This is a genomic window from Paenirhodobacter sp. YD-8 (assembly GCF_056590935.1).
Genome location: NZ_CM152649.1, coordinates 492,501 through 548,860 on the forward strand (window position 1 = coordinate 492,501; position 56,360 = coordinate 548,860).

The window sequence follows — 56,360 nt, forward strand, 5'->3', positions numbered from 1 at the left end:
TCGAAGGCTAAGTACTCCTTACTGACCGATAGCGAACCAGTACCGTGAGGGAAAGGTGAAAAGCACCCCGACGAGGGGAGTGAAACAGTTTCTGAAACCGGACGCCTACAAGCAGTCGGAGCCGCCTTGAGCGGTGACGGCGTACCTTTTGTATAATGGGTCAACGACTTGGTCTTACGAGCAAGCTTAAGCCGTTAGGTGTAGGCGCAGCGAAAGCGAGTCTTAAAAGGGCGACGAGTTCGTGGGATCAGACCCGAAACCGAGTGATCTAGCCATGTGCAGGATGAAGGTTGGGTAACACCAACTGGAGGTCCGAACCGACACCCGTTGAAAAGGGTCCGGATGACGTGTGGCTAGGGGTGAAAGGCCAATCAAACTCGGAGATAGCTGGTTCTCCGCGAAAGCTATTTAGGTAGCGCCTCGGACGAATACCTTGGGGGGTAGAGCACTACATGGGTGATGGGGTCCCACAGACTTACTGAGCCTAAGTAAACTCCGAATACCCAAGAGTACTATCCGGGAGACACACGGCGGGTGCTAACGTCCGTCGTGAAGAGGGAAACAACCCTGACCAACAGCTAAGGCCCCCAATTCGTGGCTAAGTGGGAAAGCATGTGGGACTTCCATAACAACCAGGAGGTTGGCTTAGAAGCAGCCATCCTTTAAAGATAGCGTAACAGCTCACTGGTCTAGTCAAGAGGTCCTGCGGCGAAGATGTAACGGGGCTCAAGCCACGAGCCGAAGCTTTGGATGCACAGTGATGTGCGTGGTAGCGGAGCGTTCTGTGATATAGAACGCTGCCTCCTTACGACCTCCCCAAGTAATCTTGGCGGGTCTATTGGAGGCAATGTTCTGACTGTGAAGCCGGCCTGTGAGGGATCCGGTGGAGTGATCAGAAGTGAGAATGTTGACATGAGTAGCGACAAAGAGGGTGAGAGACCCTCTCGCCGAAAGTCCAAGGGTTCCTGCTTAAAGCTAATCTGAGCAGGGTAAGCCGACCCCTAAGGCGAGGCCGAAAGGCGTAGTCGATGGGAACCAGGTTAATATTCCTGGGCCATGTGGTGGTGACGGATCTCGAGGGTAGTTCGATCTTATCGGATTGATCGGGCTGCTTAGAGGTTCCTGGAAATAGCCCCACTTTAAGATCGTACCCGAAACCGACACAGGTGGACTGGTAGAGAATACCAAGGCGCTTGAGAGAACCACGTTTAAGGAACTCGGCAAAATGCCTCCGTAAGTTCGCGAGAAGGAGGCCCCATTGGTACGCAAGTATCGGTGGGGGGCACAAACTAGGGGGTGGCGACTGTTTACTTAAAACACAGGGCTGTGCGAAGCCGTAAGGCGACGTATACAGTCTGACGCCTGCCCGGTGCTGGAAGGTTAAAAGGAGGGGTGCAAGCTCCGAATTGAAGCCCCAGTAAACGGCGGCCGTAACTATAACGGTCCTAAGGTAGCGAAATTCCTTGTCGGGTAAGTTCCGACCTGCACGAATGGCGTAACGATCTCCCCGCTGTCTCAAACGTGGACTCAGCGAAATTGAACTGTGTGTCAAGATGCACACTACCCGCGGTTAGACGGAAAGACCCCATGAACCTTTACTCTAGCTTTGCACTGGCATCAGGATTGTGATGTGCAGGATAGGTGGTAGGCTTTGAAGCGGCGACGCCAGTCACCGTGGAGCCTCCCTTGAGATACCACCCTTCGCACTCTTGATGTCTAACCGCGGCCCGTTATCCGGGTCCGGGACCCTGCATGGTGGGGAGTTTGACTGGGGCGGTCGCCTCCCAAATCGTAACGGAGGCGCGCGAAGGTTGGCTCAGACCGGTCGGAAATCGGTCGTTGAGTGCAATGGCAGAAGCCAGCCTGACTGCAAGACTGACAAGTCGAGCAGAGACGAAAGTCGGCCATAGTGATCCGGTGGTCCCAAGTGGGAGGGCCATCGCTCAACGGATAAAAGGTACTCTGGGGATAACAGGCTGATGATGCCCAAGAGTCCATATCGACGGCATCGTTTGGCACCTCGATGTCGGCTCATCTCATCCTGGGGCTGGAGCAGGTCCCAAGGGTATGGCTGTTCGCCATTTAAAGAGGTACGTGAGCTGGGTTTAGAACGTCGTGAGACAGTTCGGTCCCTATCTGCCGTGGGTGTAGGATACTTGATGGGAGTTGCCCCTAGTACGAGAGGACCGGGGTGAACGATCCACTGGTGGACCAGTTGTCGTGCCAACGGCAGTGCTGGGTAGCTATGATCGGACAGGATAAACGCTGAAGGCATCTAAGCGTGAAGCCCCCCCAGAAACTAGGTATCCCTTGAGGGCCGTGGAAGACCACCACGTCGATAGGCCGGAGATGTAAGCGCGGTAACGCGTTCAGTTGACCGGTACTAATTGCCCGATTGGCTTGATTTGATCCAGTAGCAGCAAGGCTCAAGATCAAAAGCAAGTATACACAAAAGGTTATACCTGACTTGGACATGATGGCTTCTTCCTCGGTTTGGTGGTCATAGCGCTGGCTAAACACCCGATCCCATCCCGAACTCGGCCGTTAAGGGCCAACACGCCAATGGTACTGCGTCTTAAGACGTGGGAGAGTAGGTCACCGCCAAACCTAGCAAGAAGCCAACGTTCTCTCATAACGATCCAAAACCCCAAAAGCTCAAAAAGCCCGAGGGGCAAGCAGACCATGAAACACATGGTCAAACGTCGCGGGGTGGAGCAGCCCGGTAGCTCGTCAGGCTCATAACCTGAAGGTCGCAGGTTCAAATCCTGCCCCCGCAACCAATAAATCCTGCAGCCAGATCAACGGATTACGCCCCGCCCCAAAGCGGGGCTTTGGCATGTCCAACTCCGATAATGACAGAATACCAAAATATTCCCGTGCACCGCCCCGAGTTTGCCGGAGGCCCCACCCCCTGAGTGGCATGGAGCATCACCCGCAGGACGATGAACAGGTTTTCCCCTGAGATGCGTGAACGCGCGGTGCGGCGGGGCCTCGATGCCGAGGGGCAGCGTGGTTCGCGGTGGACGGCCATCATGTCGATTTCGGCGAGGATCGGCTGTTCGGGACATACGCCGAACGAGTGGGGGCAAGATGGCCGAGAGGCTGAAGGCGCCGGAGCGGGAGAACCGCGAGCTGCGCCAGGTCAACGGGATTTTCCGCAAGGCGAGCGCGTCGATCATGTCGCTCGAACCGATGGCGTCGTTCATCGGTGCGCATCGGGGGCTGCATGGGGGCGAGCCGATCTGCAGCGTGCTGCCGATCGCCCTTCCTTCGACCACAGCCATCCATCGCCGCGGGCCTTGGTGCGGTTTCGACGCGGTGGAATTCGCGACGCTCGAATGGGGGACCGGTTCTGTAACCGCCGCCTGCCGGAGCCCATCGGGAACCTCCCGCCCGCCGAGGCCGAGGCAAACTTCGACGCCGCACTGGAAACCGAGCCCATGGCTGCGTAACTGACGGAAATCGGCCTCCGCCAAACCCGGCGCGGGTCAGGCCGTGTGGCCCCGATAAGCGCAACAAGGCCACGGGCTTGCAGGGGCAGACCCACCTGTCCTATGAAGTCGACATGACTGATCAATCTGATGCGGAAACCGGCTGGCGAGGCTCTTACGAAGGTTGGCTCGAAGCGGCCTACGAGGCGCTGGTCGAGCATGGCATCGACGCGGTCAAGATCCTGCCGCTCGCCAACCGTCTCAAGCTGTCCCGCACCAGCTTCTACTGGCATTTCAAGGACCGCGAGACGTTGCTCGAGGCCCTCGCCAGCCGCTGGGACAAGCGCACGACGCAACCGCTTGTCGCGGCCGCGGCGAGCTATGCCGAAACCGAGGCCGAGGCGCTCTTGAACGTCATCGGGTGTTTCCTGCGCGAGGAGTCCTTCGATGACCGGCTCGAATTCGCGGTGCGGAGCTGGGCGCTGCAGGACGACCGGATCATGGAACGCGTTCAGACCGCCGATGCGCTGCGGCTGACGGCGCTCAGCGATCTGCTGGTCAAGTGGGGGCATGGGCCGATCGATGCCGATGTGCGCGCCCGCACGATCTATCTCACGCAGATCGGCTATATCTCGATGCAGGCGCGGGAGCCGCTTGCGCTGCGCATGGCGCGGATCCCGAATTACGTCGAGATCTTCAGCGGTGGCCGGGCGCCGGAGCCGCGCGAGCTGGCCCGGTTCTATGCGCAGCACGCCTACGTGCCGGCCAGCTGAGCCGCGGATCGCCGTCCGGCCGCGCTGACGTCCCTTGCCCGGGACGGCGAGAAGCGTTCAGGGCTGGCCGGCGACGGAGGCGCGCGCCTGAGACAGCAGGGCGCCGCCAGAACCGTCAGCCGCATCGGATGGGGCGCGGAAAACGCGGCCCCGCCGCCCCCCGACCGGGGCAAGCTGCTGCGCGACGCCTGATCGGCAGACGCCTTCGCCATGCTGTCGGGCATGCACCAGACCGGGTTCCAAAAACCCGGGCATGAAGGCGCCGAACAAAGTGATCCCCGGACAGCTGCCCAATTCATCACCCGTTGCCTCGAGCGCGCCCGTTTCTCTGACGTGGGCGCCCGTGATCGCGATGGACGAGGCGGCGAGGCCGATGCTTGGGCACTTTCCGTTGGGGCGTCTTCCCCGAGCCCGTTCACGGCTGCGTGCGTGGCGGGATAAGGTTTCGCTGCAAAACGTCATTCTTCCCAGATCACCGCATTCGCGGGATCGATGACCGGCCGGTTCGGCCGAGGGGGAGAGACTCACATGCCGATGACACGCAAATCCTTTGCCATACCTCTTGTGCTGGCGGCGGTGCTCGCCGCCGCAGCGGCCCATGCCGAGGTGCCGATCGGGCAGCAGAACAGCGCCAAGGGCAAGGTGCTGAGCGACACGAGGGGGATGACGCTCTACACCTTCGACAACGATCAGGGCGGGATCCCCAGCTGCTACGCCGGCTGTGCCAAGAACTGGCCGCCGCTGCTTGCCGCGACCGGCGCCATGGCCGAGGGCGATTTCGGCCTGGCGCCGCGCAGCGATGGCACGGCGCAATGGACCTATCACGGCCGGCCGCTCTACACTTGGATCAACGATCACAAGGCCGGCGACATCACCGGCGACGGGATCAAGGGGCTGTGGCACATTGCCCAACCGAAGTGAGGCGCGGCGCCGATGACGCTTCTGGACGAGATCGAGACCGCCATCCCGGCCCTGCGGCGCTATGCCCATGCGCTGACGCGCAACCGGGACGAGGCGGACGATCTTGTCCAGGATTGTCTGGAGCGCGCGGTGGCGCGGCGCCATCTGTGGCGCGGCGAGGGCGAGGTGCGGGGCTGGCTGTTCCGCATCCTGCTCAACCGGTTTCGCGACCGGCTGCGCAGCCTGCGCCTGCGCCCGCAGCTTTTGCCGCTGGAAAGCGCGGGCGGCATCGGGCAGGCGGGGGCGCAGGAAGGCCATCTGGCGCTGAGCGAGGTGCACGCGGCGATGGGGCGTCTGCCCGAAGATCAGCGGGCCGCGCTGCTGCTGGTCGCGGTGGAGGGGCTGAGCCTTGCCGAGGCCGCGCATGTGCTGGGGCAGCCGCCGGGCACCGTCGCCTCGCGGGTTGCGCGGGCGCGCGAGAGCCTGCGCCGGATGACCGACCGGGCAGAGACGAGTTCCATTCAGACACAGGACAGGCGGCAGTGACGGAGCGGGATCACATCGAGAGCGCGGCACAGATGCGGTTGCGCCACGGCAGCCCGGCCGAGCAGGCGGAGCTGGCCGCGCGGGCGGCACGGGACCCGGCGTTGCACAGCGATCTTGCGGCCTGGGACCGGCAGGATGCGGCGCTGCGTGCCCTTTACGATCCGGTTGCCCAGGAGCCGGTGCCCGCGGCGCTGCAAGCTGTCCTGCAGCGCGCCGAACGCCGGGCCGAGCACCGATCCGGTCTGCCGGTCTGGTCGCAGCTGATCGCCGCCTGCCTGCTGCTCGCGGTCGGGGCGACCGGCGGTGCGCTCGGCGCGCGTTGGGCGGGGCGGGCGGAGACCCCGCTTGCGATGGCGGCGTTTCGCGCCTTCGCGACCTATTCGGTGGAAACCGTTCACCCGGTCGAGGTCGCGGCCACGCAGGAGCCGCATCTGAGCACCTGGCTGTCGAACCGGCTGGGGCGGCAGATCGCGCCGCCCGATCTCAGCCGCAGCGGCTTCAGCCTGATGGGGGGGCGGGTCCTGCCCGACGTCAACGGTCCCGCGGTTCTGATGATGTATCGCGATGCGCAGGGGCGACGGCTGACGCTCTATGTCGCGCCGGAGCCCGGCCGGGGGGAGCAGCCGCCGGAATTCGCGCAGCGCGATACCGCCCGCAGCTACTGGTGGTTCGACGACAGTCTCGGTTGCGCCGTGGTCGGCGATCTGACGCGCGAGGTGCTGCATGGCGTGGCGATGGAGGCCTATCAGCAGATCACCGGCGCGTGACGTGAACCGCCCTGTCGGGGCGAGACGCGCGGCTGTCCTGCCGGCGCCGAGGGAGGGCAGGGGCAGAACATCGGCCCCGGGCTCTGGCAATCCGCCCGCCGGCTCCCCATCTTGGCGGCGGAACGGAAAAAGGAAATGACGTGGAAATCCGCCATCTGCAACCTCGCGCGAGCTGGCGCGAGATCGCCGAAGAGGCGGGGTTCGACTTCCATACGATGTATGGCGAACCCTATTGGAACGAGGCCCGGGCCTATCGCTTCTCGCTGCGCGAGATCGAGGCGGAGATCGAAGCCCCGGTGACCGAGCTGCACGCGCTCTGCCTCGACGCGGTGGGGCGCATCCTCGCCTCCGAGGAGCTGATGGCGCGGATGGGGCTGCCGCGCGAGCACTGGGACTATGTCGCGCAAAGCTGGCGCGACGGCGATCCCGCGCTCTATGGCCGGATGGATCTTGCCTATGACGGCACGGGCCCGGCGAAGCTTCTGGAATATAACGCCGACACGCCGACCTCGCTGTTCGAGAGCACCTCGTTCCAGTGGCGCTGGCTCGAGGACCAGATCGGCGCCGGCGTGCTGCCGGACGGGGCCGACCAGTTCAACGGCACCTGGGAGGCGCTGGTCGCCCGCTTTGCCGAGATCTTTCCGGGCGCCCCGACGGTGTGGTTCACCTCGGTCGCCGACAACAGCGAGGATTACGGCACCGTCGAGACGCTCGCCTGGGCGGCGAAGGAGGCGGGGATCAACCCGGTCTATCTGACGCTCGACAGGCTCGGGATCACCCCCGAGGGCCGCTTTGCCGATGCCGAGGGCTGGCCGGTGCGCTATCTCTTCAAGCTCTACCCCTGGGAGAACCTGCTGCGCGAACCGTTCGCGGAGCACCTCGCTGGCAGCGGCTGCACCTTCCTCGAGCCGCCGTGGAAGGCGCTTGTGTCGAACAAGGCGATCCTGCCGATGCTGTGGCGCTTCAACCCCGGCCACCCGAACCTGCTGCCCGCCGTGTTCGAGGACGAGCCGGGCGATTTCCCGGACGGCGTGGTGATCAAGCCGCTCTTCTCGCGCGAGGGGGCGTCGCTGCGCATCCTCGACGGCTTCGGGCAGGAGATCGCGGCCTCGGACGACCGCGATTATGACGCCTGGCCGAAGATCCGCCAGGCCTATCACCCGTTGCCGGTCTTCGACGGAAAACGCCCGGTGATCGGCGCCTGGGTGGTGGGCGAGCGCTGCACCGGCATGGGGTTGCGCGAGGATGCCGGGCTGATTACCCAGAACCTGAGCCAGTTCGTGCCGCATTACATCGAGGGCTGACAGATGAAACGATCCCGGGCGATGCGCCCGCTGACCATCGGGCTGATCGGGGCCTCGGCCTTCGCGCTGGCAGCCTGCAAGCCGCAGACGGAAGAGGCGACGGCCTTCCCGGACCTGAAATCCTGCCTGGCGGAAACGGCGAAGCCGGGCGCGACGATGACCGAGGACGACTGCACCACCGCCTACGCGCAGGCGGTGCAGACGAACATGGACTCGGCGCCGCGCTATGACGCGATGACCGCCTGCGAGGAACAGCACGGTGTCGGCAATTGCGAGGCGCAGGTGAACCCGAATGGTGGCGGCGGCAGCATCTTCATGCCGCTGCTGACCGGTTTCCTGCTCGGCAAGATGCTGTCGGGCGGCGGCGGGCTGATGTCGCAGCCGCTCTATCCGCAGCGCGGCGGCGGCTTTGCCACCCCGGGCGGGCAGGTCTTCGGCAACAACCGCGGCTCGGCCACGGTGCCGGCCTCGACCTTCAACAAGCCTGCGACGACCTTCGACAAGGCGCCGCTCTCGTCGAAGCCCGCAAGCGGGTGGAGCAACAAGTCGACGGTGAAGTCGACCGGCGGCTTCGGCTCGTCGCTGCGCAGCTCGGGCGGCTAGGGCGCTTCCCGTATCTGCGGCTTGACCCGAAGGGGGCAAGCCCGCTATACGCCCCCGGTGGCCCCCTTGGGGTCCAGACTCACCAAGAAACGCCGTGTGCCCTCTTCTGTCGCTTGCGAGGGGGTTTCCGGCACAGGAGAAGCGACATGAAACTCAACGAACTCCGCGACAACGCGGGCGCCGCCAAGAAATCCAAGCGCGTTGCGCGCGGCCCGGGCTCGGGCAAGGGCAAGACCGCCGGCCGTGGTATCAAGGGCCAGAAATCGCGTTCGGGCGTCGCCATCGGCGGCTACGAAGGCGGCCAGATGCCGCTCTACCGGCGTCTGCCGAAGCGCGGCTTCACCAAGCCGAACCGCCTCGACTTCGCCGTCGTCAACCTCGGCCTGATCGAGAAGTTCATCGCGGAAGGCAAGATCGACGCCTCGGTCGAGATCACCGAGGACGTGCTGGTCGCGTCGGGCCTCGTGCGTCGCAAGCTCGACGGCATCCGCGTTCTCGCCAAGGGCGAGATCACCTCGAAGGTCACGCTGACCGTGACCGGCGCCTCGAAGCCGGCGATCGAAGCCGTCGAGAAGGCCGGTGGCAAGCTGACCGTTGCCGCTGCCGAATAATCGGTTGTCGGCGGGCTGTGGCCCGCTTACATAAGGCAACAGTTTTCCAGGCGCCGCCGACCGGGAGACGGTCGCGCGGCGCCTCTCGCATGAAAGAGACTGCATATGGCTTCTGCTGCAGAGCAAATGGCGGCGAACCTCAGCTGGGAGGCCCTCGGCAAGGCCACCGAGCTGCGGCAGCGCATCTACTTCACCATCGGCCTCCTCATCATCTACCGGCTCGGCACCTACATCCCGGTGCCCGGCATTGATGCGAACGCGCTGCGCGAGTTCATGGACAAGGCGGGCTCGGGCATCGGCGGCATGCTGTCGATGTTCACCGGCGGCGCGCTTGGCCGCATGGGCGTCTTCGCGCTCGGCATCATGCCCTATATCTCGGCCTCGATCATCGTGCAGCTGCTGACCGCCCTGGTGCCGTCGCTCGAGCAGATGAAGAAGGAAGGCGAGCAGGGCCGCAAGAAGATCAACCAGATCACCCGCTATGCGACCGTGGGCCTTGCGACCTTCCAGGCCTGGGGCCTGGCCGTCAGTCTCGAGAAGGGCGACCTTGCCCACACCCCGGGCATCTTCTTCCTCGCCTCGGTGGTCATCACCCTCGTCGGCGGCACGATGTTCCTGATGTGGCTGGGCGAGCAGATCACCTCGCGCGGCATCGGCAACGGCGTCTCGCTGATCATCTTCGTCGGCATCGTCGCGAACATTCCGCATGCGCTCGCGAGCTTCCTCGAGCAGGGCCGCACCGGCGCCGTCTCGACCCCGGTGATCCTTGGCGTGATCGTGATGGTGGTCGCGGTGATCGCCTTCGTGGTGTTCATGGAACGGGCCCTGCGCAAGATCCATATCCAGTATCCTCGCCGTCAGGTGGGCATGAAGATCTATGATGGCGGCTCGTCGCACCTGCCGATCAAGGTGAACCCGGCGGGCGTGATCCCGGCGATCTTCGCCTCGTCGCTGCTGCTTCTGCCGACCACGATCTCGACCTTCTCGGGCAGCCAGACCGGCCCGATCATGTCGACCATCCTCGCCTATTTCGGCCCCGGCCAGCCGCTCTATCTCGCGTTCTTCACCGCGATGATCGTCTTCTTCGCCTATTTCTACACCGCGAACGTGGCGTTCAAATCGGACGAGGTCGCCGACAACCTGAAGAATCAGGGCGGCTTCGTTCCGGGCATCCGCCCCGGCAAGAAGACCGAGGAATATCTCGATTACGTCGTGGCGCGCGTGCTGGTGATCGGCTCGGCCTATCTCGCCGCCGTCTGCCTCCTGCCCGAGATCCTGCGCTCGCAGCTGTCGATCCCGTTCTACTTCGGCGGCACCTCGGTGCTGATCGTGGTCTCGGTGACGATGGACACGATCAACCAGGTTCAGTCGCATCTGCTCGCGCACCAGTACGAGGGGCTGATCGAACGTTCGCAACTGCGCGGCAAGAAGAAGTCGGGCCGGAAGGCGCCCGCACGCCGCTGATCTACCGGGGGAAGTGACATGACCAACATCATCCTGCTGGGGCCGCCCGGCGCAGGCAAGGGCACGCAGGCCCGCAAGCTGGTGGAAGAGCGCGGCATGGTGCAGCTGTCGACCGGCGACATGCTGCGCGAGGCCAAGACCTCGGGCACCGAGATGGGCCGCCGCGTCGCCGAGGTGATGGACCGCGGTCAGCTGGTGACGGACGAGATCGTCATCGGCCTGATCGAGGAGAAGCTGAACACGGTGAAGGCCTCGGGCTTCATCTTCGACGGCTTCCCGCGCACGCTGGCCCAGGCCGACGCGCTTGGCGAGCTGCTGGCGAAGAACGGCCAGACGCTTGATGCGGTGATCGAGATGCGTGTCGACGACGCCGCGCTCGTTGCCCGCATCACCGGCCGCTACACCTGCGGCAATTGCGGCGAGGTCTATCACGACGAGACCAAGCCGACGAAGGTTGCGGGCGTGTGCGACGTCTGCGGCAGCCACGACATGAAGCGGCGCGCCGACGACAACGAGGACAGCCTCAAGACCCGGCTGATGGAATACTACAAGAAGACCTCGCCGCTGATCGGGTACTACTACCACGCGCGCAAGCTCTTCACCGTCGACGGGCTGGCCGAGATCGACGCGGTGGCCTCGGCCGTGGCCGCGATCCTCGACGGCAAGGCCGAGTGACATCTTGACGCTTGACCCTGTGGGCAAAAGCCTCTAGGTCACGGCGTCTCGCAAGAGAATCGCCTGAGTCTTCAGGTGAGGGGCCCGGAGCAAGAGGTTTCGGGCCTTGTTGTGAAAAAAGGTTCTGGGGCTACGGAACCGCAACGAAGGGATCCACGCTTTGGCACGTATTGCTGGCGTCAACATTCCGACCGGGAAACGCGTCCCGATCGCTCTTCAGTACATCCACGGCATCGGCCCGATGTTCGCCACGCAGATCGTCGAGGCCGTCGGCATCGATCCGACCCGCCGCGTGAACGATCTGACCGACGCCGAAGTGCTCGCCATCCGCGAATACATCGACGCCAACCTCACGGTCGAGGGCGACCTGCGCCGTGAAGTGTCGATGAACATCAAACGTCTGATGGACCTCGGCTGCTACCGCGGCCTGCGTCACCGCAAGAACCTTCCGGTTCGCGGCCAGCGCACCCACACCAACGCTCGTACCCGCAAGGGCCCGGCCAAGCCGATCGCCGGCAAGAAGAAGTAAGGGGAGGCTGAGACAATGGCTCGCGACAAGACCCGCGTTAAGCGCAAAGAGCGCAAGAACATCGCTGCTGGCGTTGTTCACGTGAACTCCTCGTTCAACAACACCAAGATCCTGATCTCGGACGTGCAGGGCAACGCCATCTCGTGGTCGTCCTCGGGCACCATGGGCTTCAAGGGCTCGCGTAAGTCGACCCCCTACGCCGCCCAGATGGCTGCCGAAGACGCCGCCAAGAAGGCGCAGGAGCACGGCCTCAAGACCGTCGACGTCGAAGTGCAGGGCCCCGGTTCGGGCCGTGAGTCGGCGCTGCGCGCGCTGGCCGCCGTCGGCCTCACGATCACCTCGATCCGTGACGTGACCCCGATCGCGCACAACGGCTGCCGCCCGCCGAAGCGTCGCCGCGTCTGATCTGATTATTACCGATCGGGCCGTGCGGGGGATCCCCGCGCGGCCCGGTCGCTTACGTTTTTAACCTCGGGCGTTCCGCGCTTACGGACATGGGCACGGGACAGGTATGGAGGCAGAACGCATGATCCACAAGAATTGGGCCGAGCTCATCAAGCCGACGCAGCTTGAAGTCAAGCCGGGCAACGACCCGCAGCGTCAGGCGACGGTGATTGCCGAACCGCTGGAGCGCGGCTTCGGTCTCACGCTCGGCAACGCGCTGCGTCGCGTGCTGATGTCGTCGCTGCAGGGCGCGGCGATCACCTCGGTGCAGATCGACAACGTGCTGCACGAGTTCTCCTCCGTCGCCGGTGTGCGCGAGGACGTCACCGACATCATCCTGAACCTGAAGGGCGTGTCGCTCAAGATGGACGTCGAGGGGCCGAAGCGCCTGTCGATCTCGGCCAAGGGGCCGGGCGTGGTCACCGGCGGCGACATCTCTGAATCGGCCGGCATCGAGGTCCTGAACAAGGATCACGTGATCTGCCACCTCGACGACGGCGCCGACCTGTTCATGGAACTCACCGTGAACACCGGCAAGGGTTATGTCGCGGCGGACAAGAACAAGCCGGAAGATGCGCCGATCGGCCTGATCGCCATCGACGCGATCTATTCGCCGGTGAAGAAGGTGGCCTACGAAGTCCAGCCGACCCGCGAGGGCCAGGTGCTCGACTACGACAAGCTGACGATGAAGATCGAGACGAACGGTGCGCTGACCCCCGAGGACGCGGTGGCCTATGCCGCGCGCATCCTGCAGGACCAGCTGAGCATCTTCGTCAACTTCGAGGAACCGGAATCGGCCTCGAAGCAGGACGCGGAAGACGGCCTCGAGTTCAACCCGCTCCTCCTCAAGAAGGTGGACGAGCTGGAACTGTCGGTGCGTTCGGCCAACTGCCTGAAGAACGACAACATCGTCTACATTGGCGACCTGATCCAGAAGACCGAAGCCGAGATGCTCCGCACCCCGAACTTCGGCCGCAAGTCGCTGAACGAGATCAAGGAAGTGCTCTCGGGCATGGGCCTGCACCTCGGCATGGAAGTCGAGGACTGGCCGCCGGAGAACATCGAGGATCTGGCGAAGCGCTTCGAGGACCAGTTCTGAGCGCCCTCGCTTGACACTTTCGGGGGGCGTGGAGTACACGCCCCCCAATCAATGCCCGGGTTGCCGGGGAATGAGGGAAGGAGAGGCTCCGGTGGAGCGTCGACGACCCGAATGGGCATGATGCCCCAACGACGCACCGTCCAACGCAGGCGGCGCAACACAAAGCAAAACGCAATTTCGGAGAAGACCCATGCGTCACGCCCGCGGCTATCGCCGTCTGAACCGCACCCACGAACACCGCAAGGCGCTGTTCGCCAACATGGCCGGCTCGCTGATCGAGCACGAGCAGATCAAGACCACCCTGCCGAAGGCGAAGGAACTGCGCCCGGTCGTCGAGAAGCTGATCACCCTCGCCAAGCGCGGTGATCTGCACGCCCGCCGCCAGGTTGCGGCCATGCTGAAGGAAGACAAGGACGTCGTGAAGCTGTTCGACGTTCTCGCTGCCCGCTACAAGGACCGTCAGGGTGGCTACACCCGCGTCCTGAAGGCCGGTTTCCGCTATGGCGACATGGCGCCGATGGCGATCATCGAATTCGTCGACCGTGACCACTCGGCCAAGGGCGCCGCCGACAAGGCCCGCCTCGAGGCTGAAGAGGCCGCCGAAGACTGATCCTGTCCCGCAAGGGAGAGTTGGAAATCCCGCCCCTTCGGGCGGGATTTTTCATTTCCGGGGTCAGATTTTTGTTTCCGTCTGATCACGTTACCTGCCGCAACGTCGCATCAAAGTTGATCGGCTGGACACAATTCACAGTTGATTCTTCCGGCGCGCACCTGTCTAAAAAGACATGTCCATTCACGCCGACATCAACAAATGCCTTGCCGAGCTTGGCCGTCTTGCACCGGACGGCTATTTCATCGGCCTGCACATCCGTTTCGCCGCCCCGGTGATGCAGTTCCAGACCTATCCCGAGGCCTGGAGCGACCATTACACGCGTGAAGCCTATGCCCTGCGCGATCCGACCATCGCCTGGGGCTTCTCGGCGGAGGGCGCCTCGCGCTGGAGCGAGTTCACCCTTCCCGATCCGTTCAACATTCTCGGCGAGGCGCGGAAATTCGGCCTGAACTACGGGCTGACCGTGTCCTGCGGGCCGATCAGCTCGCGCACCATCGCGAGCTTCACCCGCCGCGACCGGGAATTCACCGATGACGAGATTGTCGCGATCTCGCACCAGATCCGGCGACTGCATGACATTACACAGCCGCCGGAGAGCCTGACGAAGGCTCAGATCGAGGCCCTGCGGTGCATCGCTGCAGGGGACCGACATGCCGCTGCCGCTGCAAAACTCGGAATCTCGGAAAGCGCGCTCAAGGCCCGGCTCCTGTCTGCTCGGGAACGGCTGATGGCGCGCACAACCGCCGAAACCATCCAGAGAGCGAAGGAGTACCGGCTGCTGTAGGTCCCTTTGCAACGGTCCGCCCCGGGCATAGCTGCCAACCCGGAGAAAGACCATGCAGACCACTACCCTGTCCTTTGCCAACATGCACAACTATGGCGAGCTTTTCGCGAACCTGTTTCGCGCGCGTCGGCAGAGCTTCATCGTCCAGAAGAACTGGGACCTGCCCGAGGAAATGGGCATGGAGTTCGACCAGTATGACACGCCGCAAAGCCGCTGGATCGCGATCCACGACTTCGGCCATGTGCTGGCCGGAATGCGCCTGACGCCGACCACGGCGCGCTGCGGCATCTATTCCTACATGATCCGCGACGCGCAGAAGGGGCTGCTCGGCGGCTCGATCCCGTCCGACCTGCTCTTCGACGAGGCGCCCGTCTCGCCGCAGATCTGGGAGAGCACGCGGGTCTTCGTCTCGCACGACATCCCGCAGAGCCTGCGCCGCAAGGTGCACTTCCGCCTTGCGGAAACGATGACCAGCGCGGCGCGTGAACTTGGCGCGACGCGGCTCATCGCGCTCACCGCGGCGAACTGGCCGCGCTGGTACGGGCGTTGCGGCCTGGCCGCCGAGGCGATCGGCCGGCCGATGTTCATCGACGACGGTGATTACCAGTGCGTCTCGATCGACCTGAGCGGCAAGATGCACTGAGCCTGCCGATGCGGGGGCGGGCCTTCGGGCCCGCTCCGATCTGCCCCTTCCGTCCCGGGCGCCGGGGCGATACTGTGGGCCACCATGTCCGACCTTTTCGACAGCCCCACCCGGGAGCCCGCGCACGAGGCGCCGCGCCCGCTCGCGGACCGGATCCGCCCGCAACACCTTGCCGAGGTGATCGGGCAGGAACATGTGCTTGGCCCCGAGGCACCGCTTGGCGCGATGCTGGCGGCAGGCTCGCTCTCGTCGATCATCCTGTGGGGGCCGCCCGGCGTCGGCAAGACGACGATCGCCCGGCTTCTGGCGTCCGAAACCGACCGCGCCTTCGTGCAGATCTCGGCGATCTTCACCGGCGTGCCGGAGCTGCGCAAGGTGTTCGAGGCGGCGAAGCTGCGCTTTTCGCAGGGCAAGGGCACGCTGCTCTTCGTCGACGAGATCCACCGTTTCAACAAGGCGCAGCAGGACAGCTTTCTGCCCTACATGGAGGATGGCACCATCCTTCTTGTGGGTGCCACCACCGAGAACCCGAGCTTCGAGCTGAACGCCGCCGTGCTGTCGCGTGCGCAGGTGCTGATCCTCGAGCGGCTGAGCCTGGCAAGCCTCGAACGCCTCGCGCAGCGCGCCGAGAAGGCGCTTGACCGGGCGCTGCCGCTCAAGGCGCCGGCGCGCGAGGCGCTGCTCGAGATGGCCGATGGCGACGGGCGGGCGCTGCTGAACCTGATCGAGCAGGTGATGGCCTGGAAGGTCGCGGCGCCGCTTGACACCGAGGCGCTGTCGGCGCGGCTGATGCGGCGGGCGGCGAAATACGACAAGTCGGGCGACGAGCATTACAACCTGATCTCGGCGCTGCACAAATCGGTGCGGGGGTCCGATCCGGATGCGGCGCTCTACTGGTATGCGCGGATGCTCGAGGGCGGCGAGGACCCGCGCTATCTCGCCCGGCGGCTGGTGCGGATGGCGGTCGAGGATATCGCCCTTGCCGATCCGCAGGCGCAGACCGTGTGCCTGCACGCCTGGGAGACCTACGAGCGCCTCGGCTCGCCCGAGGGCGAGCTCGCGCTTGCCCAGGCGGTGATCTATCTTGCCCTCGCACCGAAATCGAACGCCGGCTACATCGCCTACAAGGCGGCGCGGGCGGCGGCGAAGAAGACAGGTTCGGAACCGCCGCCGCGCCACATCCTGAACGCGCCGACGCGGCTGATGGAAGAACAGGGCTTCGGCGCCGGCTATCAATACGACCACGACGCCGAGGATGGCTTCTCGGGGCAGAACTACTTCCCCGAGACGATGAAGCGGCCGATCTTCTATGCACCGGTCGAGCGCGGCTTCGAGCGCGAGCTGAAGAAGCGCGTCGACTGGTTCGCGAAGCTGCGCGACAAGCGCAAAACTTGACATTCCGCCCCCCGGAGGCTTTGAGGGCGGCAAAGGAGAGACCCATGCTGTCCACCGTTTTCCAGGTCGCGCTCGGAGGGGCCCTCGGCGCCTCGGCGCGTTACCTCTCGGGCGTGGCGGTCTTGCGTGCGCTTGGCCCACAGACGATTCCGCTCGGGGTGATCTTCGTGAACATCCTCGGCTCCTTCGTCATGGGGGCGCTGGTGACCTTCCTGGGGCAGAAGGAACTGACGCACTGGAACGCCTTTCTCGCGACGGGCATTCTCGGTGGCTTCACCACCTTCTCCTCCTTCTCGCTCGAGGCCTGGACGCTGATCGAGCGGGGCGATGTGGGCCATGCGGCCTTTTATGTGTTTGCCTCCGTGGGCGCGGCGCTGGCCGGTCTGATCTTCGGGGTGCATCTGATGAGATGGGTATTGGCATGAGCGCTGTGCAGACGATCCGGGTGACCGAGGCCGAGGGCGAAAGCCGCCTCGACCGCTGGCTGAAGAAGCACTTCCCGCAGCTGACGCAGGGTGCGATCGAGAAGATGTGCCGCAAGGGCGAGCTGCGCGTCGATGGCGGGCGGGTCAAGGCGAACAGCCGTGTTGCGCCGGGGCAGGAAGTGCGGGTGCCGCCGCTGCCCGACGCCGCCGCGCTGCTGCGCCGCGCCGACGAGCGCCGCGAGGGGCTGCAGATCCCGGATGCCGACGCCGAGATGATCCAGTCCTGCGTGCTGTGGAAGGACGAGCACATCATCGCGCTGAACAAGCCGCCGGGGCTGCCCTCGCAGGGCGGCTCGGGGCAGGGCGACCGGCATGTCGACGGTCTGCTCGATGCGCTGCGCTTCGGCTACAAGGACCGGCCGAAGATGGTGCACCGGCTCGACAAGGACACCTCGGGCGTGCTGCTGATCGCGCGCACCGACCGCATCGCTCGGCATCTGTCCGAGGCCTTCCGGCTGAAGACCACGCGCAAGATCTATTGGGCGGCGGTGGCCGGCGTGCCGAACCCGAAGATGGGCACGGTGCGCTATGGCCTCGTCAAGGCGCCGGGTCATGGCCGCGGCGGCGAGGGCGAGAAGATGATCTGCATCCACCCCTCGAAGGTCGACGCGACCGAGGGGGCGAAACGCGCCACCACCGATTATGCCGTGCTCGATTCGCTCGGCACGCGGGTGAGCTGGGTCGCGCTGGTGCCGATCACCGGCCGCACCCACCAGCTGCGCGCGCATATGGCCGAGATGGGCCATCCGATCATCGGCGACGGCAAATATGGCGGCTCGGGGCAGGAGAACCTGGGCGACGGCTGGGGCGCACAGCTCGGCGGCGAGATCTCGCGCAAGCTGCACCTGCACGCGCGCCAGATCAGCTTTGACCATCCGATCACCAAGAAGCGCATCACCGTGGTCGCGCCCTTGCCCGATCACATGAAGCGCACCTGGAAGACGCTCGGCTGGTACGAGAACGACGTGCCCGCCGACCCGTTCGAGGAGCTTGAATGAAGCTCGTCATCTTCGACGTCGACGGCACGCTCTCGGACAGCGCGGCGCAGATCTGCGCCTCGATGGACTGGGGCTTCTCGCAGCTTGGCCTGCCGGTGCCCTCGCGCGCCGCGACGCTGTCGATCGTCGGGCTGTCGCTGCCCGAGGCGGTGGCGCGGCTGGTGCCCGAGCTGCCCGCGGCGACGCGCGCCGAGATCGTCGAGTTCTACAAGAAAAGCTATCAGGGCCGCCGCATCGCGCAGCCGGCGCCGCTGTTTGCCGGCGCGGCCGAGACGCTTGACCGGCTGTCCGGGCGCGAAGACCTGCTGCTGGGCGTGGCGACGGGCAAGTCGCGGCGCGGTCTTGACGCGCTGCTGGCGCATCACGGGCTTGCCGGCACCTTCTTCACCCGACAGGTGGCGGACGATCACCCCTCGAAGCCGCATCCGTCGATGGTTCTGACGGCGCTCGCCGATGCCGGTGCCGATCCGGCCGAGGCGGTGATGATCGGCGACACCACCTATGACATCGAGATGGGGCGCGCCGCGGGCGTGGCCACCATCGGCGTGCGCTGGGGCTATCACCCGGCCGAGGATCTTGTGGCTGCCGGAGCCGACCGGCTGGTCGGGGATTTCGCCGCGCTCGAGGCGGCGGTGGACGAGCTTCTGGGAGGATGCGCATGAGCGGCTGGGCACCGAAACGGTTCTGGACATCGGCCGAGGTCGCCGAGGCGCCGGGCGGCTTTGCCGTCACCCTTGACGGCCGGCATGTGAAGACGCCCGCGAAGGCGCCGCTCGTCGTGCCGAGCCGGGCGCTGGCCGAGGCGATCGCGCGCGAATGGCAGGCGCAGGACGAAAAGATCGACCCGGCAACGATGCCGGTCACCCGCGGCGCCAATGCCGCGATCGACAAGGTGCGCAGCCAGCATGCCGAGGTCGCGGCGCTGATCGCCGACTATGGTGGCACCGACCTTCTGTGCTATCGCGCCGAGGCCCCGCGCGAGCTGGTGGCGCGGCAATCCGAGCATTGGGACCCGCTTCTCGACTGGGCCGAGGCGGCGCTTGGCGCGCGGCTTGCGGTGACCCAGGGCGTGGTGCCGGTGGCGCAGCCCGAGGCGGCGCTGGCCGCCCTTGGTGCGCGCGTCGCGGCGATGGACGAATGGCAGCTTGCGGCGTTGCATGACCTCGTCGGCATCACCGGCTCGCTGGTGCTGGGGCTCGCCGTGGCCGAGGGACGGCTGACGGCGGACGAGGCCTGGACGCTTGCCCAGCTCGACGAGGACTGGCAGGCCGAGCAATGGGGCGTCGACGACGAGGCGGCAGAGCACGCCGGACGCAAGCGCGAAGCGCTGCTCGATGCCGAACGATTCTGGCGGATGCGGCATTCCCTCTGAGGGAGGCCTTCCATTTTCCAGCTGACCGCCCGGGCATTGAGCGTGTGCCCGGTTTTTGGGCGCTCGCCCCGGCGGAAACGTTCAACTCCTCTTGACCTTTTTTGATCGTTCGGACCAGACTTGGTCACTGGGGGCGACCCCCAAATAACGTTCCAGACCCCACAGGGGCACTTTTGCCGCCGTCCGCTGGCGGAAACTCAGGAAGAGGTACACATGAAGAAATCGGTATTCTTCGGCACGCTGATGGCGGCCGGTCTGACCGCGGGCATCGCTTCGGCGACCACGCTCGAGGACGTCAAGGCCCGCGGCGTGCTGAACTGCGGCGTGAACACCGGCCTCGTGGGCTTCGCCGCTCCCGATGCCAACGGCAACTGGTCGGGCTTTGACGTCGCGCTGTGCAAGGCTGTCGCGGCCGCCGTCCTGGGCGACCCGTCGAAGGTCAAATATGTGCCGACCACCGGTCAGACCCGCTTCACCGCGCTGACCTCGGGCGAGGTCGACATGCTCGCGCGCAACTCCACCTGGACCTTCTCGCGCGATACCGACCTGAAGATGGATTTCGCCGGCGTGAACTACTACGACGGTCAGGGTTTCATGGTGCGCAAGGACAGCGGCATCACCTCCGCCAAGGAGCTCGACGGCGCCTCGGTCTGCATCCAGACCGGCACCACCACCGAGATGAACCTCGCCGACTATTTCAAGTCGAACAACATGACCTATCAGCCGATCGCGGTTGATTCGAACGCCGAAGGCGAACAGCAGTACTTGGCTGGTGCCTGCGACGCCTACACCACCGACGCCTCGGGCCTGGCCGCCACCCGCGCCGCCTATGCCGATCCGGAAAACCATATCATCCTTCCGGAAATCATCTCGAAGGAGCCGCTCGGGCCGGCCGTGCGCCATGGCGACAGCCAGTGGGGCGATATCGTGCGCTGGACCCTCTTCGCGCTGATCGCGGCGGAAGAATACGGCATCACCTCGGCCAATATCGACGAGCTGGCCAAGGGCACCGAGAACCCCGAGATCAACCGCATCCTCGGCGTCGAAGGGGACCTCGGGCCGATGACCGGCCTCGAGAAGGACTGGGCCGTGAAGGCGATCAAGGCCGGCGGCAACTATGGCGAGATCTTCGCCGCCACCATCGGCGAGTCGACCCCGATCGGCCTTGCCCGCGGCCTGAACGCGCAGTGGACCCAGGGCGGGCTGATGTACGCCCCGCCGTTCCGCTGATAGACTGACCGCAAGGGGCGTCGCGTCGCGGCGCCCCTCTGCCATGAAGACGTAACCTGCCGGCGGGGCCTGACTCCATCTCACACGGGCAAAAGCCCGGACACCGGACAGGAACAGGGGATACACCATGACCAGCGCCTCCGACGCGCCGGACCGAGGGTTCCGGCTCAGTCAGCTTATCTACGATACCCGATACCGCTCGCTCACCATCCAGGTCATCACGCTGATCGTGGTGATGGGGGCGGCGGGCTGGCTTGTCGACAACACGATCCAGAACCTCAGGGTTCTCGGCAAGGACTTCAACTTCGGGTTCCTTGACAACCGCGCGGGCTATGACATCGCGCAGTATCTGATCCCCTACACCAACGATAACACCCATGCCCGGGCGATGCTGGTGGGGCTGCTGAACACGATCTGGGTGTCGCTGCTCGGCTGCGCCACCGCGACGGTGATCGGCATCTTCGTCGGCGTGCTGCGGCTGTCGAAGAACTGGCTCGTCGCGCGGCTGATGACCGTCTATGTCGAGACCTTCCGCAACGTGCCCGTGCTGCTGTGGATCCTGGTCGCGATGGCGGTGCTGACCGAGATCACCCCGGCGCCGAACGCCTACAAGGTGAACCCGGCGACGGGCGAGGCGAGCGCCTCGATGATCCTCGACTCGATCGCCTTCACCAACCGCTATACCGCCATCCCCTCGGTCAGCTTCGAACGCTCGCTCGGCGTGATCGACACCGCGTTGGCGCCGGTCTCGCTCAACGTGCTGGCAATCGTGCTGGTGCTCGCGGGCGCGATCTGGGTGAACCGCAGGCTGCTGGCCCATGCGAGCGCGGTGCAGGATGCCACCGGCGCCCGGCCGGCGACCTGGTGGAAGAGCCTGCTGATCCTTCTGGGGCCGCTCGCCCTGCTGCTGGCCGCGCTTGGCTTCCAGCTGCACGAGCCCACGCTCAAGGGCTTCAACTTCACCGGCGGCACCAATGTGTCGAACGCCTTCGTCGCGCTCTGGGCCGGCCTGTCGCTCTATACCGGCGCCTTCATCGCCGAGATCGTGCGCGCCGGCATCCTCGCCATCTCCAAGGGCCAGACCGAGGCCGCCTTCGCTCTTGGCCTGCGGCCGGGCAAGACGATGCGGCTGGTGATCCTGCCGCAGGCGCTGCGGGTGATCGTGCCGCCGCTGATCTCGCAGTTCCTGAACCTGACCAAGAACTCCTCGCTCGCCATTGCGGTGGGCTACATGGACCTGCGCGGCACGCTGGGCGGCATCACGCTGAACCAGACCGGCCGCGAGCTCGAGGCGATCTTGCTGATGATGCTGATCTATCTGGCGATCTCGCTGGTGATCTCGGGGGTGATGAACCTCTACAACCACAAGGTCCGGCTGAAGGAGCGCTGAGATGAGTGACACGTCGCACAGTGCCGTCTTCGTCCGCAAGACGATGCTTCCCCCCGAACCCGCGCCGGCGCGGCAGACGGGGTTGTCGAAATGGGTGCGCGAGAACCTGTTCTCGAGCTGGCTGAACACGATCCTCACCCTCGCGGGGATCGCCGTGATCTGGGGCCTCGCCAGCCATTTCTACCCCTGGTTCCGCCATGGCGTGTGGAATGCGGCCTCGCTGCCCGAATGCCGCCAGATCATCGCCGCGCGCTGGGGCGAGGGCGCAACCGGCGCCTGCTGGGCCGTGATCCATGCCCGCTGGACGCAGTTCATCTTCGGCTTCTACCCGCCCGAGCTGTTCTGGCGCCCGGTGCTGACCTTCGGGCTGATGCTCGTCGCGGTGGCGCCGGTGCTCTTCACCCAGCTGCCGCGGGGGATGCTGAAATTCTCGGCCGTGTTCCCGCTTCTCGCCATCTGGCTGCTCTGGGGCGGCTCGATCTGGCCGGTGGTGATGATCGCCGCGGGCTTTGCCGTGGGCTATCTGGTGGCCCGGATCCTTGCCCATTGGGGGATGATCCTCGCGATCCTGGGCGCCGTCGTCGCGGCGGTGCTGTTCTGGATCTTCGTGCCGGGGCCGGTCGACGAGCTCCTCGGCCGCGTCGCGCCGATCGCGCTCGAGCCCGTGGCCTCGCGCCAGTTCGGCGGCTTCCTGCTCGCCATCACGCTGGGCGCGGGCGGCATCGCGATGTCGCTGCCGCTCGGCATCCTGCTGGCGCTTGGCCGGCAGTCGGACATGTTCCTGATCAAGACCTTCTCGGTCATGTTCATCGAGTTCATCCGGGGCGTGCCGCTGATCACGCTGCTGTTCGTGGCCTCGCTTCTGCTGAACTACTTCCTGCCGCCGGGCACCAACTTCGACATCATCTTGCGGGTGATGATCCTCGTCACGCTGTTCTCGGCCGCCTATATCGCCGAGGTGATCCGCGGCGGGCTCGCGGCGCTGCCGCGCGGCCAGTACGAGGCGGCCGACGCGCTTGGTCTCGACTACTGGAAGGCGCAGCGGCTGGTGATCCTGCCGCAGGCGCTGAAGATCTCGATCCCGGGCATCGTCTCGACCTTCATCGGCATGTTCAAGGACACCACGCTCGTCACCTTCGTGGGCCTGTTCGAGCCGCTGAAATCCATCCCCGATTCGATCCGCGCCGACATCTCCTGGAAGGGCACCTACTGGGAGCACTTCATCTTCGTCGGCGCCATCTTCTTCATCCTCAACTTCAGCATGTCGCGCTACTCGATGTATCTCGAGCGCAAGCTGAAGCGTGACCATCGCTAAGGAGTTCCCCCATGTCGGAACCGCACATCGAGCGCCCCGTCGACCGCAGCAAGCTGCAGGTCTCGGACGAGGTGGCGATCCAGATCGAGAACATGAACAAGTGGTACGGCCAGTTCCACGTGCTGCGCGACGTGAACCTGACGGTGAACCGGGGCGAGCGGATCGTCATCGCCGGGCCCTCGGGCTCGGGCAAGTCGACGCTGATCCGCTGCATCAACCGGCTGGAAGAGCATCAGTCGGGCAAGATCATCGTCGATGGCACCGAGCTGACCTCGGATCTGAAGAACATCGACAAGGTGCGCTCGGAAGTGGGGATGGTGTTCCAGCACTTCAACCTGTTCCCGCATCTGACGATCCTCGAGAACTGCACCCTCGCGCCGATCTGGGTGCGCAAGGTGCCGAAGAAGGAAGCCGAGGAAACGGCGATGCATTTCCTCGAGAAGGTGAAGATCCCCGAGCAGGCGCACAAGTATCCGGGCATGCTGTCGGGCGGGCAGCAGCAGCGCGTGGCGATCGCGCGCTCGCTGTGCATGCGGCCACGGATCATGCTGTTCGACGAGCCGACCTCGGCGCTTGATCCCGAGATGATCAAGGAGGTGCTCGACACGATGATCGAGCTGGCCGAGGAGGGGATGACGATGCTGTGCGTGACCCACGAGATGGGGTTTGCGCAGGCGGTGGCGAACCGGGTGATCTTCATGGCCGACGGCCAGATCATCGAGCAGAACAACCCCTTCGACTTCTTCAACAACCCGCAGTCGGAGCGGACGAAGCAGTTCCTGAGCCAGATCCTCGGGCATTGAGCCCGGGGCAGGGAGGGGGCGCTGCCCCCTCTGCGCCTGTGGCGCATTCACCCCCGAGGTATTTCTGGCAAGGCGAAAGCCATGAAGGAAGGCCGGGAGGGGATGGCAGGGGCGCTTCGGCGCCCCTATTGCTTGCGGTTCGACGGGGTGAAGAAGTCGAGAAGCGAGCCCCGGCCCGGGTGGACCTGCGACCAGCGGTCGATCTGGAAGTCGATCACCGCCGTCGCGCAGGTCGGGAACTTGCGGAAGTCGGGGTCGAAGACCGGGCGCGAGGGCAGGCGCGCGGCGAAGGCGGCGATGCCGGGGTTGTGGCAGATCATCATCACGGTGGGCGCGGTCGCGGTCTTCAGCACCGAGAGCAGCACACCCGGATCGGCGTGGTAGAGCTCTTCGATGAAGCGCACCTCGGGCAGCGATTCGAGCACGGCCGACTGCACCCCCGCCCAGGTCTCGCGGGTGCGCAGGGCGGTCGAGCACAGCACCTCCTCGGGTTCGAGGCCGCGCGAGGCGAGGAAGTCGCCAAGTTCTCGCGCCGCCGCCCGGCCGCGCGCGTTCAGCGGGCGGTCGATGTCGGGCGTGTCCGGGTCGTCCCAGCTCGACTTCGCGTGGCGGGTGAGGATCAGGCGACGATAGCCAATTGGAGTCATGCGTGAAAATTCCTCATATGCCAGGCGGATTGCTCGGGCAGCCTGCCATAGGATCGGCTGAGGGGGCAAGCCCGGCGCACGGCACATCCGGTGCTGCGGCACGATGTCCCCGCGGGGCGGTCGAGGAAGCCGTGGCAGCCCGGCACGTCGTACCCCGCGGGGGTGAGGGCGCCGGCCGGGCAGGCCGTGGTGCAGGGGGCGGCGCAGCCGGTGCAGGGATGGGGCGCGGGGCCAGGCAGCGCGGCGCGGCCGGGCAGTGCGATGGCGCCGCGCAGGCTGGCCCAGAGGCCCATCTGCGGATGCACGAGCAGATGCACGGGCGAGGCGAAGAACTGCCCCGAAGCCAGCGCCCAGCGGTAGAAGGGCGCATGGGGCGGCCCGCCGAAGGGAAAGAGGGCGCGGGCGCCGTGATCGGTGGCGATCCGCCCGATCACCCGCGCCGACCAGCGGTCGACCGGATCGGGGCCGCCGTCGGCCCATTCCGGGCCGGCGGTCAGGTGTGCCCAGAAGCCGGGTTCGGCCGGGGAGAGGAGGAGAAGCGTTTCCTCCCCCTCGTGCAGCCGGCCCGCGACGAAAAGCCGCTCGGCTGCAAGATCGTCTGCGAGGCTCACCGCCGGCGCGGCGTCACCCGCGGCGTGGTCGAGCGGATCATCGACCCCGCGCCATGCTCGGTGAAGAGCTCGAGCAGGCAGGCGTTCGGCACGCGGCCATCAAGGATGACGACGGCCCGCACGCCCTCCTTCACCGCCTTCAGCGCGGTCTCGACCTTGGGGATCATGCCGCCCGAGATCGTCTCGTCGGCGATCAGCGCGGTGACCTCGTCGGGGGACATCTGGGTGATGACCTCGCCCGACTTGTTCTTGACGCCCGCGACATCGGTCAGCAGCAGCAGGCGATCGGCCTGCAGTGCCCCGGCGATCGCGCCCGCGGCGGTGTCGCCGTTGACGTTGAAGGTCTCGTTGTCGTTCACGCCGGTCGCAACCGGGGCGATGACCGGGATGATGCCCGCCTCGTAGAGGTCGCGGATCACCTGCACGTTCATCTCGACCGGGCGGCCGACGAAGCCGAGCTCGGGGTCATCCGCCTCGCACACCATCAGGTCGTCGTCCTTGCCCGAGATGCCGACCGCGCGCCCGCCCTGATCGTTGATCGCCTGCACGATGCGCTTGTTGACGAGGCCCGAGAGGATCATCTCGACCACCTCGACGGTGGCCTTGTCGGTGACGCGCTTGCCGCGCACCCAATCCGACTTGATCCCGAGCTTGGCCAGCATCTCGTTGATCATCGGCCCGCCGCCATGCACGACGACCGGGTTCATGCCCACCTGCTTCATCAGCACGACATCGCGGGCGAATTCCGCCATCGCCTCGTCGTCGCCCATGGCATTGCCGCCGAATTTCACGACGACCACGGCGCCGGTGTAGCGCTGCAGGTAGGGAAGCGCCTCGGACAGCGTCCGGGCGGTGGCGATCCAGTCACGGTCCATGGTCTGCTTTCTCATGATCTGCCCCCGGGGAAAGTCGGGGAAGTGTTACGGCCAAACGCCGGGCCTGCCAAGGGCATTGCCAATGCCGCCCGGGCGATTACCTTCGGGGGCGAAACACGGAGGTCACGATGGACGAGCGCAGGGTGATGCTGCTGACGGGGGCGAGCCGGGGGATCGGCCATGCCACGGTGAAGCGATTCGCGCGCGAGGGGTGGCGGATCATTACCTGTTCGCGCCAGCCCTTTCCCGAGGAATGCCCCTGGGGCGGCGGGCGCGAGGATCACATCCAGATCGACCTCGCCGATCCGTCGAAGACGATCGAGGCGATCGAGGAGATCCGCGCGCGCCTCGACGGTCGGCTCGACGCGCTGGTGAACAACGCGGGCATCTCGCCCAAGGGGCCGGGCGGCAGCCGGCTCAACTCGATCGAGACCGACCTGCGCACCTGGGGCCAGGTGTTCCACGTCAACTTCTTCGCGCCGATCGTGCTTGCCCGCGGGCTGAAGGACGAGCTTTCGGCGGCGAAGGGGGCGGTGGTCAATGTCACCTCGATCGCGGGCTCGCGCGTGCACCCTTTCGCGGGTGCCGCCTACGCGACCTCGAAGGCGGCGCTGAAGGCGCTGACCCGCGAGATGGCGCATGATTTCGGCCCGCTCGGCGTGCGGGTGAACGCGATCGCGCCGGGCGAGATCGAGACCTCGATCCTGAGCCCCGGCACCGAGAAGATCGTCGAGACCCTGCCGCTGCGCCGCCTCGGCCAGCCGGCGGAAGTGGCCGATGTGATCTGGTTCCTGTGCACCCAGGGCTCGAGCTATGTCACCGGCACCGAGATCGAGGTGAACGGCGGTCAGCACGTGTGAGCGGCCCCGGGGGCGCTGCCCCCGGACCCCCGGGATATTTGGAGCAATTGGAAGGGGAAGCGGTTTTCCATGCTTCCAATTGCCCGAAATATCCCGGGGGTGAATTTCGCGTCAGCGAAAGAGGGGGCTGGCCCCCTTGCACGCTCGATGGCGCGCGTGCGGGGCGGTCAGAGCGTGTCGATCGCGGGAAGCGGTGGCGCGGCTGGGTGCGGCAGGGCGCTCAGCGCGCGGAACCGGGCGATTTCGCTCAGCCCGGACACCTGGGCGCCCAGACTGTCGAGCCTGGCGTGCAGCGCCGCCACCTCGGCCGCGAGCGCCTCGGCTGCGGCCTGTGCCGCGCGTCCGCGCGCCGCCTGCTGCCAGCAGCCGACGGTGGCGGCGATCTCGCCGCGGCGCAGGGCGGACGCCTGTTGCGGCGTGCTGTTGGTGGCGTCGAACTGCGCCGCGACCCGGTCCCACAGTGCCTGCGGCACCGGCGCCAGGGCCCGGGCGGCGCGATCGGCATAGACCCAGCAGGCCTCGGGCTGCAGCCGTTCGAGATGCCAGGTCATGTTGGTCAGCAGCCAGCGCAGCGCCGCCTCGGCATGGGGGCTGTCCCAGTCGCCAAGGAGCGCCCGGATCGTCTCGAAATGGGTGAAGAAGGCCGCAAGCCCGGTGCCGGTGGCCGACATCGTCTGCCCGGCCCGGTTCACCCGGTGAAAGCACAGCACCCGATCGAGAACGGCGATCGAGCCGGCCTTCAGGCACACCGCCCAGTGGAAGGGGTTGTCCTCGAAGAAGAAATCCCCTTCCGGGAAGCGCAGCCCCTCGCGGCGCAGGAAATCGGCGCGGTAGAACTTGCGCCAGGGCACCGCGATCATCTCGAGCGCGCAGGCGCGGGCGGGTTCGGTTGCGCCGCTGGGCAGGGTGGCGGCGCGCGCCCAGGCGGCGGGGTCGGCGGGGCGGCGGCTGGTGCCGGTGGCCTCGTCGTGCTCGAGGTAATTGCCGATCAGGATCTCGGCGCCGCCCGTCTCGAAGGCGTCGCGGCAGGCGGCAAAGCCTGCAGGCTCGAGCCAGTCGTCGCCGTCGACGAAGAAGACCGCCTCGCAGGCGGGATCGGCCAGGGCGTGGAAGAGCCCGGTGTTGGCGGCAATGCCGACGCCGCCGAAGGTGTTGGTGCCAAGCGCGATCAGCTCGGCCTCGGCGGCGCCGAGATGCGCGCCGAGGCTGCGTTCGAGATGCCCGGCGGTGCCGTCGCCCGAGCCGTCATCGACCACCAGCACCCGGTCTCCGGGGCGGGTGCAGGCCGCGACCGAGGCGAGGCAGCGGTCGATATAGGGCAGGAGGTCGAAGGCGGTGACGATGAAGGTGGTTCTCATGGCGCGCTCCCCGACAGGTAATCGTTGAGGCGTGCGGCAAGCCCCGGGTCGCGGGTGGCGATCAGGGTGAAGAGCGGCAGCCCGACCCCCGCCCGCAGGAAGCCCTGTGCCTTCCAGCGGAAGGCGGGGCGCAGCGCGGCATCGAGGCCGGTCTCGATCCAGTGGAAGAGGGCGAGGTGGAACTCGGCCACCGCCTCGGCGAACAGCGCGGCGCGGGTCGGATCGGCCACGAGGTCGGCCTGCACCGGCTCGAGCGCGCGAAATACCTCGAAGCGCTCGGCACCGGTGCGGTTGGTCAGCCGCCGGCCGTCCTCATGCACGAAATGCTCGGCGCAGAGCTGTGCCGTGGCGAGGATCCGGCGGGCCTGGAAGAAGCTGCGCCAGTGCAGCTCGATGTCATTGTGCACCGCGATCTCGGTGCAGCGGATGCCGGTCTCGCGCAGGAAGCCGGTGCGATAGACCTTGTTCCAGGGATAGGCCGAGATCCGGGCGAGCCGCGCTGCCGCCTCGGGGCGCAGCAGCACCGGCCGCTCGGGGATGCCGGCGAGGCTCCAATGCAGCTGGTCGGTGTCGAGCGGTCCCGGCCGGCCCGCGGCGCGCAACCGGCTGTCCACATGGCGAAAGAGGCAGAAGTCGAACCCGGGCGTCTCTGCCGCCAGCAGCATCTCGAGCAGGCCCGAGAAGGCCGGCAGCAGCAGGTCGTCGGAATCGAGGAAGAGCACATGCGAGGTCTGCACCTGCGCCAGGCCGAGGTTGCGCGCATGGCCGGCGCCGCGCTGCAGCCCGCTGCGCAGCCAGCTCAGGCGCGGGTCCCGGGCAAGCTCGGCCAGGCCGAGCGCCTCGGCCGAGACCGGCTCGTCCGAGCCATCATCGACGACGATCACCCGCACGCCCTGCGGCAGCGCCATGAGCTGGTGCAGCAGCCGCGCCAGCCCCTCGGGGTCGTTCCAGACCGGGATGACGACCGAGAGGCCGGGCTCGGACAGCATGGCGGCGACGCTCAGAGCGCGAAGACGCGCAGGTCCTGCAGGTCGATCGTGCCGTTTTCCGGGCGGAAGAACAGGATCAGTTCCCGCCACGGCGCGGGCGCCGCTAGGCCGGGATGATCGGCCAGGCTGAGCGCGTCGAGATGCAGGCTCGGCTCGGTGTAGGCGATCGCGGTCTTGCGGAAGAAGATGTCGTCGAAGCCGCCCTCGCGACCGTTGCGCAGGCACATCCGGAAGGTCTGCGACAGCGGCGCCTTGCTGCGGATCGCCACGCCGAGAAGCATCTTGCCGTCGAGCGGGCAGTCGTTGAGGTTGATGTGCAGCCCGAGCCAGCGCGCCTTGCCGGCGATGTCGAATTCGGCCTTCAGCAGCTCGCCCGGACGGCTGGTCACGGTGACCGTGGTCGGGGCCTCGGGGTCGGTGTCGAAGAACAGGCCCGGAACCAGCGGTTCCTGTGCCGGTTGCGGGGCCGGTTCCCGGGTCAGCTGCCGCAGCACCGCGAGGCGCGAATTGACGCCGGACTCGGGGCCGAGATCGAGGCTGTCGGACATGAAAGATTCCTTCCTTGGTGCCCGGAAAAACGAAAATTCGGGGTGTTTCCGGGCCTTGTTCACCTGCTTCCAGAGTTAGGAGCGGGAGCGGTGGATTGTCAATCTGGCGAAAGGCCGGGCGTGGGGTGGCGGCGAAGGCGTCGCACCTGCGTCAGGATTTCGGCGGCGCGCCGGGCGAAATCATGCCGGTCTCGGACGGTCTCGTGCAGCGCTGCGGCGCGGCGACGGCGATCCTCCGGATGGGCGAGGAAATGGCGGATCGCGGCGTCGAGTGCCGGCCCGCTGTCGACCTGCACGAGCGGATCGCCGAAGATCTCGGCGCCCTCGATCCGGTCGGAGATCACGAAGCCCCCGGCCATCGCCACGTCGAACAGCCGGTTCGACAGGAAGCCGTGCTGCGCCATGTCGGGCCAGTGGTCGTTCAGCACGATCCCCGCCCGACGATACCAGGCGCCGAGGTCACGGTTCGGGATGGTCTCGCCGCGCACCAGCCCGGCGAAGGGCGTGCTTTCCCATTCGGCGCCGTAAAGGGCCGGGGTGTGGCCCTGTGCCACCGTCTCGGTCACGATCCAGCGTTCGGCGCGGCGCGAATTGCCGACGAAGAGCAGCGGATGGGCGGGGACGGGGGCCGACGGGGGCGCGGCGGTCTCGGCGGCGAAGCGCGTCGGGTCCGAGCATTGCAGCAACGCCGAGACCCGCGGCCCGAGGATCGGGCGCAGCTTGCGGGTGTAGCTGTCCGAGGCGACGAAGACATGATCGTAGCCCGCAAGCTCCTCGGGGGCGATCCGGCCCGGGTGGCTGATCATCCACATCAGCCGCAGCGCCGGACCGAAGCGCGGCGCCGCGCGCACGCCGCGCAGCAGCAGCGTGGCATCGGGAGCGAGAGCGGCGGGGCGGTCGGCGAGCGCCCCCCAGGCGTCGGTGAGGCAGATCTCGGCGCGCGCGCCCTGCGCGGTCAGCGCCGCGGCGAGGCTTTCGGCAAAGTGGAAATCGCCCCAGCGATAGGCGCGGGCCTGGTCGGGGGCGGGGCAGAGCAGCACGATGTGCAGCGGCCGTGCCGCGACGGCGGGGGCCATCTGCGGCAGGGGCTCGGGCAGCGGCACGAGCAGCGGATCGGGCCCGGTCCGTTCGCTGCCCTGCGCGTTCTCCGCGACAAGCGCGGCGAGCGTGTCGGCACTGCTGTCCTCGCTGGCGGGGGCCAGGCGCAGCCGGCCCTGCCGCAGGGCATCCGCCTGCTCCCGGGCAAGGGTGCGGGCGATGACGTGATCGGGGCTGGTGTCGAGCACCAGCCAGTCGCTGCCGGCGAGGGGGGCGTGCAACCGGGCGCGGACGGCGGGCAGGTCGGCCGCCGACTGGGCGGTCAGCACCAGCGTGCGCCCGGGCGGCACCGGGCCGAGGCCGAGGCGCCGCGGATCGGGATCGAGGCCGCGGGCCCAACCCTCGCGGGCGTAATGCAGGATCGGCGCCTCCTGTGGCGCGATGCGCCGGGCGGAAAGCGCGTCATAGCCGGCCGGGTCGAACCATGGGGCCGGCCGCTCGCCGCGCCGCCAGCCGTCCTGCAGATGCGCGCGCAGCGGCGCGGGCGCGGCGGGATCGGCGGGGTCGAACAGGCACTGCAGGCGGCGCAGGCTTTGCGGATCGGGGCAGAGGCCGGCCCAGGACTTCAGCTCGGCCGGCTCGTCGCCCCAGAACCGCGCCGTCTCGAGCCAGTGCGCCCCCCGCTGCGCGGCCTCGGGCAAAATGCCGCACAGCCGCTGCAGGCGCAGCGCCAGAAGCGGGGCCCGGGCGAGCGGAAGAAGGCGGAACGGCGGAAGGGTCATCTGCGCGCGTGCTTGACTGCAAGCCTTTCTGGAAAACGAGGCCGCGGGTGTCAATCACCCCGGTCGGGATATAAGTGCTGCGGTTTTCGGCAAGGAATTGCACAAATGATGCGGCAATGCAGCGAAATTCGGTCGTCGCCTACAGCTGCCGGTTGCTCGAATCCCGAAGCTGGGATAGCTGTCGACCGATCATTCCCCAGCGGAAATTCGAGAATGCAGATTGAGAAAACAGCGCTGAGCGGCGTTGTCGTAATCACCCCGCGTCGCTTCGGCGATGCCCGGGGCTGGTTTTCCGAGACCTGGAACGCGGAGCGGATGGCCGAGGCCGGTCTCGATCTTGCGTTCGTGCAGGACAACCACTCCCTCTCGGCCACGAAGGGCACGCTGCGCGGGCTGCACTACCAGCGCCCGCCGCATGCCCAGGACAAGCTGGTGCGCTGCACCCGCGGCGAGATCTTCGACGTGGCCGTCGACATCCGCAAGGGCAGCCCGACCTATGGCAAATGGGTGGGCGAGGTGCTGAGCGCCGAGAACGGCCGCCAGCTGCTGATCCCGAAGGGCTTCCTGCACGGTTTCGTCACCCTGACCGCGGATTGCGAAGTGCAATACAAGTGCACCGACGTCTACGCCCCCGACTGTGACGGCGGCATCCGCTGGAACGACCCGACGATCGGCATCGACTGGGGCCTTGGCGACACCGCACCGGTGCTTTCGGCCAAGGACGAGGTCGCGCCGCTGCTGGCCGATTTTGACAGCCCCTTCACTTGGGAGAGTGCAGAATGAAACTGCTTGTGACCGGCGGCGCCGGCTTCATCGGGTCGGCCGTGGTGCGGCTTGCCGTGGCGCGTGGCCATGAAGTGGTCAACGTCGATGCGCTGACCTATGCCGCCTGCCTCGACAACGTGGCCTCGGTGGCGCAAAGCCCGCTTTATGCCTTCGAGCAGGCCGACATCCGCGACCGCGCCGCCCTTGACCGGGTGTTCGCCAAACATCGTCCCGATGCGGTGATGCACCTTGCGGCGGAAAGCCATGTCGACCGCTCGATCGACGGGCCGGGCGATTTCATCGAGACGAACGTGACCGGCACCTTCAACATGCTGGAAGCGGCGCGGAAATACTGGACCGAGGCGGGCCGCCCCGAGACCTTCCGCTTCCACCACATCTCTACCGACGAGGTCTTCGGCTCGCTGCCCAAGGATCCGTCGATCAAGTTCACCGAGGACACGCCCTACGATCCGCGCAGCCCCTATTCGGCCTCGAAGGCCTCGTCCGACCATCTGGTGCGGGCCTGGCACGAGACCTATGGCCTGCCGGTGGTGCTGACCAACTGCTCGAACAACTACGGCCCGTTCCACTTCCCGGAAAAGCTGGTGCCGGTGATCATCCTCAACGCCCTCGCGGGCAAGGCGCTGCCGATCTATGGCGACGGCTCGAACATCCGCGACTGGCTGTTCGTCGAGGATCACGCCGACGCGCTGCTTCTGGTGGTGGAGAAGGGCGAGCTTGGCCGCAGCTACAACATCGGCGGCGAGAACGAACGCACCAACCTCGAGCTGGTGCGCACGCTCTGCGCCATTCTCGACGAGAAGCGGCCGAAGGCGCAGGGCAGCTATGCCGACCAGATCACCTTCGTCACCGACCGCCCGGGCCATGACGCGCGCTATGCGATCGACCCGACGCGGATCCGCACCGAGCTGGGCTGGCGTCCCTCGGTCACCGTCGAGGAAGGCCTTGCGCGCACCGTGCAGTGGTATCTCGACAACGAGCCGTGGTGGCGCGCGCTGCAGGGCCGCAAGGGCGTCGGCGAACGCCTGGGGGTCAAGGCATGACGGGATCGACCCTGTGGTTGCACATTGGCACCCACAAGACGGGAACGACCTCTCTTCAAAGCGCCTTGTCCCAGTCCGGGGCGGCGCTGCGTGCCGCGGGCATCGCATATTTCCCCACCGCCGATGCCGGGCGGCTCGCGCATCTCTTTCTGCGTGACGGGCTGAAGACAAGCCTTCGGCTCCGCGGTGCCCTGCCGCTGCCGGTTCTGTCCGATTACGCCGCCGCACGTCGCCACCTCGGCGAGGTGCGCGGTGACAGCCGCGACATGGTGCTCAGTTCGGAAGCGCTCTGCATGTTGCGCGATGGCGTCGAAGCCTTCGCCTTGCAGAGCTTTTTCGAGCCCTTCTTTGACCGGATCGTGCCGATTGTCGTCTTGCGCGACGCGGCCCAGTGGCGGGCCTCGCGCGAGGATCAGCTGCGCAAGACAGGTCTCTTGGACCTGCAGAAAAGCCTTCCCGACGCCGAGAGTGTGGATGGCGAATGGTATTACGACACGGCCGCGCTTGAACGGTTCTGGAACCGCATCGGCCCGTTGCAGCAGATCGACTACGCCGGCGTTTGCGCGGCCGAGGGCAGCATCCTGCCGGCCTTCGCGCGTGCCATCGGCCAGCCCGAGATTTTCGGCGGGCTCGACCCCAGACTGAACATGCGTATTGCGAGGGCTTCATGAAGATCGTCATTTTCGGCAAGACCGGCCAGGTCGCGACCGAATTGCAGGCGCTTGCCCCCGAGGCGCGTTTTCTCGGCCGCGACGAGGCCGACCTTTCCGACCCGCAGGCCTGTGCGGCGCAGATCCGCGCGCTGAAGCCAGAGGCGGTGATCAATGCTGCCGCCTGGACGGCGGTGGACAAGGCCGAGGCCGAGGAGGAGGCCGCGACCGTGGTGAACGGCGCCGCCCCCGCGGCGATGGCCGCGGCCTGTGCCGAGCTCGGCATCCCCTTCGTGCAGATCTCGACCGATTACGTCTTCGACGGCGCCGGCGAGACCCCCTTCACCCCCGATGCCCCGACGGCGCCGCTCGGTGCCTATGGCCGCTCGAAGCTTGCGGGCGAGGCGGGGGTGCGCGCCGCAGGCGGGGTGTATGCGATCCTGCGCACCTCCTGGGTGTTCTCGGCGCATGGCAACAACTTCCTCAAGACGATGCTGCGGCTCGGCGCCACGCGCGAGACGCTGACCGTGGTCGCCGACCAGATCGGCGGGCCGACGCCCGCGCGTGCCATCGCCGAGGCCTGCCTGACGATCGCCCGGGCGCTGATCGCCGATCCGACGAAGACCGGCACCTATCACTTCTCCGGTGCCCCCGACGTCTCCTGGGCGGATTTCGCCCGCGAGATCATGGCCCAGGCGGGGCTGTCCTGTGCCATCGTGGACATCCCCACCAGTGCTTATCCGACGCCTGCACGCCGTCCGGCCAATTCCCGGATGGCCTGTGACTCCCTCTCCACCTTCGGCCTGAGCCGACCCGACTGGCGCGCGGCGACGCGCGCAGCTCTCATGGAACTTGGAGCAATCGCATGAAACGCAAGGGCATTATCCTGGCCGGGGGCTCCGGCACGCGGCTTTACCCGATCACCATCGGGGTCTCGAAGCAGCTTCTGCCGGTCTATGACAAGCCGATGATCTATTATCCGCTGTCGGTGCTGATGCTGGCCGGGATCCGCGAGATCGCGGTGATCACCACGCCGCAGGACCAGGACCAGTTCAAGCGCACGCTGGGCGACGGCAGCCAGTGGGGGCTGAGCCTGACCTATATCGAGCAGCCCTCGCCCGACGGGCTGGCGCAGGCCTATCTGCTGGCCGAGGACTTCCTCGCCGGCGCGCCTTCGGCGATGGTGCTGGGCGACAACATCTTCTTCGGCCACGGCCTGCCCGAGATCCTCGGGGCCGCCGGGGCGCAGGCCGAGGGCGGCACCGTCTTCGGCTATCGCGTGGCCGATCCGGAACGCTATGGCGTGGTCGATTTCGACGCGTCGGGCAAGGTCCGCTCGATCATCGAGAAACCCGAGGTGCCGCCCTCGAACTATGCCGTCACCGGGCTTTATTTCCTCGACGGTTCGGCGCCCGAGCGCGCGCGCAAGGTGGTGCCTTCGCCGCGCGGCGAGCTCGAGATCGTGACGCTGCTCGAGATGTATCTTGCCGAGGGGCTGCTGAACGTGCAGCAGATGGGCCGTGGCTATGCCTGGCTTGACACCGGCACGCATGGCTCGCTGCTCGATGCCGGCAACTTCGTGCGGACGCTGTCGAGCCGGCAGGGGCTGCAGACCGGCTGCCCCGAGGAGATCGCCTTCGCGCAGGGCTGGATCGACCGCACGCAGCTGGCCGAGATGGCCGAGACCTACAAGAAGACGGGCTATGGCCAGTATCTGAAAGGTCTGCTCGCGACGGCGCGCGGCTGAGAAACTGCCCCGGCGCGCCGCCCATGTTCTGACGGCGTGCCGGGGTCTCCTGTTTGTTCCAGTGAACACCGTTTTGGTATTTTCGAGATCCGAGAGACGACGCATGCCCGAATTGTCCGCCGACGTCCGGGGGAACCTCCCCGAGTTTTACGACCTCGTCGCAAACAGCGGCTATTTCGATGCGCGCTGGTATCTGACGCGCTACCCCGATGTCGCCGCGACCGGGCTGGACCCGCTGGTGCATTATCTGAGGATCGGTGCGCTGCTGCAGCGCAACCCGTCGCCTCTGTTCGACACGGCCTTCTACGTGCGGCAACGCGGTGACGATCTGCCCGCGGGTGTGCCGCCGCTTGTCGACTTCCTGACCCGTGGCCGTGCCCGCGGCTGGCGGGCGCGGGCGAAGCAGGGGCGGGCGGCGCTGGTGGTGCATGTGTTCCACCTCGACGTGCTGGCCGAGCTGACCGGCTATGCCGCGAATTTCCCGACCGGCGCCGACCGGTTCGTGACCTGCCCCGACAGCTTCGGCGAGGCCGAGCTTGCCCGGATCGCCAAGGCCCTGCCGGGGGCGCGCATCGTGCAGGTGCCGAATGCCGGCCAGGACGTGGGCGCGATGCTGGCGCTTGACGCCAAGGTCGACCTGACGCGCTATGACCTGATCTGCAAGATGCACAGCAAGAAGGGCGCGAAGGAGCCCGCGCGCTGGCGCCACGCGCTGCTGCGCGGCATCCTCGGCTCGCGCGCCCAGGTCGAGCAGATCCTCGAGGCCTTCGAGCGCGATCCGCGCCTGATGCTGGTGGGGGCGCGGCAGCTCTACCTGCACGGGCCGACCTACATGTGGCAGAACGCCGAGACGCTCGGCAAGATGTTCTCCGGGCTGATCGGCGACTTCGATTACATGACGCGGGACTGGGGCTTCATCGGCGGCACCTGCTTCTGGATCCGCGGCGATGCCTTCGCCGAGATCCGCGACGCCCTCGCCCCGATCGAGTTCAAGCCGGCGGCCTATACCGATGACGGCACCGTGGCGCACAGCGTCGAGCGCCTGTTCGGCATGATCGCGGCCCTGCGCAACGGCTCGGTGCTGCTGTGCGACGTGAGCGCCCCCGAAGAGATGGAGATCGTGCACGGCGGCTTCCCGCGCAGCGGCTCGCGCGAGCGGGTGATGATCTCGGATCTGCTGCGCAAGATCGACTTCCCGGCCGAGCTGGCCCGCAAGTGGACGCCGCGCGGTGCGATCAACGGCAGCGGCCCCACCTTCGTGCGCGGCTGGCTGGCGCTGGTCGGTGATCCGCAGCCCCGCCGCGGCTATCTGCAGATCGAGGGCGAGCGGCTGCCCTTCGTCGCCGGCAACTTCCGCGCCGACCTCAAGCAGCACGGCGTCAACGAGGGCTGGCACGCGTTTCAGGTCTCGGTCCCGGGCTCGCTGTGCGATGGCAAGCCGCATGAGGTGGTGCTGTTCGACGAGGCGACCGGGATCGAGCTTGGCCGCCACAAGTGCAGCTGGGCGAAACCGAAGCGCAACTATTGGGACTTCCAGGGCTTCCTGAAGTCGTCGATGACCGAGCCCGAGGTGATGACCCCCTTCGTCGAAGAGGACAAGCGCGCCTTCGCGGTGATGGAGAACATCGCCAACCGCATGGCGGGCAAGGGCCTTGCCGCAGAGCCGCGGCCGCTTGTGTCGGTCGTGATGCCGATGTTCAACCGCGCGGGCATCGTCGGCGAGGCGATCGCCTCGGTGCTTGCGCAGACCTATCCGAACTTCGAGCTGATCGTGGTCGACGACGGCAGCAGCGACGACAGCGTGGCGACGGTGCGCGGCTTTGACGATCCGCGCATCCGGCTGATCGAACTGGGCGAGAACCAGGGCGTCACGGTGGCGCGCAACACCGCGCTGCGCGCCGCGCAGGGCGAGATCATCGCCTATCTCGACAGCGACAACACCTGGGACGACCGCTTCCTTGCGGCCCATGTGGGCGCGCTGCTCGAGCTGCCGAATGCCGACATGATCTATTCCGGCGTGCTGCTCTACAGCGGCCACGCGACCGAGCCCTATGCGATCCGCTATGGCCACCTGCACCGGGCGCTGCTCGAGAACAAGAACTACATCGACAACAACATCATCGTCCATCGGCGCGCCTTCCTCGACCGGCTGGGCGGGTTCGACGAGAACCTGCGCCGCTATGTCGACTGGGATCTGATCCTGCGCGCGACCGAGCTCGGGCGCGTCTATTCGGTGCCGATGCTGCTGTGCCATTACTACTACAGCCGCACCGAGAACGCGATCACCGACAACCCGACCCATGTCGCCCATCTCGACGTGCTGCGCGCGAACCTCGCGGCGCGGCAGGAGGCGCAGCTTGCGCAGCTCGACACCGCCGATCTGGTCCGCCCGGTCAGCATCATCGTGCCGAACTGGCAATCGCTCGAGGACATCCAGGACTGCATCGAGGCCCTGCACCGGCGCGACTGGCAGGGGATGCTCGACATCATCGTGGTCGACAATGACTCGACCGAGGAGGTGCGGGCCTATCTGCGCGCCGAGCACGAGGCCGGGCGCATCCGTTTCGAGCCGCTCGACGGCAATTACGGCTTCACCTATGCAGTCAATATCGGCATCGCACTGGCCCGGCCCGAGTCGGACGTGATCTTGCTCAACAACGACGCGATCGCCCAGCCCGGCGCGGTGCAGGCGCTGCAACGCGCCTGCCTCGGCAATCCGCGCGCCGGCATGACCGTGCCGCGCCAGATCCTGCCCGCCGGCACCAAGACGCTGCGCACCCATGTGCCCTTCGCGCGCGAGACGAACGATTGCGACGTGAACATCTCGGCCCATCACCGCAACGTGGCGACTGTGCCGGTGTTCCATGACGGCGGCGAGCTCGAGCTGAACTATGCCGCCTTCTTCGCGGTCTACATCCGGCGCGAGCTTCTGGACGAGATCGGGCCGCTTGATGCGGAATACGGGCGCCATTACCGCTCGGACCGGGTCTATTCCGACATGATGCGCAACCTGACCGAGTACCGCATGTTCTACGTCCCGGATTCGCATTTCATCCACAAGCTGCAGAAGGCGACGGACCACCTGCGCGACGTGGGCGAGAAAGACAAGAGCTTCGAGCTGATGTTCAAGCGCAACCAGTGGGATGCCGAGACCGCGGCGCGGCTGAACTTCCGCTCGCCGCCCTGGGACGTGTTCTGAACCTTCCCGGCTGACCCCTCGGCGGCTTGCGGCCGGGGGCAGCATGACATGCTGTGTTCCGAGGGGGCAGGGCAAAGCTGAGCGCAATGGCTGCGGCGCCCGCCCTTTCCGGAATGCGGGGGGGCTCTCCGAGCTGGCGCGGACCGGAGCAAGACGGAGAGGGGCAGATGACGCGGATCGTCTTGCACGCCGGACCGGAGAAATGTGGATCTTCCTCCATTCAGGCCGCGATCCTCGAGCCCGGGACGGCGCTGCACGATCACCTGACCGGGGTCCTGCTGCCGCCGGCGGAGGTGCTGGAGCTTGACCGCGACCATCCCGATCCCGCGGTCGTGGACAGGTTTCATGCGCTCATCATGCAGGCGCAGGCTGAGCGCCCGGGCACGGTGCTCGTGCTGAGCCACGAGATGATGTTCAAGATGGTGTCCGCTCTGCGCAACCTGTCGCGAATCGCGCAGGCGCATGCCGACGAGGTGGTGGTCGTGGCCCATGTTCGGCGGCAGTCGGATTTCCTTGTCTCGGCCTTCGGGCAATGGCTGTTCCGCGCCCCGGCACGGGTCGCGGAAAGTGCCGCGGTGCTGCGCGAGCACGGGCTTGATCCGTCGCTGTTCTGGGGTGTCGAGCGACACCTGATCGCGGTGCTCCTCGGCGGCTGGATGGCTGGGCGGCAGCTCAGCGGCCATTTCTATCTCGACTGGTCGCAAAGCGTGCCGGAGCGGGTGGAGGCGCTTGCGGCACTCGGGGTGCCTCTCTCCGTCGGACTGTTGCCCCGGCCGGGCTTCGCGCGACCGCTGATCGCCGATTTCCTCGGCCGGATCGGCCTGCCCGAGACGCTTGCCGAGGCGGTCGAACAGCTGCGCAACCCGGCCTTTCCACCCGCCCTCATCGAGGGGGTCTGCGCCGCGATCGAGGCCGGGCACGCGATGCCCGGGCCGCATGAGCACAATGACTTCTTCGAGGATATGGGCGCGGTGACCGCGGGCGGGGCGAAGCCGGCCGAGCCTTTCCTCGGCCTGCTTCGGGACCGGGTGGACACGGCCTTCGCCGCGGCCAATGCGACCTTCGCGGGGCAGTTCGATCTGCCCCCGGCCTATTTTGCACCCGACCGACAGGTTACGCAGACGCAGGCCGAGGAGACGATCCGACGCGAGGCGCAGGCCCGGGCCGCCCTTCCCGCGGCGCTGAGCGCCCGCGAACAGGCCGCCCGCGTGGCATTGGCACGGATGGCCTGGGCCGCCTGGCGGGACCGGCGCGGGGGATCGCTGGGACATCTCGTCACGGCATGACCCGGCTTGTTGTTTCTCCTGCGCTCGGAATAAAGTGAAAACGTATTTGTGAGTTTGGCGATTTCGCTCTTTCCCGAAACAGACGACAGGCACGGACAGATGACAAATACAGAGCTTCAGGACTGCCGCGCCGTGTGCATCTTCGCGACCGAGGAGGAGGTCCTGCACGCCTGTCGCGAGCTCGGGGTGCGTGGCTACCTGATCGACGGTGAGTCCGGTCTGGTGCTGATGACCTCGATCGCGGACGCGCAGAAGGTCGAGACCCGGTTCGGCGCGCGCGCCTTCGAGAGGCTGTCCGCGGTGCAGCTCAGGGAGCTGCCGCCCGCCATCTCCCGACTGTCGCGCAAGACCTCGACGAGTGCGCGCGGGGTGATCGACGGCTTCGACGGCGAGAGCATGATCGGCGGCTGGGTGCATCCGGATCTGGCGCCGGATCGGCGGATCCGGGTCTTTCGCGGCGAGACGCAGATCGCCGAGGTGACGACGGATCTCTTCCGCGCCGATCTGTACGAGGCGGGCATCGGTGACGGGGTTGCGGGGTTCTATTGCCGGCTGCCCGGCCTCGCCGGGCGGGGCGGTGACATCGAGATCCGCACGATCGGCGGGGATGTCGTGGCCCGCTGGGCTGCCCCTGCACCGGCCCCGGAGGCCGCCGCTGCCGCGCCGGCCCGTGTCGCGACCCGGCTCGGGGCCGGGGAAGTGCCCGGCCCGGGGGCGGCGGGGCATTACTGCGTCGATCTGGGCGGGTTCTCTCTCGACTATTATCTCGTCCCGGGGCGGAGCGGACGGATGGTGGTGTTCTCGCCGGGATTCCTCGATGCCACGCGTTTCCCCTATCCCTATTTCCAGCGCATGAAATGGGCGCAGCGGCTGGAGGACACCTGCGTCTTCCTCGCCGATCCGTCTCTGCTGCTGGGCGACACCCAGATCGGCTGGTTCATCGGCAACCGGACGACCCACTATCTGCCGGTGGTCGCGCGCTATGTCGAAACGCTGGCGGCGTCGCTCGGCACTGCGCCCGCCGATCTGCTGTTCTTCGGCTCGAGCGCGGGCGGGTTTTCCTCGATCGGGATGGCGGCGCATGTGCGGGGGGCGCGGGCGCTTGCGGTGAACCCGCAGACCAATGCGCTGAAGCTGCACAGCCCGCAGCAGCTGGCCAACACGCTGCGATCCTGTCTGGGGGTGTCGTCGCTCGTCGATGCCTATCGCGACTACCGGCCGCGGCTGATGCTGAGCGAGATGTTCCGGCAGCTTGGTCACGTGCCGCGCATGACGATCTGGCAGAACTTCTACGATCACTATCACGTCGAGCATCACCTGCTGCCGTTCCTGCAGGAGATCAAGGATCTGTGGCCGACCGAAGAGCTGGATGTACGTCTTGCCGCGCGCCCGGACGAGGGGCACGATCCGCCCGATCTGCAGGTCATCGAGCCGCTGTTCTGGCCCTAGAGGGCGAGAGGGAGGGCTCCCCGGCGCCGGCGCGTCAGGGAGCAAGGTCGGTGGCCGTCAGTGGGCGTGATTGCCGATCTGCTCGCGCACCCAGTCCCAGCTTTCGGCGATCCCCTCGTCGAGGGTGATCTTCGGCGACCAGCCCAGATCGCTGCGGGCCCGGGTGATGTCGAGAACGACGCGCGGCACGTCGAAGCTGCGTCCCGGCTTGTAGATCGGGACGACGGGCGCCCCGCCGGTGGCCTGGACGGTGCGGTCGATGCCCTGCACCACGTCGTTGACCGAGGCCCCCTCGCCATAGCCGGCGTTGTAACAGCCGCTGGCATCCGAGTTCAGCGCGGCGATGCACAGGTCGGCAAGGTCGCGGACATGGATGAAGTCGCGCACGATGCTGCCATCGCCCCAGACCTCGACCTGCTCGCCCTTGGCGATGCGCCAAAGATGGGTGCCGATGATGCCCTGGATGCCAGTGTGGCCCTGGCGCGGCCCGTAGGGGTTCGAGGCCCGCAGGACCACATGCTGGAGCCCGTGCAGGTGGTGCTCCATGTGCAGGTAATTCTCGATCGCCACCTTGACGATGCCATAGGAGCTGATCGGCTGCAGCGGATGCGTCTCGGCCACCGGGTCGGTGCGGGGGATGCCGTAGACCGTGCCGCCCGACGACAGGTAGATCATCTTGCGCACGCCGGCGGCCCGCATCATCTCGAGCAGGCGCACCGTTGCCACCAGGTTGCCGGTGATGTCGGCTTCGGGGTCGAGGTTCGAGGTGGAGGGAACCGTGGTGCTGACGAGGTGGATGACCGCATCCACCCCACTCATCGCCTCGTAGATCTGGGCGGTATCGGCCAGATCGCCCATCACGTATTCCACCCCGGCAAGCGGTGGGCGGAACAGCTCTGGCCGGCGGTCGAAAACCCGAACTTGCAGGTCGCTTGCGAGCAACCTGTCGGCGACATGCGAGCCGATGAAGCCGCATCCTCCGATCAATAGAACTTTCAAAGGGGATCTCCGTCAAATGCTCGACCGGATGGTCGCCGGAGCGTTATCGATACCAGAACACTGTCAAAGAGCAATATAGATGCGGCTCCAGCCCCGTCCGGCCATGGGGCGCAGGCGGTCCGGCGCCGGATTTTTGGGCTTCAGTTGCGACTTTTTCCGGCGGCTGACGCCGGCTTGGGCATGGCCGCAGGGCCATCCCTGCTGCGCCGCAGCGAGCCGCCGGCGCAGGGGATTCGCGCGGGGCGGCCACCGCAAGCTGTGGTTGTGCCGGGGCCGGGCTGCAAGCTGTAGCGGATTCCCGCCGAGGTGCCGGCGCCTCGCCGATGTCCGCGGGGTCGGCCGCAGCGTTTTGCAGGGATTCCCTCGCAATCTTGCTGCACCTGCAGAATCACCATGGGTCATTCCGGCGCCGGGGAATGAGCTGGAGCTGCCTCAAAATTAGGAGACAGGGCCACCGGCACGTCGACGGTGGCTCGTTGGAGCCGAATTCAAGTGGACCAATACACGGCCCGCGGGTATCAAGTGACGCGACGGGAGCGTGGGCCAGGGAAGCCCTCACCCATTTCTTGGATGAACAGAATTCCACATGCTGATCATAACGACCCCTACCTTTGCATCCGCCCCATCCGCGGGGCTGGAAGCCGTCTGGCCAGGTCCCAAGGCTCTGGTGATTTTTCCGGATTCCGGTCTGACGTCGCAGCGCATCCGGCAGCTGGAGGACGAATTCTTCACCTTCGAATTCCTTCAGCATCCGGGCGGCGTTTCCGGAATCTTCCCGGTCCTGGCCCGTTTCATGGCCACGCAGTTCCGCGATTCCGACAAGCCGCTGCTCTATCTCAACCGGCCCATGACGGCAGGGGAGAGCGAGGGCAACCTGCTTCCCGAAAACCTGGGACTCTATGATTTCACATGCGAATTCGCGGATGATGGCACGCTGTCGATGCTGCGCCTCGGAGAGATGATCGCCAGCAGCCCGCTGTTCCTCGCGTTGATGCGGGTGGTCGGGGAGAATCCGGTCGACGATGCCCTCTTCGTCGATCTGCTGCGCGAGACATTTGCCTGGAGCCTGAAATGACGACTCTCGACCTGCTCTGGCAGAAATATGCCGCGATCGTCGGCGTGCTGGCGGACCGGCCCGATTTCCGTTTCGACCCGGACCATTATGGCGCGATCTTCCCGGACCTGGCGGGGGATCCGGCCGGTCTGCTGCGCCATTACGAGGCCGAGGGGCAGCCGGCCGGTCATGCGCCGACATTCTACCAGAAGTTGCTGAACGAAGGACGCGCGATCGACGACGTCCTCACCGCTCTGGTTGTCGATCCGCACCTTGCCGCGGCGATCCGGGACGGCGTGCCCGGGGCCTGTCATCTCGCCTGCGAGCTGATCCATCTCGGCGCTCCCGTCGACGCGATGGTGTCGGACTTCTCGATGACCGGCTATCTCGACATGCATCCCGACATCAAGCACGCGCGAATGGATCCGCTGCTGCATTACCTGCTCTACGGCGCGAAGGAAAAGCGTCGCATCCTCGCCGATCTGCGCAAGTCGCAGGTCCGCGGGCGCTGCAGCTATTCCGCCGATCGCCCGACCTGCATGATTGTTGTGCACGAGCTGTCGCGCACCGGCGCCCCGATCGTCGGGCTGGATCTGGCCCGCGAGGCCGCGCGCACGCACAACGTCATCGTGGCCGCCCTGCGCGACGGCCCGCTGCTGGATGAGATCCGCGACCATGCCTGCGAGGTGCTGATCACCGCGCAGCCGCAGCGCGACTTCGACTTCTACCGCGGAGAGATCTTCCAGGAGATCGACTTCGCGATCACCAACTCGGTCGAGGCCTTCCCCTTCATCCCGCTGCTGGTCGCGCGGGAGATCCCGTTCCTCGCCTATGTGCACGAATACGCGGACTATACCTTCCCGGCCTACAAATCGACCTTCACCGGGCTCTTCACCGATCTGCTGGTGTTCTCGTCGGAGCATGTCCGCGACAGCTGGGACGGTCGACTGCAGGACATCGAATTCGACATGGAGCGCGACTGCACCATCGTGCCGCAGCGCAATTTCACCGTCGGCGGCGTCGATGCGGAGGGCCTTGCCGAGGCCCGCGCGCGGCTGTCGCAGATGATCGGGCGCGACCTGACGGATGTGCGCCTGATCTGCGGCGCGGGGCATCTGCAGTGGCGCAAGGGAACCGACATCTTCGTCATGGCGGCCCAGATCTGCCGCCGCGACCCGGACACGGTGTTCGTCTGGATCGGTGACGGGCTGAACCCGGAGGACATGGGCTTCGGCGCCTGGATGAACTACCATCTGCGCCAGATCGGGGCCGGGGATCCGAGCGGCAACCTGTTCTTCCTGCCTGCCGGGCCGGCCTATCCGGACGTTCTGGCAGCGTCCGATGCGATGTTCGTCTCCTCGCGGCTCGACCCGCTGCCGAACGTGGTATTCGACGCGCTCGATGCCGGCTGCCGGATCGTGCAGTTCGAGGGCGCCTCCGGTTTCGGCGACAGCCACTATCGCGGCTCCGAGCATTTCATCTCGGTTGAATACGGCAACCCGGAAGCCGCAGCTGCCGCGATCCTGGCGCTGCCGCGCAAGGAGCCCTCGCCCGGTTCGAGCGGCAGCGCAGCGCGGCCGAAGCTGTTCGCGCGCCTGCGCGACGAGCTGTTCCGCAGGCTTGGGGAGCAGCGCCACTTCGTCGTCGGCAAATCGCAGATCGACCTGCCGATGCTGTTCACGAGCCGTGACGAGGATGCCGAGTTGCGCATCCGCGAGCGGGAAAAGACCATGCGCTATCGGCGCCGGCTGCTGTGGCGCGACCTGAACGAGGTCGAGGAGACGCTGGCGGCCTCCGATAACTGGATCCATCGCAACCTGCGGCTGGCCCCCTATGGGGAAATCCCGGCCGCAGAGGCGAAGGTGCCCGACTTCTCCATGCACATCCACGCCTTCTACACCGACGATCTGCTGGATGACCTGCGCAGCCACCATGCCTATCACCTGGCGCGCAGGATCGTGGTGACCACCGACACGCCGAAGAAGGGCGACGAGATCTGCGAGATCATGGGGCTCGAAGGTCTTTCGCCCGAGATCGTGCTGGTGAAGAACCGGGGCCGTGACATCCTGCCCTTCATGGAGCTGTTCTATCCCGGAGGGGCAGCCGGCGAGGACGAGATCTGGTGCCACCTGCATCAGAAGAAATCCGTCAGCACCACGGATGCGGGGGATATCTGGCGCCAGTTCCTGATGCGCATCCTGCTTGGCTCCGAGAGCGCCGTTTCCGATGCCATCACCCGGCTTTCCGACCAGAAGGTGGGGCTGGTCGCCCCATTCGAACCCTACTTCATCCCGTGGAACGCATCGCGCGAGCTTCTGCCGAAGTTCGCCGACCGTCTGCCGGGGCCGATGCCGAAGAACCCGCTGCTGTTCCCGGTCGGCAACATGTTCTGGACCCGCCGCTCGGTGGTCCTCGCGATGAACGAGATGTTCGGGCCAAGCTACCCCTGGCCGAACGAGCCGATCGCCAATGACGGCACCGAATTCCACCTGATCGAGCGGCTGTGGCCGGCGATGAGCACCCATCTGGGGCTCGACTCGGTCTTCGTGCACAAGCTCGACCAGAGAAGGGTCTGATCTGATGCGCATCGTCATCCATGCCGGGATGCACAAGACAGGCTCGAGTTCTATCCAGGATTTTATGGGCGCCCAGACGGACGAGGAAATCGTCTATGCCCGTTGGGGCAGCAGCAACCACTGCGGGCTTTTCATCCTGTTGTTCCAGAATCCGGAGCTGTTTCCAGACTATCACGGCTTCAAGGCAAGGGGGCCCGCGTTCCTGGCGACGCTGCCAGAGCAACGGGCGAAGTGGCGCCAGTCGATCACCGAGGATCTGGAACGCAGCCGCGACAAGACTTTCGTGTTCTCCGCCGAGAACATCTCCTCGCCGCGATTCCCGCTGGCGTGCCAGAACATGTTCGATTTCTTCAGTGAATGGACCGACGACATTACCGTGATCGGGTATGTCCGAGACCCGTTGTCCTTTGCGGTCAGTGCGTTCCAGCAGCAACTGAAAGACCATACCGTCAAGACCTTCGATCCGGACACGCTGTGGCCCAGGTACCGGCAGCGGTTCGAGCATCTGGATGAGATCTTCGGCCGCGATCGGACGACCCTACGCATCTATGACCGCGAGTATCTGCGCGATGGCGACGTGGTCACCGATTTTGCGGCGCTCTTGGGCACAGACACCAGTCCCGAGCGCAGCCACGAGTCCAATCAGTCGCTCAGCGCCGAGGCCACGGCCCTGTTGTTTTTGCAGCGCAGCTTGGGTGACGGGTATGTTGCGGGGTTTCCGTCGGCGCAGATGGGGAACAATGTCTTCATCGAGACCTGGCGGCAGATCGGCACCCGCCGTTTCACCGTCTCTCCGCAGATTTGGGGCGAGGTCACGGCGCGGAACCAGGAGGATCTGGCCTGGATGGAAGAGCGGCTAGGCCAGGCGCTGCCGGAGCGGCGGCCCGCGGATGCGTTCGTGGTCACCACGGCGCAGGATCTGCGCGATCTGGCGGTGGCACAGCTTCCAGAGGTCGAGTCGCTGCTGATCGAGACGGTCCGCAACCGCGAGGATACCCCGGTCCGCAAGACGCGGCGCGTTTTGGATCTGCTGCGCAAGGCCAGCTATTGAAACGCCGATGGCCGGGGCAGGTCTTCGTTTTCACGCTCGACCACAGGAGGTAGGAGCTTCAATGAAACTGGTTGTCCATATCGGCCATGGCAAGACCGGGTCGAGTTCGATTCAGAAGAGCCTTCTCGCCGCCGAGAGCGCCCTGTCGGAACAGCGTGTGAAATATCTTGGGCTGATGCTCGAGCATGCGCAGACGCCCGAGCGCAAGAAATGGCAGCGCTATACTGGATCTGACATCTTCTTTGATCAGGTCCCAGGCGACATCGCCGTCGCCGAGCTGAGGGATGTCCTGACCGATGAACTGTCGCTGCTGGCCGATCGGGGGCAGCGCCTGGCGATCTGGAGCAACGAGTGGATCCTGCAGCGGCCGGCAAAGGTCCTGCCCGTTCTGAGGGACTTGCAGGCGCAGGGGGTCGAGATCGAGATCCAGGCCTTCATCCGGCGCCACGACAAATGGGCAATCAGCGCCTACACGCAATGGGGGCTGCGGCATAAGAGCTATCCCGGCCCGTTGCTGGACTTCGACACCTGGATCAGGCGCTTCGAGCATCAAGGGCCGAAGTTTGGGCCGATCATCGCACCATGGCGCGACACGTTTCCGGCCAGCTTCCGCCTGATGAACTTCGACGCCGTCGATGATGTCGTGCAGCACTTCATGAAGGTGAACGGTCTCGTCGACATTCCGACGATTAACGAGAATGTCTCGCCCGACACGGTGGAGCTTGCGCTGCACGCTGTCTACAACGGGGCGAAGAAGGCAGAGGTCATCCCCCCAACCTTCGACCGTGCGATGTCCTTCGTTGATCGCTGGGACCAGAACGAAATGCGGCTAGGGACGCTCGACACGCTGTTCCCCTCCGCCGAAGCCCTTGCCGCCCTGGTCCAAGGGCGGGCCGAGGATATTGCGGAGATCAATGCGCTGCTGGTGGCCTCGGGCGAGCCGGTTCTGTCCTTCGAAAATCCGCCGAAGCAGGTGAAGCATCCCACTTCCTGGGAGGTGGAACAGCAGATGCTCAAGATGATCTTTGCCATGGCCGAGGAGCTTGCGCAGATGCGCACCCAGATCGCCGAGCTGAAGAAAAAGGTGGCGGGCGCGCCCGGTACCTGAGAAGATAAGGCGTATCATGGTTACTTCGAAGCCCCGCACCTCGTCCTCGTCCCGCATCGCCCTGATCGTTCTGGGGATGCATCGCTCTGGCACCTCGGCTCTGGCCGGGACCCTCGGGCGCATGGGGTGCGATCTGCCCAAAGATCTGATGCCCCCTGCGGCAATGAACGAGACGGGGTTCTTCGAATCCAGCCGGATCACGGCGCTGAATGACGAGATCCTGCGGGCGGCCGGCCGGGACTGGGCGAGCTTCGAGGCCGTGCCTGCCGACTGGTATGCCTCGCCCGAAGCCCGCGAGTTCGAGGCGCGGGCCGGAGAGGCCCTGGTCGAGGAGTTCGGCCGCTCGTATCTTTTCGTGCTGAAGGATCCGCGGATCTGCCGGTTGCTGCCGTTCTGGCAGAAGGTTCTCGGGCAGAGCGGCTGCCAGACCCGCTATGTGCTGACGCATCGCGACCCGCGGGAGGTGGCGGCCTCGCTGCAGCGCGGAACGCAATTCTCGGAGCTCTACGACAGGTTTCACGATCTCCGCTATGGGGAGTTCATCTGGCTGCGCCACGTTCTCGAGGCGGAGGCCGCAACCCGCGGCCAGCCGCGGGCCCATACCTCCTACAACCTGCTGATGCGCAGCTGGCAGCAGGAGATCGGGAAGATCGGCAAGACCATCGGGATCTCCTGGCCGCGCAGCCTGGCGACCAGCGGCGTTGCCGATTTCCTCAGCGGCGATCTGCGGCATTTCGAGCAGGGGGCGGTCTCCGGGGGCGCGCAGGACTGGATGGCGACCGCGCTCGAGATCATGACGCGCTGGAGCGTCAGCGGCGAAGATCCGGCAGACCATGCCACGCTCGACCGGATCAGCGTCGCCATCGAACAGTCGGAATTCGCCTTGGCCGGGCTGTTCCGCGACAGCCTCGAGCTGCGCCGGGGACAGTTGCGGGACCGGGCCGCAGTGGTGGAGCTGACCGCCCGTCTCGACATCACCCGGGCCGAGGCGGAGGAGCGCGCCAGAGGTGCCGCCGAGCAGCAGCTTGCGGTGCTGGCCGCGCAGGTCGAGGGGCTGCGGACCGAGGCAGAGGGGCATCGGGCCAACCATGCGACGGAGCAAAGGGCCCGTGGCATCCTGGAACAGCGGACGGCCGAACTGGCTGCGGAACGCGATCTGCTGCGGAGCGAGGCGGAGAACCTGCGCGCGTTCTGTCCGGATCTTCAGCAGCGACTGGCGCGCGCCCTTGCGGAAAACGCCGATCTGCGCGCAGCCCAGCTGCGCCTCGAGGGGCAGCTCGCGCAGACCGAAGAGGCACGGGCCGAGGCAAGTCACCGGGCGGATGGTCTGCGAAGCGCGCTGGAGCAGCGCAACCATGAGACCGAGGAGCTGCACCGCAGCCTCGCTGAAAACCTCGACCGCATCGCCGGGCTGGATGCGGCGCTCGAGAGGGTCACGCAGGAGAACGTCCGCCTCGATCGGCGCTGCTTCCGTGACAGCCGGCATCTCGAGGATCTGACCCGCTGTCTGTCGCGGATCATGGAAGAGAGTGTCGTTTCCCGTCTGCGGCAGGATCAATCGCCCGAAGCCGTCCGGCAGGAGTAAGCCGGCGCCGATCCGGGCTGCCCCGGACCAGGTTGCGCGCGACAACTGCCGATGCCGCCTGCTTGTGACGGCAGCGGGCTCATCCCGAGAAGGATCATCCCGAAAGGGAACCCGAGACCGGCACCGGTGCCGGCACGCTCCGCCGTGCGGCGGGACGATGCCGGCGCCGGTTGCGGGCGCGCGGGATCAGCCCCGGCGGAGGTGCTGCACGAGCCAGCGCAGGGGCGAGGTCAGGCGCCACGAGGTCGAGTGCAACAGGGCCTCGTTGTGGGTGCTTGCCGCTGAAAGCTGGTCCTTCGTCTGCTGATAACTGTCGGCGAGGGCGTCGATCTGCTGGCGCAGGGTCGCCAGCAGCACCGCCGCGCTTTCCGCACTGTCGGCGTCCATGGCGGGCTGCGGCAGGTTGAAGCGCTGCGTCAGCAGGTCCCGAGCCTCGAACAGCGCATCGCGCAGCGCGATGGCGTCGCGCTGTTTCTGCGCGGTGCTGGCCGCCGCATCCTCGAGACTCTTCTGATAGCCCAAAACGACGTCGGCGATCTGGGCAAGCTCGGCGTCGCGCTGGGCATTCGCCGCACTGAGGGTGGCGATCTCGGTCGACTGGGTCCGGACCTGCCGTTCAAGCGCGCTGCGCTGCACGGTGCTGCGCTGCATTTCGGCTTCGGCCGCCGCCAGACGTCCGCTGGTCTGTGCAAGATCACGTTCCCGCTGCGCAAGCGTGGTACGGCTTTCCGCCAGCTCGGCGCCGAGCGCGGCCCGCGTGGCTTCGAGATCGCGCTGCGCGCTCTGCAGGGCGGCGCTGCTTGCGGCGGTTTCCGTCTCGCGCAGGGTGACGAGGGTCACGAGCTCCGCCTCGATCTCGGAGAGACGCGCGGTGGTGCGGGCAAGGTCTTTCTCGCGCAGCGCAAGCGTGGTGCGGTTTTCCGCCAGTTCGGAGTCGAGCGCAGCACGGGTGGCCTCGAGATCGCTCTGCGCCGTCTGCAGGGCGGCGCTGCTTGCGGCGGACTCGGCCTCGCGCAGGGAGACGACGGTCACGAGCTCGGTCTCGATCTCGGCGAGACGCGCGACGGTGCGGGCGAGGTCTTCCTCGCGCTGCGCAAGCGTGTCGCGGCTGTCGTCTAGGGCCTGACCGAGCGAGAGGCGCTCGGCGGCAAGCCGCGTCGCTTCGGCCTGCTGGCGCGCCAGCGCCGCGCGGGTGGTCTCGAGATCGCGCTGCGAGGTCTGCAACGCGCTGGCGTTGGCCGCGGCCGTGGACTCGATCTCGGCAAGACGCGCGGCGGTTCGTGCAAGATCCTGCTCGCGCTGCGCAAGTGCGCCGCGGCTGTTCTCCAGTGCCTTGCCGAGGGCGAGCCGCTCTGCGGCAAGCTGCGCCGCTTCGGCCTGCTGGCGGGTCAGCGCGGCGCGGGCGGCCTCGGCCTCGTTCCGGCTGGCCCGCAAGGCCGCCAGGGCGCTCTCGAGCTCCTGTCGGCCGGTCTGCAGGGCGGCGGCATTTGCCGCGGCCTCGGTCTCGCGCCGCGCGGTAAGGGCGGCGAATTCGGCCTCCAGCTCGGCGACACGTGCCGCGGTCTTGGCGAGGTCCCGCTCGCGCTGCGCCAGCGCGCTGCGGGCGGCCAGCATGGCCCTGGTGATCTCGGCAAGCTCGGTGTCGCGCCGGTTGCGGGCGTTGCGCAGCATCTCGACTTCTTCGGTCTGCCCCTGCAGCTGGTCTTCGGCCTGGGCCAGGGCCTCCTGCGTGCGCGCAAGCGTGTCGGTGGCGTCGTCGATCTCGGCCTTGCGCTGCGTGAGCGCGTTCAGCGCCCGGGTCAGCTCGTCTTGCAGTGCTTCACGCTCGGCTTTGAGCGCCGTGCGCTGCTCGATCTGGGCGAGGAGCTCGGCAGCGAGCTCCTCGCGCTCGGCCCGGGCGGCGTCGCGCTCGGCGGCCAGGGCCTCGACGGCCCGGGCGCGTTCGACGAGGCGCGGCTCGATCTCGGCAGCCTTGGCGCGGGCGGCATTGCGTTCCGCGGTGAGGGTCTCGATCGCCTTGGCGCGTTCGGCAAGGCGCGGTTCGATCTCGGCCGTCCTGCTGCGGGCGGCGTCAAGTTCGGCGGTGAGGGCGGCAATGGCCTGCGCGTGTTCGGCAAGCCGCGGCTCGATCTCGGCAAGCCGCGCCTGAGCGGCGCTGCGTTCGGCGTTGAGGGCCTCGATCGCCTTCGCCCCCTCGGCCAGGGCTGCCTCGAGCTCGGCGAGCCGGGCTCGGGACGCTGCGAGCGCTTCGCGGTTGCCGTTGTCCTCGGCGGTGACGAGCGGGCCGAGAAGCACGGCGCTTTCGTCGAAGGCGCGGCGGATCTCGTCGAGCCGCGCATGATCGCTCGCGGATTCGCCGGTCTCGGCCCAGGATTCTAGGATCCGGTAGGTGTCGCGCAGCCATTCGGACATCAGGCTGTCCTGCAGCACCGCCTCGGGGGCGATCGCGTGATGCTTCAGCTCGGGCTCGATCGTGTCGCGCAGCGCGGGCATGTTGACCGAGGAGAGCCGCGGCCAGGAGATCCGCAGGTCGCGGCCGATCTTCTTGGCGACATCGCCCCAGTTCGCGAGGAGCCGGTCATAGCTGGTGAAGGCGCGTGGCAGGCCGCGGCTGCCGGCCTCGGCGTCGAGGACATGGCGCAGCCAGAGCAGGGACGCGTATTCGGGGGCGAAGCCATTGCGCGCGCCCAGCGAGGCGGCGACCTCGAGCGGGTTGCGATGCGTGTGCACGATGACGGGCTGGATCTTCATCTCGGCGAGCAGCCCGGTCCAGAACGGCAGGATGCGGCAGATGCGCGGGTCCTTCAGCACGAAGAGGCTGGAGGAACCATATTCCGCCTCGAGCGTGTCGCGGATGCGTTCGCGGAACTCGTCGGCCTTGGGCGAGTCCAGCCAGGAGGCGGGGAAGGGGCGGTAGTCGTTCCAGCTCGTGCCGGCGGAGGCAAGCAGGGCCTCGTGCTGACGGAAGAGCGGGGAGGACTCGAAGAAGCCGCGCGGGTTCTCCTCGGCCGCCGGCATCGGTGTTGCCGGCCCGTCGCAGCCAAGCGCGATGAGCAGCTCGGAAAGTGCGGAGGTCCCGGATCGGTGCATGCCGAGGATCAGGATGGCCTTGCGCTTGAGCGAGCTCTTTCGGGTGGTACTCCGCGAACGGGTGCCGGACGTCTTGGGGCTTTTGGATGTCGTCATGGGGGAGGTATGTCGCAAAAGAAAGGCCTGTGGCAGAGCCTAGCTTGGAACCGCCCCGCCTGCCACCTCTTTACGGTCGGTCAGGCAGGGCATCTGCGGATGTGCCCATCTGCTGTGCAGATGCAGCATCCACGCGGAAACGCTCAGTCCACGCCGAAGAGGTCGCGGGTGAAGACCTTGTGCGCCACATCGGCAAGGGCCGGGGCAAGGCGGTTGGCGAGGATGAGGCCGGCCTCGGCCTTGAAGGCATCGAGGTCGCGGATCACCCGGGAATGGAAGAAGCTGTCCTCGGCGAGGGCGGGTTCATAGACGATGACCTCGATCCCCTTCGCCTTGATCCGCTTCATGATCCCCTGGATCGCACTTTGCCGGAAATTGTCGGAGCCTTCCTTCATCACCAGCCGGTAGACCCCCACCACCTTCGGGTGCCGCGCCACGATCTGGTCGGCGATGAAATCCTTGCGGGTGCGGTTCGCATCGACGATCGCGCTGATCAGGTTCTGCGGCACCTGGCTGTAATTCGCCAGAAGCTGCTTGGTGTCCTTCGGCAGGCAATAGCCGCCGTAGCCGAAGGAGGGGTTGTTGTAATGCCCCCCAATGCGCGGGTCGAGGCAGACGCCGTCGATGATCTGCCGGGTGTTCAGCCCGTTGGTCAGCGCATAGCTGTCGAGCTCGTTGAAATAGGCGACGCGGAGCGCGAGGTAGGTATTGGCGAAGAGCTTGATCGCCTCGGCCTCGGTCGGGTCGGTGAAGAGCACGGGGCAGTCGCGGTCGATCGCGCCCGCGCGCAGCAGTTCGGCAAAGACACGGGCCCGCTCGCTGCGCTCGCCCACGACGATGCGCGAGGGGTGCAGGTTGTCGTAAAGCGCGCGGCCCTCGCGCAGGAATTCGGGCGAGAACAGGATGGCGTCGGAGCCGGTCCGGGCGCGGATCTGGGTGACGAAGCCCACCGGGATGGTCGACTTGATCACCATCACCGCGGCGGGCGCGATCTGCAGCACCTGGCCGATCACCGCCTCGACGCTCGAGGTGTCGAAGCGGTGGCTCTGGGCGTCGTAATTCGTGGGTGTCGCGATGAGGACGAAATCGGCGCCTGCGAAGGCCTCGGCCGGATCGGTGGTGGCGCGCAGGTTCAGGGCGTGATGGGCGAGGTAGTCCTCGCATTCCGCATCGACGATCGGGGACTTGCGGTCGTTGACCAGCGCCACGCGTGCGGCCGAGACGTCGAGGGCGACGACCTCGTTGTGCTGGGCGAACAGGATGGCGTTCGACAGCCCGACATAGCCGAGCCCCGCGACCGCAATTTTCATCGTCCAAATTCCTGCCTGATCTGTCGGCCCGGTTTATCGGGGGAAAGCCGGGGCGAGACAAGGCTGTTTGTGCCGTAGGGGCAACCATGGGCGGGGCTTGGCCGAAACCGTGGGGGAGGCAGCGTGCGCTGCCCTAACCGGATCTTTGCCGCGCTGCGGAACAGTCGGGGACGACGCATCTTCTGGAGAGCCCCGATGGCCGACACCACCGCCAACCTCGACCTGCCGCGGATCCTGCCGGCGCAGGCGCAAAAGCACGTCACCCACAACGAGGCGCTGCAGCTTCTCGATGCCGTGGTGCAGCTTGTCGTGCAGGGCTTCGACGCGCAGACGCCGCCCGCGACGCCGGGGGAGGGGGAGGTCTGGGCGCTGGGGGCGGTGCCGACCGGGGCCTGGGAGGGGCAGGCGGGCAGGCTTGCGGTCCGCGTCGGGACGGGGTGGCTCTTCGTGACGCCGCGCCCGGGCTGGCGGGCCTGGGGGCGGGCCGAGGCCGACCTGCGGATCTGGGACGGGGCGGGCTGGGGATCGCTCTTTTCCGGGTGCGCCGGTCTCGGCATCAACACGGGCTTCGACGCGGTCAACCGGCTCTCCGTCGCGGCGCCGGCGACGCTGCTCAGCCACGCGGGCGCGGGGCATCAGTTGAAGATCAACAAGGCGGGGGCGGCCGAGACCGCGGCGCTGCTGTTCCAGAGCGGCTGGTCGGGGCGGGCCGAGATCGGGCTTGCGGGCGATGACGATCTGTCGGTCAAGGTCTCGGCCGATGGCGGCAGCTGGATCTCGGCGCTGAGGCTTGACCGCGCGAGCGGGCATCTGGCCGGCGAGGCGGTGCAGCAATCGGCGAGCGACACCACGGCCGGGCGGCTGATGCGCGCCGATTACGGCTATTGCCGGGGCAATGTCCTCGGCACGGTCGGGCAATCGGCGGGGGTGCCGACCGGCGCGCTGATCGAGCGCGGCAGCAATGCGAACGGCGAGTATCTGCGCTTTGCCGATGGCACACAGATCTGCACGCGCGCGGTGGCGACGCTGGCCACGGGGGCGCTGGTGGTGACATTGCCCGCAAGCTTCATCTCCGGCGCCTATCGCAGTTCGGGGCTTGCCCAGGCGACGACCCCGGGCGTGATCGCAATCAGCAACAAGACCGCGACGCAGGTCAGTGTCCATTGCTGGGATCTGAGCGGGGCACGCGTGGCGTGCCTGGTCGAGCTGACGTTCGTCGGCCGCTGGTTCTGATCGAGAGGGGCGCCCATGTTTCTCATCACCCCGAGCCCGATGCGGTGCGACGATGCGCTTTCGGTTTCCGTCGCCGGCGATGTGCTGACGCTGAACGGGCTGGCGCTCGATCTCGGCGCGCTTGCCCCGGGCGAGCGGCTGCCCTGTGACGCGCTGGGCTGCGCGTGGCTCGCCTCGGACATCATCCGCGGCGAGCACGGCGAGATCGCGCTCACC

50 protein-coding genes, 1 tRNA gene, 2 rRNA genes, 1 pseudogene and 1 other annotated feature (2 of these 55 cut by a window edge) are annotated in these 56,360 nt (G+C 66.6%); of the genes and pseudogenes, 44 read left to right on the top strand and 10 right to left on the bottom strand.

The features are described from left to right. From AC0QTQ_RS02445 to AC0QTQ_RS02580, 28 genes and pseudogenes are all read left to right on the top strand, one after another. A 23S ribosomal RNA gene (locus AC0QTQ_RS02445) occupies positions 1-2,408 on the top strand (it extends 437 nt beyond the left edge of the window). A gap of 84 nt (positions 2,409-2,492) precedes the next feature. Next, a 5S ribosomal RNA gene (rrf, locus tag AC0QTQ_RS02450) occupies positions 2,493-2,607 on the top strand. A gap of 96 nt (positions 2,608-2,703) precedes the next feature. Further along, positions 2,704-2,780: transfer RNA gene (locus AC0QTQ_RS02455), tRNA-Met, on the top strand. A 367-nt stretch (positions 2,781-3,147) separates the two neighbouring features. Next, positions 3,148-3,267, top strand: a sequence feature (AL1L pseudoknot). Between the two features lie 15 nt (positions 3,268-3,282). Further along, positions 3,283-3,452: pseudogene (locus AC0QTQ_RS02460) on the top strand (IS3 family transposase); the annotation flags it as partial. Positions 3,453-3,565: 113 nt separating this feature from the next. Continuing rightward, on the top strand, positions 3,566-4,204 hold the full coding sequence (locus AC0QTQ_RS02465; RefSeq protein ID WP_480258109.1) for a TetR/AcrR family transcriptional regulator: 639 nt from the start codon (positions 3,566-3,568) through the stop codon (positions 4,202-4,204). A gap of 528 nt (positions 4,205-4,732) precedes the next feature. Further along, positions 4,733-5,125 carry a COG4315 family predicted lipoprotein gene (locus tag AC0QTQ_RS02470; protein WP_480258110.1) on the top strand — a complete coding sequence of 131 codons (393 nt, stop codon included), beginning with the start codon at positions 4,733-4,735 and terminating at the stop codon, positions 5,123-5,125. Positions 5,126-5,137: 12 nt separating this feature from the next. Next, on the top strand, positions 5,138-5,650 hold the full coding sequence (locus AC0QTQ_RS02475) for a sigma-70 family RNA polymerase sigma factor (RefSeq protein WP_480258111.1): 513 nt from the start codon (positions 5,138-5,140) through the stop codon (positions 5,648-5,650). Continuing rightward, positions 5,647-6,417 (top strand): anti-sigma factor family protein, encoded by a 771-nt coding sequence (locus tag AC0QTQ_RS02480; protein WP_480258112.1) that lies wholly within the window; start codon positions 5,647-5,649, stop codon positions 6,415-6,417. The genes AC0QTQ_RS02475 and AC0QTQ_RS02480 overlap by 4 nt, the downstream gene beginning before the upstream one ends. Before the next feature lie 140 nt (positions 6,418-6,557). Continuing rightward, complete coding sequence (locus AC0QTQ_RS02485; RefSeq protein ID WP_480258113.1) at positions 6,558-7,721, top strand: glutathionylspermidine synthase family protein; 1,164 nt, start codon at positions 6,558-6,560, stop codon at positions 7,719-7,721. Between the two features lie 3 nt (positions 7,722-7,724). Continuing rightward, positions 7,725-8,324 (top strand): DUF1190 domain-containing protein, encoded by a 600-nt coding sequence (locus tag AC0QTQ_RS02490; protein ID WP_480258114.1) that lies wholly within the window; start codon positions 7,725-7,727, stop codon positions 8,322-8,324. Between the two features lie 146 nt (positions 8,325-8,470). Continuing rightward, the gene (rplO, locus tag AC0QTQ_RS02495; RefSeq protein ID WP_121531574.1) at positions 8,471-8,935 is read left to right on the top strand and encodes a 50S ribosomal protein L15; all 465 of its coding nucleotides are present in this window, start codon (positions 8,471-8,473) and stop codon (positions 8,933-8,935) included. A 105-nt stretch (positions 8,936-9,040) separates the two neighbouring features. After that, positions 9,041-10,399 (top strand): preprotein translocase subunit SecY, encoded by a 1,359-nt coding sequence (gene secY / locus AC0QTQ_RS02500; RefSeq protein WP_121531575.1) that lies wholly within the window; start codon positions 9,041-9,043, stop codon positions 10,397-10,399. 18 nt (positions 10,400-10,417) lie between these two features. After that, positions 10,418-11,074, top strand: coding sequence for an adenylate kinase (locus AC0QTQ_RS02505; protein WP_121531577.1), 657 nt, complete (start codon positions 10,418-10,420; stop codon positions 11,072-11,074). Between the two features lie 160 nt (positions 11,075-11,234). Further along, positions 11,235-11,603 (top strand): 30S ribosomal protein S13, encoded by a 369-nt coding sequence (rpsM, locus tag AC0QTQ_RS02510; protein WP_113902066.1) that lies wholly within the window; start codon positions 11,235-11,237, stop codon positions 11,601-11,603. A gap of 15 nt (positions 11,604-11,618) precedes the next feature. Next, on the top strand, positions 11,619-12,008 hold the full coding sequence (rpsK, locus tag AC0QTQ_RS02515; RefSeq protein ID WP_121531579.1) for a 30S ribosomal protein S11: 390 nt from the start codon (positions 11,619-11,621) through the stop codon (positions 12,006-12,008). A 121-nt stretch (positions 12,009-12,129) separates the two neighbouring features. Further along, positions 12,130-13,146: a DNA-directed RNA polymerase subunit alpha gene (locus tag AC0QTQ_RS02520; RefSeq protein ID WP_121532041.1), complete on the top strand. Its 1,017-nt coding sequence runs from the start codon at positions 12,130-12,132 to the stop codon at positions 13,144-13,146. 190 nt (positions 13,147-13,336) lie between these two features. After that, positions 13,337-13,756 (top strand): 50S ribosomal protein L17, encoded by a 420-nt coding sequence (gene rplQ, locus AC0QTQ_RS02525; RefSeq protein WP_121531581.1) that lies wholly within the window; start codon positions 13,337-13,339, stop codon positions 13,754-13,756. Positions 13,757-13,931: 175 nt separating this feature from the next. Continuing rightward, a complete protein-coding gene (locus AC0QTQ_RS02530; RefSeq protein WP_121531583.1) occupies positions 13,932-14,543 on the top strand; it encodes an autoinducer binding domain-containing protein in 612 nt (203 codons plus the stop codon). 52 nt (positions 14,544-14,595) lie between these two features. Beyond that, positions 14,596-15,186 carry an acyl-homoserine-lactone synthase gene (locus AC0QTQ_RS02535; protein WP_121531585.1) on the top strand — a complete coding sequence of 197 codons (591 nt, stop codon included), beginning with the start codon at positions 14,596-14,598 and terminating at the stop codon, positions 15,184-15,186. Positions 15,187-15,270: 84 nt separating this feature from the next. After that, positions 15,271-16,581, top strand: coding sequence for a replication-associated recombination protein A (locus AC0QTQ_RS02540; protein WP_121531587.1), 1,311 nt, complete (start codon positions 15,271-15,273; stop codon positions 16,579-16,581). 44 nt (positions 16,582-16,625) lie between these two features. Continuing rightward, positions 16,626-17,006: a fluoride efflux transporter CrcB gene (gene crcB / locus AC0QTQ_RS02545; RefSeq protein WP_480258115.1), complete on the top strand. Its 381-nt coding sequence runs from the start codon at positions 16,626-16,628 to the stop codon at positions 17,004-17,006. After that, positions 17,003-18,064 carry an RluA family pseudouridine synthase gene (locus AC0QTQ_RS02550; protein ID WP_480258116.1) on the top strand — a complete coding sequence of 354 codons (1,062 nt, stop codon included), beginning with the start codon at positions 17,003-17,005 and terminating at the stop codon, positions 18,062-18,064. The genes crcB and AC0QTQ_RS02550 overlap by 4 nt, the downstream gene beginning before the upstream one ends. Then, positions 18,061-18,726, top strand: coding sequence for an HAD-IA family hydrolase (locus tag AC0QTQ_RS02555; RefSeq protein WP_480258117.1), 666 nt, complete (start codon positions 18,061-18,063; stop codon positions 18,724-18,726). The genes AC0QTQ_RS02550 and AC0QTQ_RS02555 overlap by 4 nt, the downstream gene beginning before the upstream one ends. Continuing rightward, the gene (locus AC0QTQ_RS02560; RefSeq protein ID WP_480258118.1) at positions 18,723-19,436 is read left to right on the top strand and encodes an ATP12 family chaperone protein; all 714 of its coding nucleotides are present in this window, start codon (positions 18,723-18,725) and stop codon (positions 19,434-19,436) included. The genes AC0QTQ_RS02555 and AC0QTQ_RS02560 overlap by 4 nt, the downstream gene beginning before the upstream one ends. Positions 19,437-19,649: 213 nt before the next feature. Then, complete coding sequence (locus tag AC0QTQ_RS02565) at positions 19,650-20,666, top strand: amino acid ABC transporter substrate-binding protein (RefSeq protein ID WP_480258119.1); 1,017 nt, start codon at positions 19,650-19,652, stop codon at positions 20,664-20,666. Positions 20,667-20,793: 127 nt separating this feature from the next. Continuing rightward, complete coding sequence (locus AC0QTQ_RS02570) at positions 20,794-22,056, top strand: amino acid ABC transporter permease (RefSeq protein ID WP_480258120.1); 1,263 nt, start codon at positions 20,794-20,796, stop codon at positions 22,054-22,056. 727 nt (positions 22,057-22,783) lie between these two features. Further along, positions 22,784-23,371: an amino acid ABC transporter permease gene (locus tag AC0QTQ_RS02575; protein ID WP_480259183.1), complete on the top strand. Its 588-nt coding sequence runs from the start codon at positions 22,784-22,786 to the stop codon at positions 23,369-23,371. 11 nt (positions 23,372-23,382) lie between these two features. After that, positions 23,383-24,174 (top strand): amino acid ABC transporter ATP-binding protein, encoded by a 792-nt coding sequence (locus AC0QTQ_RS02580; protein ID WP_121531603.1) that lies wholly within the window; start codon positions 23,383-23,385, stop codon positions 24,172-24,174. A 125-nt stretch (positions 24,175-24,299) separates the two neighbouring features. On the opposite strand, the gene AC0QTQ_RS02585 is transcribed toward AC0QTQ_RS02580, so the two are convergent. The 3 genes from AC0QTQ_RS02585 to argB are packed head-to-tail and all read right to left on the bottom strand — an operon-like array spanning position 24,300 to position 26,307. Further along, complete coding sequence (locus tag AC0QTQ_RS02585; RefSeq protein ID WP_480258121.1) at positions 24,300-24,821, bottom strand: SixA phosphatase family protein; 522 nt, start codon at positions 24,819-24,821, stop codon at positions 24,300-24,302. After that, positions 24,818-25,432 carry a ferredoxin gene (locus tag AC0QTQ_RS02590; protein ID WP_480258122.1) on the bottom strand — a complete coding sequence of 205 codons (615 nt, stop codon included), beginning with the start codon at positions 25,430-25,432 and terminating at the stop codon, positions 24,818-24,820. The genes AC0QTQ_RS02585 and AC0QTQ_RS02590 overlap by 4 nt, the downstream gene beginning before the upstream one ends. Next, entirely contained in the window at positions 25,429-26,307 is an 879-nt protein-coding gene (gene argB / locus AC0QTQ_RS02595) for an acetylglutamate kinase (RefSeq protein ID WP_480259184.1), read from the bottom strand. The genes AC0QTQ_RS02590 and argB overlap by 4 nt, the downstream gene beginning before the upstream one ends. 128 nt (positions 26,308-26,435) lie before the next feature. Between argB and AC0QTQ_RS02600 the strand changes: the two genes are divergently transcribed. Next, positions 26,436-27,167, top strand: a complete 732-nt coding sequence (locus AC0QTQ_RS02600; RefSeq protein ID WP_121531610.1) for an SDR family NAD(P)-dependent oxidoreductase — start codon at positions 26,436-26,438, stop codon at positions 27,165-27,167. Positions 27,168-27,334: 167 nt separating this feature from the next. Here the strand turns inward: AC0QTQ_RS02600 and AC0QTQ_RS02605 are convergent, their stop codons facing one another. The 4 genes from AC0QTQ_RS02605 to AC0QTQ_RS02620 form a co-directional block, all read right to left on the bottom strand. Continuing rightward, on the bottom strand, positions 27,335-28,525 hold the full coding sequence (locus AC0QTQ_RS02605; RefSeq protein ID WP_480258123.1) for a glycosyltransferase family 2 protein: 1,191 nt from the start codon (positions 28,523-28,525) through the stop codon (positions 27,335-27,337). Continuing rightward, the gene (locus AC0QTQ_RS02610) at positions 28,522-29,514 is read right to left on the bottom strand and encodes a glycosyltransferase family 2 protein (RefSeq protein ID WP_480258124.1); all 993 of its coding nucleotides are present in this window, start codon (positions 29,512-29,514) and stop codon (positions 28,522-28,524) included. The genes AC0QTQ_RS02605 and AC0QTQ_RS02610 overlap by 4 nt, the downstream gene beginning before the upstream one ends. Positions 29,515-29,525: 11 nt before the next feature. Continuing rightward, entirely contained in the window at positions 29,526-30,062 is a 537-nt protein-coding gene (locus tag AC0QTQ_RS02615; protein WP_480258125.1) for a hypothetical protein, read from the bottom strand. 98 nt (positions 30,063-30,160) lie between these two features. Next, complete coding sequence (locus AC0QTQ_RS02620) at positions 30,161-31,882, bottom strand: glycosyltransferase family protein (protein ID WP_480258126.1); 1,722 nt, start codon at positions 31,880-31,882, stop codon at positions 30,161-30,163. 213 nt (positions 31,883-32,095) lie between these two features. On the opposite strand from AC0QTQ_RS02620, the gene rfbC reads away from it, so the two are divergent. From rfbC to AC0QTQ_RS02660, 8 genes are all read left to right on the top strand, one after another. Further along, positions 32,096-32,665: a dTDP-4-dehydrorhamnose 3,5-epimerase gene (rfbC, locus tag AC0QTQ_RS02625; protein WP_480258127.1), complete on the top strand. Its 570-nt coding sequence runs from the start codon at positions 32,096-32,098 to the stop codon at positions 32,663-32,665. Then, positions 32,662-33,711, top strand: a complete 1,050-nt coding sequence (gene rfbB / locus AC0QTQ_RS02630; RefSeq protein ID WP_121531622.1) for a dTDP-glucose 4,6-dehydratase — start codon at positions 32,662-32,664, stop codon at positions 33,709-33,711. Before rfbC ends, rfbB begins: the two co-directional genes overlap by 4 nt. After that, positions 33,708-34,382, top strand: a complete 675-nt coding sequence (locus AC0QTQ_RS02635; protein ID WP_480258128.1) for a hypothetical protein — start codon at positions 33,708-33,710, stop codon at positions 34,380-34,382. The genes rfbB and AC0QTQ_RS02635 overlap by 4 nt, the downstream gene beginning before the upstream one ends. Further along, a complete protein-coding gene (rfbD, locus tag AC0QTQ_RS02640) occupies positions 34,379-35,230 on the top strand; it encodes a dTDP-4-dehydrorhamnose reductase (RefSeq protein ID WP_480258129.1) in 852 nt (283 codons plus the stop codon). Before AC0QTQ_RS02635 ends, rfbD begins: the two co-directional genes overlap by 4 nt. Continuing rightward, a complete protein-coding gene (rfbA, locus tag AC0QTQ_RS02645) occupies positions 35,227-36,108 on the top strand; it encodes a glucose-1-phosphate thymidylyltransferase RfbA (RefSeq protein ID WP_480258130.1) in 882 nt (293 codons plus the stop codon). The genes rfbD and rfbA overlap by 4 nt, the downstream gene beginning before the upstream one ends. Before the next feature lie 103 nt (positions 36,109-36,211). Further along, a complete protein-coding gene (locus AC0QTQ_RS02650) occupies positions 36,212-39,307 on the top strand; it encodes a glycosyltransferase (RefSeq protein WP_480258131.1) in 3,096 nt (1,031 codons plus the stop codon). Between the two features lie 167 nt (positions 39,308-39,474). Continuing rightward, on the top strand, positions 39,475-40,593 hold the full coding sequence (locus AC0QTQ_RS02655) for a hypothetical protein (protein WP_480258132.1): 1,119 nt from the start codon (positions 39,475-39,477) through the stop codon (positions 40,591-40,593). Positions 40,594-40,692: 99 nt separating this feature from the next. After that, positions 40,693-42,042, top strand: a complete 1,350-nt coding sequence (locus AC0QTQ_RS02660) for a hypothetical protein (RefSeq protein ID WP_480258133.1) — start codon at positions 40,693-40,695, stop codon at positions 42,040-42,042. Between the two features lie 57 nt (positions 42,043-42,099). Here AC0QTQ_RS02660 and AC0QTQ_RS02665 read toward each other — a convergent pair whose 3' ends face one another. Further along, entirely contained in the window at positions 42,100-43,029 is a 930-nt protein-coding gene (locus AC0QTQ_RS02665) for an NAD-dependent epimerase/dehydratase family protein (RefSeq protein ID WP_480258134.1), read from the bottom strand. Positions 43,030-43,627: 598 nt separating this feature from the next. Between AC0QTQ_RS02665 and AC0QTQ_RS02670 the strand changes: the two genes are divergently transcribed. The 5 genes from AC0QTQ_RS02670 (at position 43,628) to AC0QTQ_RS02690 (ending at position 50,415) form a co-directional block, all read left to right on the top strand. Continuing rightward, positions 43,628-44,116 (top strand): hypothetical protein, encoded by a 489-nt coding sequence (locus AC0QTQ_RS02670; RefSeq protein ID WP_480258135.1) that lies wholly within the window; start codon positions 43,628-43,630, stop codon positions 44,114-44,116. Further along, the gene (locus AC0QTQ_RS02675; RefSeq protein ID WP_480258136.1) at positions 44,113-46,671 is read left to right on the top strand and encodes a rhamnan synthesis F family protein; all 2,559 of its coding nucleotides are present in this window, start codon (positions 44,113-44,115) and stop codon (positions 46,669-46,671) included. Before AC0QTQ_RS02670 ends, AC0QTQ_RS02675 begins: the two co-directional genes overlap by 4 nt. Before the next feature lie 4 nt (positions 46,672-46,675). Further along, positions 46,676-47,722: a hypothetical protein gene (locus tag AC0QTQ_RS02680; RefSeq protein ID WP_480258137.1), complete on the top strand. Its 1,047-nt coding sequence runs from the start codon at positions 46,676-46,678 to the stop codon at positions 47,720-47,722. Between the two features lie 61 nt (positions 47,723-47,783). Further along, positions 47,784-48,830: a hypothetical protein gene (locus AC0QTQ_RS02685; RefSeq protein WP_480258138.1), complete on the top strand. Its 1,047-nt coding sequence runs from the start codon at positions 47,784-47,786 to the stop codon at positions 48,828-48,830. A 16-nt stretch (positions 48,831-48,846) separates the two neighbouring features. Beyond that, complete coding sequence (locus tag AC0QTQ_RS02690; protein ID WP_480258139.1) at positions 48,847-50,415, top strand: sulfotransferase family protein; 1,569 nt, start codon at positions 48,847-48,849, stop codon at positions 50,413-50,415. Between the two features lie 186 nt (positions 50,416-50,601). Here the strand turns inward: AC0QTQ_RS02690 and AC0QTQ_RS02695 are convergent, their stop codons facing one another. Together AC0QTQ_RS02695 and AC0QTQ_RS02700 are read right to left on the bottom strand one after the other, a co-directional pair. Then, positions 50,602-53,505: a hypothetical protein gene (locus tag AC0QTQ_RS02695; RefSeq protein ID WP_480258140.1), complete on the bottom strand. Its 2,904-nt coding sequence runs from the start codon at positions 53,503-53,505 to the stop codon at positions 50,602-50,604. A gap of 239 nt (positions 53,506-53,744) precedes the next feature. Then, positions 53,745-54,911: a nucleotide sugar dehydrogenase gene (locus tag AC0QTQ_RS02700; RefSeq protein ID WP_480258141.1), complete on the bottom strand. Its 1,167-nt coding sequence runs from the start codon at positions 54,909-54,911 to the stop codon at positions 53,745-53,747. Between the two features lie 195 nt (positions 54,912-55,106). On the opposite strand from AC0QTQ_RS02700, the gene AC0QTQ_RS02705 reads away from it, so the two are divergent. Together AC0QTQ_RS02705 and AC0QTQ_RS02710 are read left to right on the top strand one after the other, a co-directional pair. Further along, a complete protein-coding gene (locus tag AC0QTQ_RS02705) occupies positions 55,107-56,144 on the top strand; it encodes a DUF2793 domain-containing protein (protein WP_480258142.1) in 1,038 nt (345 codons plus the stop codon). 15 nt (positions 56,145-56,159) lie between these two features. Continuing rightward, positions 56,160-56,360, top strand: partial view of a hypothetical protein gene (locus AC0QTQ_RS02710; protein WP_480258143.1) — the 5' portion only. The gene runs 114 nt beyond the window's last position; the window shows 201 of its 315 coding nt (coding positions 1-201); its start codon is at positions 56,160-56,162; its stop codon lies beyond the right edge, outside the window.

Excerpts from the sequence above, each read along its gene's own strand:
- AC0QTQ_RS02465 (WP_480258109.1), top strand. The coding sequence starts at position 3,566 with ATGACTGATCAATCTGATGCGGAAACCGGCTGGCGAGGCTCTTACGAA.
- AC0QTQ_RS02470 (WP_480258110.1), top strand. The coding sequence starts at position 4,733 with ATGCCGATGACACGCAAATCCTTTGCCATACCTCTTGTGCTGGCGGCG.
- AC0QTQ_RS02475 (WP_480258111.1), top strand. The coding sequence starts at position 5,138 with ATGACGCTTCTGGACGAGATCGAGACCGCCATCCCGGCCCTGCGGCGC.
- AC0QTQ_RS02490 (WP_480258114.1), top strand. The coding sequence starts at position 7,725 with ATGAAACGATCCCGGGCGATGCGCCCGCTGACCATCGGGCTGATCGGG.
- rplO (WP_121531574.1), top strand. The coding sequence starts at position 8,471 with ATGAAACTCAACGAACTCCGCGACAACGCGGGCGCCGCCAAGAAATCC.
- secY (WP_121531575.1), top strand. The coding sequence starts at position 9,041 with ATGGCTTCTGCTGCAGAGCAAATGGCGGCGAACCTCAGCTGGGAGGCC.
- AC0QTQ_RS02505 (WP_121531577.1), top strand. The coding sequence starts at position 10,418 with ATGACCAACATCATCCTGCTGGGGCCGCCCGGCGCAGGCAAGGGCACG.
- rpsK (WP_121531579.1), top strand. The coding sequence starts at position 11,619 with ATGGCTCGCGACAAGACCCGCGTTAAGCGCAAAGAGCGCAAGAACATC.
- AC0QTQ_RS02520 (WP_121532041.1), top strand. The coding sequence starts at position 12,130 with ATGATCCACAAGAATTGGGCCGAGCTCATCAAGCCGACGCAGCTTGAA.
- rplQ (WP_121531581.1), top strand. The coding sequence starts at position 13,337 with ATGCGTCACGCCCGCGGCTATCGCCGTCTGAACCGCACCCACGAACAC.
- AC0QTQ_RS02530 (WP_121531583.1), top strand. The coding sequence starts at position 13,932 with ATGTCCATTCACGCCGACATCAACAAATGCCTTGCCGAGCTTGGCCGT.
- AC0QTQ_RS02535 (WP_121531585.1), top strand. The coding sequence starts at position 14,596 with ATGCAGACCACTACCCTGTCCTTTGCCAACATGCACAACTATGGCGAG.
- AC0QTQ_RS02540 (WP_121531587.1), top strand. The coding sequence starts at position 15,271 with ATGTCCGACCTTTTCGACAGCCCCACCCGGGAGCCCGCGCACGAGGCG.
- crcB (WP_480258115.1), top strand. The coding sequence starts at position 16,626 with ATGCTGTCCACCGTTTTCCAGGTCGCGCTCGGAGGGGCCCTCGGCGCC.
- AC0QTQ_RS02550 (WP_480258116.1), top strand. The coding sequence starts at position 17,003 with ATGAGCGCTGTGCAGACGATCCGGGTGACCGAGGCCGAGGGCGAAAGC.
- AC0QTQ_RS02555 (WP_480258117.1), top strand. The coding sequence starts at position 18,061 with ATGAAGCTCGTCATCTTCGACGTCGACGGCACGCTCTCGGACAGCGCG.
- AC0QTQ_RS02560 (WP_480258118.1), top strand. The coding sequence starts at position 18,723 with ATGAGCGGCTGGGCACCGAAACGGTTCTGGACATCGGCCGAGGTCGCC.
- AC0QTQ_RS02565 (WP_480258119.1), top strand. The coding sequence starts at position 19,650 with ATGAAGAAATCGGTATTCTTCGGCACGCTGATGGCGGCCGGTCTGACC.
- AC0QTQ_RS02570 (WP_480258120.1), top strand. The coding sequence starts at position 20,794 with ATGACCAGCGCCTCCGACGCGCCGGACCGAGGGTTCCGGCTCAGTCAG.
- AC0QTQ_RS02575 (WP_480259183.1), top strand. The coding sequence starts at position 22,784 with ATGTCGCTGCCGCTCGGCATCCTGCTGGCGCTTGGCCGGCAGTCGGAC.
- AC0QTQ_RS02580 (WP_121531603.1), top strand. The coding sequence starts at position 23,383 with ATGTCGGAACCGCACATCGAGCGCCCCGTCGACCGCAGCAAGCTGCAG.
- AC0QTQ_RS02585 (WP_480258121.1), bottom strand. The coding sequence starts at position 24,821 with ATGACTCCAATTGGCTATCGTCGCCTGATCCTCACCCGCCACGCGAAG.
- argB (WP_480259184.1), bottom strand. The coding sequence starts at position 26,307 with ATGGACCGTGACTGGATCGCCACCGCCCGGACGCTGTCCGAGGCGCTT.
- AC0QTQ_RS02600 (WP_121531610.1), top strand. The coding sequence starts at position 26,436 with ATGGACGAGCGCAGGGTGATGCTGCTGACGGGGGCGAGCCGGGGGATC.
- AC0QTQ_RS02605 (WP_480258123.1), bottom strand. The coding sequence starts at position 28,525 with ATGAGAACCACCTTCATCGTCACCGCCTTCGACCTCCTGCCCTATATC.
- AC0QTQ_RS02610 (WP_480258124.1), bottom strand. The coding sequence starts at position 29,514 with ATGCTGTCCGAGCCCGGCCTCTCGGTCGTCATCCCGGTCTGGAACGAC.
- AC0QTQ_RS02615 (WP_480258125.1), bottom strand. The coding sequence starts at position 30,062 with ATGTCCGACAGCCTCGATCTCGGCCCCGAGTCCGGCGTCAATTCGCGC.
- AC0QTQ_RS02620 (WP_480258126.1), bottom strand. The coding sequence starts at position 31,882 with ATGACCCTTCCGCCGTTCCGCCTTCTTCCGCTCGCCCGGGCCCCGCTT.
- rfbC (WP_480258127.1), top strand. The coding sequence starts at position 32,096 with ATGCAGATTGAGAAAACAGCGCTGAGCGGCGTTGTCGTAATCACCCCG.
- rfbB (WP_121531622.1), top strand. The coding sequence starts at position 32,662 with ATGAAACTGCTTGTGACCGGCGGCGCCGGCTTCATCGGGTCGGCCGTG.
- AC0QTQ_RS02635 (WP_480258128.1), top strand. The coding sequence starts at position 33,708 with ATGACGGGATCGACCCTGTGGTTGCACATTGGCACCCACAAGACGGGA.
- rfbD (WP_480258129.1), top strand. The coding sequence starts at position 34,379 with ATGAAGATCGTCATTTTCGGCAAGACCGGCCAGGTCGCGACCGAATTG.
- rfbA (WP_480258130.1), top strand. The coding sequence starts at position 35,227 with ATGAAACGCAAGGGCATTATCCTGGCCGGGGGCTCCGGCACGCGGCTT.
- AC0QTQ_RS02650 (WP_480258131.1), top strand. The coding sequence starts at position 36,212 with ATGCCCGAATTGTCCGCCGACGTCCGGGGGAACCTCCCCGAGTTTTAC.
- AC0QTQ_RS02655 (WP_480258132.1), top strand. The coding sequence starts at position 39,475 with ATGACGCGGATCGTCTTGCACGCCGGACCGGAGAAATGTGGATCTTCC.
- AC0QTQ_RS02660 (WP_480258133.1), top strand. The coding sequence starts at position 40,693 with ATGACAAATACAGAGCTTCAGGACTGCCGCGCCGTGTGCATCTTCGCG.
- AC0QTQ_RS02670 (WP_480258135.1), top strand. The coding sequence starts at position 43,628 with ATGCTGATCATAACGACCCCTACCTTTGCATCCGCCCCATCCGCGGGG.
- AC0QTQ_RS02675 (WP_480258136.1), top strand. The coding sequence starts at position 44,113 with ATGACGACTCTCGACCTGCTCTGGCAGAAATATGCCGCGATCGTCGGC.
- AC0QTQ_RS02680 (WP_480258137.1), top strand. The coding sequence starts at position 46,676 with ATGCGCATCGTCATCCATGCCGGGATGCACAAGACAGGCTCGAGTTCT.
- AC0QTQ_RS02685 (WP_480258138.1), top strand. The coding sequence starts at position 47,784 with ATGAAACTGGTTGTCCATATCGGCCATGGCAAGACCGGGTCGAGTTCG.
- AC0QTQ_RS02690 (WP_480258139.1), top strand. The coding sequence starts at position 48,847 with ATGGTTACTTCGAAGCCCCGCACCTCGTCCTCGTCCCGCATCGCCCTG.
- AC0QTQ_RS02695 (WP_480258140.1), bottom strand. The coding sequence starts at position 53,505 with ATGCACCGATCCGGGACCTCCGCACTTTCCGAGCTGCTCATCGCGCTT.
- AC0QTQ_RS02700 (WP_480258141.1), bottom strand. The coding sequence starts at position 54,911 with ATGAAAATTGCGGTCGCGGGGCTCGGCTATGTCGGGCTGTCGAACGCC.
- AC0QTQ_RS02705 (WP_480258142.1), top strand. The coding sequence starts at position 55,107 with ATGGCCGACACCACCGCCAACCTCGACCTGCCGCGGATCCTGCCGGCG.